The 53,560-nt window shown below is 69.7% G+C and carries 52 protein-coding genes and 8 pseudogenes; 30 read left to right on the top strand and 30 right to left on the bottom strand.

Features of this window, described 5'->3' with window-relative positions; translation table 11 throughout:
• Positions 1–589: 589 nt before the first annotated feature.
• Positions 590–967, top strand: coding sequence for an ArsR/SmtB family transcription factor (locus tag STRIP9103_RS03550; protein WP_048819623.1), 378 nt, complete (start codon positions 590–592; stop codon positions 965–967).
• A gap of 30 nt (positions 968–997) precedes the next feature.
• Positions 998–1,315, top strand: a pseudogene (locus STRIP9103_RS03545) (GNAT family N-acetyltransferase); the annotation flags it as partial.
• 684 nt (positions 1,316–1,999) lie between these two features.
• Here the strand turns inward: STRIP9103_RS03545 and STRIP9103_RS03535 are convergent.
• A complete protein-coding gene (locus tag STRIP9103_RS03535) occupies positions 2,000–2,383 on the bottom strand; it encodes a MarR family winged helix-turn-helix transcriptional regulator (protein ID WP_052315547.1) in 384 nt (127 codons plus the stop codon).
• Between STRIP9103_RS03535 and STRIP9103_RS52710 the strand changes: the two genes are divergently transcribed.
• The 3 genes and pseudogenes from STRIP9103_RS52710 to STRIP9103_RS53385 form a co-directional block, all read left to right on the top strand.
• Entirely contained in the window at positions 2,369–2,503 is a 135-nt protein-coding gene (locus STRIP9103_RS52710) for a hypothetical protein (protein ID WP_258539587.1), read from the top strand. The genes STRIP9103_RS03535 and STRIP9103_RS52710 overlap by 15 nt on opposite strands.
• Positions 2,504–2,617: 114 nt before the next feature.
• Complete coding sequence (locus tag STRIP9103_RS51200; RefSeq protein ID WP_052315546.1) at positions 2,618–2,977, top strand: MBL fold metallo-hydrolase; 360 nt, start codon at positions 2,618–2,620, stop codon at positions 2,975–2,977.
• 173 nt (positions 2,978–3,150) lie between these two features.
• Positions 3,151–3,689, top strand: a pseudogene (locus tag STRIP9103_RS53385) (SDR family oxidoreductase); the annotation flags it as partial.
• Between the two features lie 254 nt (positions 3,690–3,943).
• On the opposite strand, the gene STRIP9103_RS49745 reads toward STRIP9103_RS53385, so the two are convergent.
• Positions 3,944–4,141: a hypothetical protein gene (locus STRIP9103_RS49745; protein WP_141581922.1), complete on the bottom strand. Its 198-nt coding sequence runs from the start codon at positions 4,139–4,141 to the stop codon at positions 3,944–3,946.
• Between STRIP9103_RS49745 and STRIP9103_RS45865 the strand changes: the two are divergent.
• Positions 4,107–4,277, top strand: a pseudogene (locus STRIP9103_RS45865) (electron transfer flavoprotein subunit alpha/FixB family protein); the annotation flags it as partial. The gene STRIP9103_RS49745 and the pseudogene STRIP9103_RS45865 sit on opposite strands and share 35 nt — an antisense overlap.
• 232 nt (positions 4,278–4,509) lie before the next feature.
• Here STRIP9103_RS45865 and STRIP9103_RS03520 read toward each other — a convergent pair.
• A complete protein-coding gene (locus tag STRIP9103_RS03520) occupies positions 4,510–5,367 on the bottom strand; it encodes a LuxR C-terminal-related transcriptional regulator (protein ID WP_009297566.1) in 858 nt (285 codons plus the stop codon).
• Between the two features lie 128 nt (positions 5,368–5,495).
• Here STRIP9103_RS03520 and STRIP9103_RS03515 point away from each other — a divergent pair, with 128 nt between their 5' ends.
• From STRIP9103_RS03515 to STRIP9103_RS03485, 8 genes and pseudogenes are all read left to right on the top strand, one after another.
• Positions 5,496–7,190 carry an AMP-binding protein gene (locus STRIP9103_RS03515; protein ID WP_009297591.1) on the top strand — a complete coding sequence of 565 codons (1,695 nt, stop codon included), beginning with the start codon at positions 5,496–5,498 and terminating at the stop codon, positions 7,188–7,190.
• Positions 7,191–7,235: 45 nt separating this feature from the next.
• Positions 7,236–7,559, top strand: a pseudogene (locus STRIP9103_RS53735) (acyl-CoA dehydrogenase family protein); the annotation flags it as partial.
• Positions 7,560–7,804: 245 nt separating this feature from the next.
• Positions 7,805–8,392, top strand: coding sequence for an acyl-CoA dehydrogenase family protein (locus STRIP9103_RS53730; protein WP_009297610.1), 588 nt, complete (start codon positions 7,805–7,807; stop codon positions 8,390–8,392).
• The gene (locus STRIP9103_RS03505) at positions 8,389–9,330 is read left to right on the top strand and encodes an SDR family NAD(P)-dependent oxidoreductase (RefSeq protein WP_009297561.1); all 942 of its coding nucleotides are present in this window, start codon (positions 8,389–8,391) and stop codon (positions 9,328–9,330) included. Before STRIP9103_RS53730 ends, STRIP9103_RS03505 begins: the two co-directional genes overlap by 4 nt.
• A 249-nt stretch (positions 9,331–9,579) precedes the next feature.
• The gene (locus STRIP9103_RS03500; RefSeq protein WP_009297599.1) at positions 9,580–10,191 is read left to right on the top strand and encodes an MEDS domain-containing protein; all 612 of its coding nucleotides are present in this window, start codon (positions 9,580–9,582) and stop codon (positions 10,189–10,191) included.
• Positions 10,192–10,226: 35 nt separating this feature from the next.
• The gene (locus STRIP9103_RS48225) at positions 10,227–12,251 is read left to right on the top strand and encodes an ATP-binding SpoIIE family protein phosphatase (RefSeq protein ID WP_009297635.1); all 2,025 of its coding nucleotides are present in this window, start codon (positions 10,227–10,229) and stop codon (positions 12,249–12,251) included.
• Positions 12,252–12,551: 300 nt separating this feature from the next.
• Entirely contained in the window at positions 12,552–13,367 is an 816-nt protein-coding gene (locus STRIP9103_RS03490; protein WP_009297647.1) for an alpha/beta hydrolase, read from the top strand.
• Positions 13,368–13,499: 132 nt separating this feature from the next.
• Entirely contained in the window at positions 13,500–14,348 is an 849-nt protein-coding gene (locus STRIP9103_RS03485) for an alpha/beta fold hydrolase (RefSeq protein ID WP_009297594.1), read from the top strand.
• A 687-nt stretch (positions 14,349–15,035) separates the two neighbouring features.
• Here STRIP9103_RS03485 and STRIP9103_RS03480 read toward each other — a convergent pair.
• Together STRIP9103_RS03480 and STRIP9103_RS03475 are read right to left on the bottom strand one after the other, a co-directional pair.
• Positions 15,036–15,662 (bottom strand): TetR/AcrR family transcriptional regulator, encoded by a 627-nt coding sequence (locus STRIP9103_RS03480; protein ID WP_078613778.1) that lies wholly within the window; start codon positions 15,660–15,662, stop codon positions 15,036–15,038.
• Positions 15,663–15,718: 56 nt separating this feature from the next.
• Positions 15,719–16,102, bottom strand: coding sequence for a winged helix-turn-helix transcriptional regulator (locus tag STRIP9103_RS03475; protein WP_009297637.1), 384 nt, complete (start codon positions 16,100–16,102; stop codon positions 15,719–15,721).
• 64 nt (positions 16,103–16,166) lie between these two features.
• Between STRIP9103_RS03475 and STRIP9103_RS03470 the strand changes: the two genes are divergently transcribed.
• Positions 16,167–16,805 (top strand): NAD(P)-dependent oxidoreductase, encoded by a 639-nt coding sequence (locus tag STRIP9103_RS03470; protein WP_048819611.1) that lies wholly within the window; start codon positions 16,167–16,169, stop codon positions 16,803–16,805.
• 182 nt (positions 16,806–16,987) lie between these two features.
• Here STRIP9103_RS03470 and STRIP9103_RS03465 read toward each other — a convergent pair whose 3' ends face one another.
• Positions 16,988–17,953 (bottom strand): alpha/beta hydrolase, encoded by a 966-nt coding sequence (locus STRIP9103_RS03465; RefSeq protein WP_048819618.1) that lies wholly within the window; start codon positions 17,951–17,953, stop codon positions 16,988–16,990.
• Positions 17,954–18,072: 119 nt separating this feature from the next.
• Here STRIP9103_RS03465 and STRIP9103_RS51190 point away from each other — a divergent pair.
• Positions 18,073–18,204, top strand: a pseudogene (locus STRIP9103_RS51190) (MarR family winged helix-turn-helix transcriptional regulator); the annotation flags it as partial.
• Between the two features lie 97 nt (positions 18,205–18,301).
• On the opposite strand, the pseudogene STRIP9103_RS53380 reads toward STRIP9103_RS51190, so the two are convergent.
• Together STRIP9103_RS53380 and STRIP9103_RS03460 are read right to left on the bottom strand one after the other, a co-directional pair.
• Positions 18,302–18,556, bottom strand: a pseudogene (locus tag STRIP9103_RS53380) (glycoside hydrolase N-terminal domain-containing protein); the annotation flags it as partial.
• Positions 18,557–18,688: 132 nt separating this feature from the next.
• On the bottom strand, positions 18,689–20,992 hold the full coding sequence (locus tag STRIP9103_RS03460) for an alpha-L-fucosidase (RefSeq protein ID WP_100243833.1): 2,304 nt from the start codon (positions 20,990–20,992) through the stop codon (positions 18,689–18,691).
• A gap of 393 nt (positions 20,993–21,385) precedes the next feature.
• On the opposite strand from STRIP9103_RS03460, the gene STRIP9103_RS03455 reads away from it, so the two are divergent.
• Positions 21,386–22,825 carry an RICIN domain-containing protein gene (locus tag STRIP9103_RS03455; RefSeq protein ID WP_009297614.1) on the top strand — a complete coding sequence of 480 codons (1,440 nt, stop codon included), beginning with the start codon at positions 21,386–21,388 and terminating at the stop codon, positions 22,823–22,825.
• Between the two features lie 529 nt (positions 22,826–23,354).
• On the opposite strand, the gene STRIP9103_RS50520 is transcribed toward STRIP9103_RS03455, so the two are convergent.
• Entirely contained in the window at positions 23,355–23,639 is a 285-nt protein-coding gene (locus STRIP9103_RS50520; RefSeq protein WP_048819610.1) for a CocE/NonD family hydrolase C-terminal non-catalytic domain-containing protein, read from the bottom strand.
• A 495-nt stretch (positions 23,640–24,134) separates the two neighbouring features.
• Between STRIP9103_RS50520 and STRIP9103_RS03445 the strand changes: the two genes are divergently transcribed.
• Positions 24,135–24,725: a flavodoxin family protein gene (locus STRIP9103_RS03445; protein ID WP_009297606.1), complete on the top strand. Its 591-nt coding sequence runs from the start codon at positions 24,135–24,137 to the stop codon at positions 24,723–24,725.
• Positions 24,726–24,914: 189 nt separating this feature from the next.
• Here the strand turns inward: STRIP9103_RS03445 and STRIP9103_RS03440 are convergent, their stop codons facing one another.
• From STRIP9103_RS03440 to STRIP9103_RS03405, 9 genes and pseudogenes are all read right to left on the bottom strand, one after another.
• Complete coding sequence (locus STRIP9103_RS03440) at positions 24,915–25,445, bottom strand: GNAT family N-acetyltransferase (RefSeq protein ID WP_048819609.1); 531 nt, start codon at positions 25,443–25,445, stop codon at positions 24,915–24,917.
• A gap of 230 nt (positions 25,446–25,675) precedes the next feature.
• Positions 25,676–26,155, bottom strand: coding sequence for a nucleoside deaminase (locus STRIP9103_RS03435; protein WP_009297645.1), 480 nt, complete (start codon positions 26,153–26,155; stop codon positions 25,676–25,678).
• Between the two features lie 43 nt (positions 26,156–26,198).
• Positions 26,199–26,531 carry a hypothetical protein gene (locus tag STRIP9103_RS03430; RefSeq protein WP_048819608.1) on the bottom strand — a complete coding sequence of 111 codons (333 nt, stop codon included), beginning with the start codon at positions 26,529–26,531 and terminating at the stop codon, positions 26,199–26,201.
• A 121-nt stretch (positions 26,532–26,652) separates the two neighbouring features.
• Positions 26,653–26,751, bottom strand: a pseudogene (locus STRIP9103_RS53375) (amidase family protein); the annotation flags it as partial.
• A gap of 578 nt (positions 26,752–27,329) precedes the next feature.
• On the bottom strand, positions 27,330–28,340 hold the full coding sequence (locus STRIP9103_RS03425; protein ID WP_009297632.1) for a carbon-nitrogen hydrolase family protein: 1,011 nt from the start codon (positions 28,338–28,340) through the stop codon (positions 27,330–27,332).
• A gap of 116 nt (positions 28,341–28,456) precedes the next feature.
• Positions 28,457–29,404, bottom strand: coding sequence for an AraC-like ligand-binding domain-containing protein (locus tag STRIP9103_RS03420; protein ID WP_158696844.1), 948 nt, complete (start codon positions 29,402–29,404; stop codon positions 28,457–28,459).
• 104 nt (positions 29,405–29,508) lie between these two features.
• Positions 29,509–29,805, bottom strand: coding sequence for a MarR family winged helix-turn-helix transcriptional regulator (locus tag STRIP9103_RS45850; RefSeq protein WP_234022101.1), 297 nt, complete (start codon positions 29,803–29,805; stop codon positions 29,509–29,511).
• A 95-nt stretch (positions 29,806–29,900) separates the two neighbouring features.
• Entirely contained in the window at positions 29,901–31,019 is a 1,119-nt protein-coding gene (locus STRIP9103_RS03410) for a sensor histidine kinase (protein WP_009297643.1), read from the bottom strand.
• The gene (locus tag STRIP9103_RS03405) at positions 31,016–31,687 is read right to left on the bottom strand and encodes a response regulator (RefSeq protein ID WP_009297597.1); all 672 of its coding nucleotides are present in this window, start codon (positions 31,685–31,687) and stop codon (positions 31,016–31,018) included. The genes STRIP9103_RS03410 and STRIP9103_RS03405 overlap by 4 nt, the downstream gene beginning before the upstream one ends.
• Positions 31,688–32,075: 388 nt before the next feature.
• Between STRIP9103_RS03405 and STRIP9103_RS03400 the strand changes: the two genes are divergently transcribed.
• Complete coding sequence (locus tag STRIP9103_RS03400; protein ID WP_009297595.1) at positions 32,076–33,317, top strand: DUF418 domain-containing protein; 1,242 nt, start codon at positions 32,076–32,078, stop codon at positions 33,315–33,317.
• 98 nt (positions 33,318–33,415) lie between these two features.
• Here STRIP9103_RS03400 and STRIP9103_RS53020 read toward each other — a convergent pair whose 3' ends face one another.
• The gene (locus tag STRIP9103_RS53020; protein ID WP_009297586.1) at positions 33,416–33,688 is read right to left on the bottom strand and encodes an ATP-binding protein; all 273 of its coding nucleotides are present in this window, start codon (positions 33,686–33,688) and stop codon (positions 33,416–33,418) included.
• An 18-nt stretch (positions 33,689–33,706) separates the two neighbouring features.
• Positions 33,707–33,952, bottom strand: a complete 246-nt coding sequence (locus tag STRIP9103_RS53015) for a hypothetical protein (protein ID WP_048819606.1) — start codon at positions 33,950–33,952, stop codon at positions 33,707–33,709.
• 76 nt (positions 33,953–34,028) lie between these two features.
• On the opposite strand from STRIP9103_RS53015, the gene STRIP9103_RS03385 reads away from it, so the two are divergent.
• The 6 genes from STRIP9103_RS03385 (at position 34,029) to STRIP9103_RS45125 (ending at position 39,603) form a co-directional block, all read left to right on the top strand.
• Positions 34,029–34,637, top strand: coding sequence for a TetR/AcrR family transcriptional regulator (locus STRIP9103_RS03385; RefSeq protein WP_009297626.1), 609 nt, complete (start codon positions 34,029–34,031; stop codon positions 34,635–34,637).
• 73 nt (positions 34,638–34,710) lie between these two features.
• A complete protein-coding gene (locus STRIP9103_RS03380) occupies positions 34,711–34,992 on the top strand; it encodes a hypothetical protein (protein WP_009297642.1) in 282 nt (93 codons plus the stop codon).
• A gap of 468 nt (positions 34,993–35,460) precedes the next feature.
• The gene (locus STRIP9103_RS03375) at positions 35,461–36,345 is read left to right on the top strand and encodes a GNAT family N-acetyltransferase (protein ID WP_158696843.1); all 885 of its coding nucleotides are present in this window, start codon (positions 35,461–35,463) and stop codon (positions 36,343–36,345) included.
• 869 nt (positions 36,346–37,214) lie between these two features.
• Entirely contained in the window at positions 37,215–37,862 is a 648-nt protein-coding gene (locus STRIP9103_RS03370; protein ID WP_048819605.1) for a DsbA family protein, read from the top strand.
• Between the two features lie 37 nt (positions 37,863–37,899).
• Positions 37,900–38,712, top strand: a complete 813-nt coding sequence (locus tag STRIP9103_RS03365; RefSeq protein ID WP_009297656.1) for an MBL fold metallo-hydrolase — start codon at positions 37,900–37,902, stop codon at positions 38,710–38,712.
• 3 nt (positions 38,713–38,715) lie between these two features.
• A complete protein-coding gene (locus STRIP9103_RS45125) occupies positions 38,716–39,603 on the top strand; it encodes an MIP/aquaporin family protein (protein ID WP_052315545.1) in 888 nt (295 codons plus the stop codon).
• On the opposite strand, the gene STRIP9103_RS03355 is transcribed toward STRIP9103_RS45125, so the two are convergent.
• From STRIP9103_RS03355 to STRIP9103_RS03340, 4 genes are all read right to left on the bottom strand, one after another.
• Positions 39,494–40,435 carry a helix-turn-helix domain-containing protein gene (locus tag STRIP9103_RS03355; protein WP_009297634.1) on the bottom strand — a complete coding sequence of 314 codons (942 nt, stop codon included), beginning with the start codon at positions 40,433–40,435 and terminating at the stop codon, positions 39,494–39,496. The genes STRIP9103_RS45125 and STRIP9103_RS03355 overlap by 110 nt on opposite strands.
• Before the next feature lie 255 nt (positions 40,436–40,690).
• Entirely contained in the window at positions 40,691–42,043 is a 1,353-nt protein-coding gene (locus STRIP9103_RS03350; RefSeq protein ID WP_009297550.1) for a M20/M25/M40 family metallo-hydrolase, read from the bottom strand.
• A complete protein-coding gene (locus STRIP9103_RS03345) occupies positions 42,030–43,388 on the bottom strand; it encodes an amidohydrolase (protein WP_009297644.1) in 1,359 nt (452 codons plus the stop codon). The genes STRIP9103_RS03350 and STRIP9103_RS03345 overlap by 14 nt, the downstream gene beginning before the upstream one ends.
• A 291-nt stretch (positions 43,389–43,679) precedes the next feature.
• Positions 43,680–44,525, bottom strand: coding sequence for a polysaccharide deacetylase family protein (locus STRIP9103_RS03340; protein WP_009297627.1), 846 nt, complete (start codon positions 44,523–44,525; stop codon positions 43,680–43,682).
• A 275-nt stretch (positions 44,526–44,800) separates the two neighbouring features.
• Here STRIP9103_RS03340 and STRIP9103_RS03335 point away from each other — a divergent pair, with 275 nt between their 5' ends.
• Positions 44,801–45,814, top strand: coding sequence for an Lrp/AsnC family transcriptional regulator (locus STRIP9103_RS03335; protein WP_048819615.1), 1,014 nt, complete (start codon positions 44,801–44,803; stop codon positions 45,812–45,814).
• 105 nt (positions 45,815–45,919) lie between these two features.
• Here STRIP9103_RS03335 and STRIP9103_RS03330 read toward each other — a convergent pair whose 3' ends face one another.
• Entirely contained in the window at positions 45,920–46,555 is a 636-nt protein-coding gene (locus STRIP9103_RS03330) for a TetR/AcrR family transcriptional regulator (protein WP_009297662.1), read from the bottom strand.
• A gap of 145 nt (positions 46,556–46,700) precedes the next feature.
• On the opposite strand from STRIP9103_RS03330, the gene STRIP9103_RS03325 reads away from it, so the two are divergent.
• The 4 genes and pseudogenes from STRIP9103_RS03325 to STRIP9103_RS03310 form a co-directional block, all read left to right on the top strand.
• Positions 46,701–47,312 (top strand): TetR/AcrR family transcriptional regulator, encoded by a 612-nt coding sequence (locus STRIP9103_RS03325; RefSeq protein WP_009297613.1) that lies wholly within the window; start codon positions 46,701–46,703, stop codon positions 47,310–47,312.
• Positions 47,313–47,386: 74 nt separating this feature from the next.
• Positions 47,387–47,611 carry a hypothetical protein gene (locus tag STRIP9103_RS53010; RefSeq protein WP_009297563.1) on the top strand — a complete coding sequence of 75 codons (225 nt, stop codon included), beginning with the start codon at positions 47,387–47,389 and terminating at the stop codon, positions 47,609–47,611.
• A complete protein-coding gene (locus STRIP9103_RS53005; RefSeq protein ID WP_009297651.1) occupies positions 47,608–47,883 on the top strand; it encodes a hypothetical protein in 276 nt (91 codons plus the stop codon). The genes STRIP9103_RS53010 and STRIP9103_RS53005 overlap by 4 nt, the downstream gene beginning before the upstream one ends.
• 182 nt (positions 47,884–48,065) lie before the next feature.
• Positions 48,066–48,323, top strand: a pseudogene (locus STRIP9103_RS03310) (NAD(P)H-binding protein); the annotation flags it as partial.
• A 191-nt stretch (positions 48,324–48,514) separates the two neighbouring features.
• On the opposite strand, the gene STRIP9103_RS03305 reads toward STRIP9103_RS03310, so the two are convergent.
• The 5 genes from STRIP9103_RS03305 to STRIP9103_RS03285 form a co-directional block, all read right to left on the bottom strand.
• Positions 48,515–49,600, bottom strand: a complete 1,086-nt coding sequence (locus STRIP9103_RS03305; RefSeq protein ID WP_009297638.1) for an NAD(P)-dependent alcohol dehydrogenase — start codon at positions 49,598–49,600, stop codon at positions 48,515–48,517.
• Between the two features lie 35 nt (positions 49,601–49,635).
• Positions 49,636–51,159, bottom strand: coding sequence for an aldehyde dehydrogenase family protein (locus STRIP9103_RS03300; RefSeq protein WP_009297653.1), 1,524 nt, complete (start codon positions 51,157–51,159; stop codon positions 49,636–49,638).
• A gap of 40 nt (positions 51,160–51,199) precedes the next feature.
• Positions 51,200–51,601, bottom strand: a complete 402-nt coding sequence (locus STRIP9103_RS03295) for a Zn-ribbon domain-containing OB-fold protein (protein ID WP_009297556.1) — start codon at positions 51,599–51,601, stop codon at positions 51,200–51,202.
• Positions 51,602–51,631: 30 nt separating this feature from the next.
• The gene (locus STRIP9103_RS03290) at positions 51,632–52,813 is read right to left on the bottom strand and encodes a thiolase family protein (RefSeq protein ID WP_009297660.1); all 1,182 of its coding nucleotides are present in this window, start codon (positions 52,811–52,813) and stop codon (positions 51,632–51,634) included.
• Positions 52,814–52,848: 35 nt separating this feature from the next.
• Positions 52,849–53,560: enoyl-CoA hydratase-related protein (locus STRIP9103_RS03285; RefSeq protein ID WP_009297615.1), on the bottom strand; the 712-nt coding region annotated here is incomplete at its 5' end.

Raw genomic sequence — 53,560 nt, 5'->3', positions numbered from 1 at the left:
GGCCGAGCTCGCACAGGTGGCCCGGGCATCGCTCACCAGCCGGGGTCCGGTGAAGTTTGCCCGGCAGCGCTTCCTCGGGCGCGATCTGCACTTCTGGCTCGCCCGCACGAGCCCGGACACGGCCCCGCTCGGCCGCTTCGTACGCACGCCGCCGACGCAGCTGGTCATTGACGACGGCCGCTACCGTGCCGCGCTCGCCCAGGGAGCGCCGGACCGGCGGGAGTTGTTCACCGGCATCGACGGCACCAAGGCGGCCTGGCCGGACGGGACGCGGGAGGAGGTGGACACCATCCTGCCGACCACCGGCTACCGGCCGGACCTGCCCCATCTCGCCGGCCTGGACGGCGCACTCGACAGCGCCGGCCGTCCCCGGCACCGCGACGGCATCACCCTCGCCCACCCGGGTCTGGCGTTCGTCGGCCTGGAGTGGCAGCGCAGCCTTTCATCCAGCTCTCCGCGTGGCGTGGGCAGCTCTCCGCGTGGCGTGGGCCGGGACGCCGCCCGTGTGGCGCGGCGCCAACGGCTCACCTCGCCCACGGCCGAGCCGTTGGCCTCGCCCAGTTGGTTCGACGTGTGTCAACATAGATGCATGTCGAACACGAGGGTGCTGCCGCTGCTCGATGCCGAGGGATCCGAAGCCGTGACGCCGTGCTGCCCGCCGCTTACCGAGCGCCCGTTCACTGCGGAGGAGGCCGAGACGGCCGCGCGGATGTTCAAGGCGCTGGGCGATCCGGTCCGGCTGCGGCTGTTCTCCGCGGTGGCCTCGCACGAGGGCGGCGAGGCGTGCGTGTGCGACATCTCCGATGTCGGCGTCTCCCAGCCGACCGTCTCCCACCACCTGAAGAAGCTCAGGGAGGCCGGTCTGCTGACCTCCGAGCGGCGCGGCACCTGGGTGTACTACCGGGTCGAGCCCTCCGTGCTGGCCGCGATGGGCAAGCTGCTGACCATCGCACCCGTCGCCGCCTGACCACGACCAGGGCCAGAGGGGTAAGCCGCCATGCCCAGCCCGACCACCAGGTCGAGCGTGGCCATTGCCCCGATGACCGTCGCGCACGCCGACGAGGTCCTGGCGATCTACCAGGCAGGCATCGACGAGGGCAACGCCACCTTCGAGACGACCGCGCCGGCGTGGGAGGCGTTCGACACCGGGAAGCTGTCCGAGCACCGCTTCGTCGCCCTGGACGCGGACGGGACGGTGCTCGGCCGGGTCGCCGCGACGAAGATGTCCGACCGCTGCGCCTACGCCGGCGCGGTCGAGCACTCCGTCTACGTCCGCCCCGGCGCCCGGGGCCGCGACATCGCCTCCACGCTGCCGTAGGCGCTCATCCACTCCATCGAGAAGGCTGGGATCTGGATCTCGCACCTCACCACCAGCCACGTCATCCAGGCCGGGCAACGCGTCCGACTGGCTCTCGGCACCCACCCCGTCGACGCCCCCCACCACTGGACCGGCTCCCGCTGGCCCTGGCCGAAGACCGCGAAAGCCCTCCCGGCCTCGGCCGGGCCGACCAGCCCTGGCTCCTGCCCGGCTTCTTCCCGGGACGCCCGCGCGGCACGGTCCACCTCCGCTCCCGCCTCACCCCCTACGGCCCGCCCTCCCGACGCGGACGCGACAGCGCCCTGATGGACCTCGCCACCCAGATGCCCCCACCGTCCTCAGCCAAGTACTCGGCGTCGGCATCCAAGCCGGCACCCAATGGGCCGACGCCGTCGGCAGTGCACGATCGGAGTACGCCGCCGGCCTCAGCAAAGGCCACCGCGCCGACAGCGGTCCGAACAAACCTCGGCCTTCCGGCCGGCGCCGGCCGGACGTCCCGTCTCTCCCGCCGGTGCTCTTTCCACCTCGGGGCCGCCCCCGGACGGGCGCGGCCCCGAGCCGAACAGATCAGCTTGTCTTCAGGCTTCGCGTGGGTCGTACGGCGGTGACTTCTCCGTCAAGTCCAACGCGCTGAGCACATGCTGACGGACACCTCTGATCTGACGAGGGTGCCGCTCGCGATCACGGCTCACGGGAGATGGCTCGCTGCACCAGGTCCTGGAGCGCGTCCTGCTCCTGCTGGGTCAGCGTCAAGAAGGGTTCCTCGCACAGGAATTTCAGCAGCTCTTCCCGGCGCTTGGCGCCCTCGGGGGTGAGGGTCAGCTGTTTGGCCCGGCGGTCGGTGGGGTGGGGACGCCGTTCCACAAGCCGCTGTTCCTCGAGCTTGTCGAGCGGGAGTATCGCGTTCGACGGCTCGCGGCCCATCCGCGCGGCCAGCTCGCTCAGCGTCATCGGACCCGTCAGTTCTCGCAGCGCCGACGCCTGCGCGACGGTGAAACCGACCTTGGTCACGCGCTCACGGACACGCGCGTTGTTCCGCATGTCCAGCTCGTGCACCAGCTTCATCAGCTGTACGGCGTCGTCACCGGCGGCACCCTGCTGGACAACCTCGCCACGCTCGGCCACAACCCCGCGGACATTGAGGCCGTCGCCCTCACCCACCTGTACAACGACCACTTCGGATGAGCCTGGCACCCCGCCCCCGGCAGCGACCGCCCCGCCTTCACAGGCGCCGCCTACCTGGTCGCCGAACCCGAGTGGGCCCAGCGCCACGTCGCCGAGGCGCAAGGCCTGGGCGACATGATCAAGGCCCTGGAGCCGCAGGTGCGCACCGTGGCCGAGGGCGAGGAGATCTTCCCCGGCGTCCACGTCAGGTTCACCCCCGGCCACAGCGCCGGACACGCCGCCTACGTCATCAACGCCGGCGGACAGAAGGTCATCGCCTTCGGCGACGCCTTCCACACGCCCCTCCAGATCAGCCACCCGCTGTGGGAGAACACCTTCGACCACGACCACCAGCGGTCCACCCGCCTGCGCCACAGCCTCGTCCTCGAACTCGCCGAGCCCGACACCATCGGCTTCGGCGTCCACTTCCCCGAGCCCTTCGGCCACGTCCGCATCGAGAACAACCAGGCGACCTGGCACCCCGTCGACGCCTGAGAACGCCCGACCTCACCGGGGCCCGTGACCAGCCTCGACGAACGCCCGCCCGGCTCGGTACGAGGCAGCCGACCCTGGGCAGCCAGACGCGACGGTCGACGCCCCGAGCCGAACGGGGTACCGGCCTGGGCGACATGCCCACGATCCGCATTTCCTACCAGTAGTTCAGAAGGGTGAACAACGTCGGCGGCCTCGACGACGCGACCTACTCCTTCCTCGACATCGAGGACACCGAGTGGACCAGGGCGTTCGACATCAACCTGTTCAGCACCGTCCGGGCCACTCGCGCGGCCCTGCCCAGCCTGATCGAGCGCCGCGGGACGATCGTCAACATCTCCTCCACCGTCGCCCGGATACCCCGGCCGCCCTGGCTCCCTACAGCTCGGCCAAGGCGGCGCTCACCGCGCTCGGCAAGTCCCTGGCCGAGGAATTCGGGCCCCGAGGCGTACGCGTGAACACCATCTCCCCCGGCCTGGTCCGCACCAGCGTCTATGAGGATCCCGACGGCCCGGCCGCCAAGATGGCTGCCGCGGCCGGCATGAGCCTCGCCGAACTGGCCCAACAGCTCGTGAAGGCCCAGAACATCACGACCGGCCGCATGACCGAAGCCGACGAAGTGGCGGCCCTGATCGCGTTCCTCCTGTCCGACGTGGCCGGCAACATCACCGGCGCCGACTACGTCATCGACGGCGGCACGATCAAGACGGTCTGAACCACGTCGCGAAGTGGGGGGCGGGCCACCCCGGCGGCCACTTCCTTCAAGCCCAGCGAGCCGGACGCACGTCAGCTCGCGCAGCGCAGAGCTCGCCCGATGATGAGACGAGCGCGCCTCACCGCTCGCGCCGCTGTCGTCGCTCTGCGCGTCCAGCTTGCGTACACGCGCACAGGAGATTGCCCATGAAACCGTTCACCTTCAGAACCACGACCCATACGACAGCGCCGGCACGTATTGGTGCGCCAGTCGGCTCAGCGGCCATGGAGGCTTTGATTGATCAGCCGGGATCGGTTGAGATCAAGACAGTAGGCGCGGATTGGGTTGCCAATCCTTCGGGACTGCTCAATCTCAAACACCCCAAAGCCGTTCAGGCAGGGCTCAAGGACCGCAAGGAACCGATCCAGATCTACGCCCATGTCGTACGGCATCCCACACAGGGCTTCTTCCATGCAGACGAAGACCATCGTCTCGGTCAACAAGGACGCCGAGGCCCCGATCTTCGACCTCTTCGACTACGGCGCCGTCGGCGACCTCTTCGACGTCGTCCCCCCTCTCACCGAGGACATCAAGCCCCGCAACGGCTGATCCCCGTACACACCGACGGCTTGGGCCCGCCTCCCGTCAGGATTCACGGTCGGACGACCGGGAGGACGACGTGGGAGGGCGGTGCGACGTCGTGCCGGAACGCCCGGCGGGCCGGGCACATGTCCGTTCCGCTGCGAGCCTGCTCAGTCCCTGGGGATTCGCCCGCCCGAGATGCCGTGAGCGCGGTGGGGCCATGCGGTTCCCCGGGGCATCCGTCCCGCCGTCGAGGTCGCTACGGCAGCAGGCCCCGGCGTCGCGCGGTGACCACTGCCGCGAAGCGCGTGCCGACGTCGAGCTTGCGCATCGCGCTGCGCAGATACGCCTTGACGGTCTCGGCCCGGAGACCGAGGCGGTCGCCTGCTTCGGCGTTGGTGCAGCCCAGGGCGATCTGGGCGAGCACGTCGAGTTCCCTCGGAGACAGCGGCGAGACCGGCTCGGGCTCCGGTGCCGCGCCGAGAGCGGCCAGGCGGCGGGACGCCGCGCCCAGCCGCGCGCGAAGTTCGTCGTCCTGGACCGCCTGAGCGATCAGCCGCAGCTCCGCGTGGAGTTCACGGACCTCCTCGACCCTGAACCGGTCCCCGACAGGCTCACTCCGCGCGACCTGCAGGAGCCGCAGGCGCCGGTCGACCTCGTCCCGTACACCGACCTCACCGGCCAGCCGCCGCGAGGCCTCCACGACCACGTCCGCCGCCCGGTCCCCGAGAGGCGTGGCGCCCCGGGTGGCGCCGTACAGCACACCGCGCACCGCGCCGGCCACGACGACGGGAACGGCGACGACGGAACGGATGCCCTCCGCCAGCACCGGACCGTCGTAGTCGTGCGTGATCGACCGGTCCGCCCCGTAGTCGGCCACGGCGGCCGGCCGCGCACTGGCCAGGACCCGGCCACCGAGGCCGGTCTCGGCACGGACATCGAGACCGCGCAGCCCGGCCGTCCGGGCACCGATGAACTGCGACAGGTTCAGCACGTTGCCGCGCACCTGGCCGCCGAAGACGACCGGGATGCGCGAACGCTGGTGGAGCGATCGGAGGGCCTGCCGGAAGGCGTCCCCGTCATCGGGCCGCAGAGCGGTGTCCGTGCTGGAGTGCATTGCCCCTGCCCCTTTCCGGGGGTAGTCGGCGCCGTGCGTGACACGCAGCATATGACTGCGACGCGCAGCATAAGACGCGGTAACACCGCCGCAAAAGTCCCTGTTCATGAGAAAGGAAGTGGATTGTCGTGACTGCCCACGGTCATTCCACCGATCTGCGGGAGAACTCCCCCGACCCGGCGGCGCCGGAGCACCGGATACGGGAATTGCTCGCCCTCTTCGATACTCCGGACGCCTGCGCCGCGGAATTGCTGTGCGACCGCCACCCCGAGGACGCGGTGGCCTTCACGGTCGTGGACGCGGACCTGTCCGCCGAAGACCTCACCTACGGACGGCTGCGCCAGGAGTCGGCCCGTTTCGCCGTCGCGCTGGCCGATCTGGGTGTCGAGCCCGGGGACGCGGTCGCCACGCTGATGGGCAAGTCCGCCGACCTGGTCGTGGCGCTGCTGGGCATCTGGCGGCGGGGCGCGGTGCACCTGCCGCTGTTCACGGCGTTCGCCCCGCCCGCGATCGCGCTCCGGCTCGGCGCCGGCCGTGCGAAGGTCGTCGTGGTCGACGCTGATCAGCGCGCCAAGCTCGCGCCCGGCGAGGACATGCCGGCTGATCCGCCCTGGCTGACCGTGGTCGCCGGTGACACGACGGACGAGAGCGACCTCTCCTTCGCCGGGCTGCTCTCCCGTTACACCGGCGACGAGCCGCAGGGCCGACCCGTCACCGTCGGCGGCGACGGTCCGCTGGTCCAGCTGTTCACCTCGGGCACGACGGGCGCGCCGAAGGGCGTCCCCGTGCCGGTCAAGGCCCTGGCGTCCTTCCAGGCGTACCTGGAGTTCGGCCTCGACGTACGCCCCGACGACGTGTTCTGGAACGCCGCCGATCCCGGGTGGGCGTACGGCCTGTACTACGCCATCCTCGGCCCGCTGGCCGCCGGCACCCGCAGTCTGCTGCTGCACGCCGGTTTCAGCCCGGCTCTCACCTGGCAGGTGCTGCGCGCCTACGGCGTCACGAACTTCGCCGCCGCGCCCACCGTCTACCGCAGTCTCAAGGCCGCGCCCGCCCCTGTTCCGGACGGCGTACGGCTGCGGCGGGCCTCCTCGGCCGGTGAACCGCTCACGCCGGATGTCGTCTCCTGGTCCGAGCAGGCCCTCGGCGTGGCGGTACGCGACCACTACGGGCAGACCGAGCACGGCATGGTGATCGTGGGCGGCTGGGCCGATGCCGTACGGGCCCCGGTTCCGCCCGGCTCGATGGGCAGGCCGCTGCCCGGCTGGTCGGCCGAGGTGCTGTACGACGACCGGGACGAGCCCGCGCCGCCGGGCACTCTCGGCCGCGTCGCCATCGACGTCACCGGCAGTCCCCTGCTGTGGTTCTCCGGGTACGTGGACGCGCCGGAGAAAACCGCCGAGCGCTTCAGCGCCGACGGCCGCTGGTACCTCACCGGCGACGCGGGCGCCCGGGACGCCGACGGCAACTTCTTCTTCTCCGCCCGCGACGACGACGTGATCATCATGGCCGGGTACCGCATCGGCCCGTTCGACGTGGAGAGCGTGCTGGTGCGGCACGAGAGCGTCGTCGAGGCAGCCGTCGTCGGGGTGCCGGACGCGCTGCGCGGCGAGGTGCTGGAGGCGTACGTCGTGCTGCGCGACGGGGCGGTGGGCGACGCCGCCCTCGCCGAGGAGCTGCAACGCCTGGTCAAGCGCAAGTTCGCCGCGCACGCCTATCCCCGGACCGTGCACTTCACCGACCGGCTGCCCAAGACGCCCAGCGGCAAGATCCAGCGCTTCCTGCTGCGCGAACAACGCGCTCTGGAGATCCGGCAGCCCTGAACAGCCCTGAACCGGCGTCGACGGCACACCCCTCGCTCGATCGCTGTGTGGAGGTTCATCCCATGCCCCGCGTACCCGTGTCCCGACTGCTGCCGACCGAGGAGCGGCGGAGCTGCTGCAGTTGACGCGCGAGTCGCCGACGGAGCGCCGACTCCGCGCGCCGCCGAGGACGAGGCCGCCGAGCGGTTCCCGCGCGATGTGTTCCCCACCATGGGCCGCGCCGGGCTGCTCGGCCTGCCCTTTCCCGAGGAGTGGGGCGGCGCCGGACTGCCGTACGAGGTCTACCTCCAGGTTCTCGAGGAGATCTCGGCGCGCTGGGCGAGTGTCGGCATCGGCGTGAGCGTGCACGCGCTGTCCTGTTTCGCGCCGGCGACCCACGGCACGGACGACCAGCGGAAGCAATGGCTGCCGGACATGCTCGGCGGGGAACTGCTGGGCGCGTACTGCCTGTCGGAGTCCCACGCCGGCTCCGACCCGGCCGCGATGCACACCCGCGCCGAGCGCGACGGCGAGCAGACGTGCTCTTCGCGATGCTCCGCGACGGCACCTTCTACCAACCACCAACCCCGATCACCCCTTGACCAAAGTCATAGGGGCACCCCCCGGAACGCAAGATGGGCCTGACGGCGCAGGCCACCGCGACCATGCGCTTCAACGGCGTACGGATCTCCGCCGAGCGGAGGATCGGCGCGGAGGGCCAGGGCCTGTCCATGGCGCTCGCCGGGCTCGACGCGGGCCGGCTGGGCATCGCGGCCGTCGCCGTCGGGCCGGCCCAAGGGGCGTTGGACGACGCCGTGACCTATGCGAGGGAGCGGGAGTCGTTCGGGCGGCCGATCATCGACCACCAGGGGCTGGCGTTCCTGCTCGCCGGCATGGAAGCGGCCGTCGAGTCGGCCCGCGCGACGCTGCCGGCGGCGGCGCGTCGCAAGGACGCCGATCTGCCGTACGGCCGCCAGGCCAGTATCGCCAGGCTGGTCGCCACCGAGGCCGCGATGCGGGTGACCACCGACGCCGTCCAGGTGTTCGGCGGGGCGGGCTACACCCGGGACTTCCCCGTGGAGCGGTACATGCGGGAGGCGAAGGTGATGCAGATCTTCGAGGGCACCAACCAGATCCAGCGCCTGGTCATCAGCCGGGAACTCGCCCGAGGCCGCCGCGGCCCGGCCGCCCGCGTCCTCGCCCCCGAAGGGAACCGACCGTGAACCTCACCGGAACCGCCGCCCTCGTCACCGGCGGCGCCAGCGGTCTCGGCCGCGCGACCGCCACCGAACTGCTGCACGCCGGGGCCCATGTGGTGATCGCCGATCTCCCCTCGTCCCCCGGCGAGACTGTCGCGGCCGAACTCGCCGCCATCGGGCCCACCGTGCGCTTCGTCCCCTGCGACGTGACCGATCCCGACGACGTACAGGTCGCCGTGGACGCCGCCGAGCCCGCCCCGCTCCGTACGGCCGTGAACTGCGCGGGCGTAGCGACACCCGGGCGCATGCTGTCGCGTGGCGGACCGCTCGCCCTGGACGACTTCGCCCGCGTGGTCCACATCGATCCGACCGGCACCTTCAACGTCTTCCGGCTCGCCGCCCACCGCATCTCCGAAACCGAGAGCGTCGACGGCGAACGCGGGGTGCTCATCACCACGGCCTCGGTCGCCGCGTACGACGGACAGGTCGGCCAGGCCGCCTACGCCGCTTCGAAGGCCGGCGTCGCCGGGCTGCCCCTCCCCGCCGCCCGCGAACTGGCCCGGCACCGCATCCGGGTGGTCGCCATCGCGCCGGGCCTCTTCGACACACCCCTGATGGCGGGGCTCCCCGAGGAGGCCCGTGACTCGCTCGGCCGACAGGTACCCCACCCGGCCCGCCTCGGCGAACCGTCCGTCTTCCCGGCGCTCGGCAGCGCCGCGGCAACGGTCGCCTCGTTCGCGACCTTCGCCGTCGCCTTCGTCGCCTGCCCACTCGGCGCGGCCATCGCGTTCGCCCTGGCCAGCGGCACCTACCTCGCCGTCAACATGGCACTCGGCGAAACCAACCCCGCATTCCTCGACTGGGCTGGCGGATCCCGTTCCTCCTCAGCGTCGTCCTCGTCGGTCCGGGCCTGTGGGTGCGCATGGCCATCGAGCCGGCCGCGAACCGGCTGCGCACCCTGACGGTCGAGCAGTTCGTGGGCCGTCCACTCCCCCCGCGCAGCAGCTCCTGTGGAGGCGGCTGTCGCTCTTCGCGGGCGGCTTCGACCTGGAGACGGCCGAAGATGTGCGATCCGGCGACGGCATCCCGAAGCGAGGCCCTCGACCTCCTATCAAGTGCTTGTGAGCGGCCCCAGCACAGGACCGGCCCGCCTGCCGTCGGCCAGAGCGAAACCAGAGCCCGGTCACTATGCTGGCCAGTGGAAGTGGGCGATGCAGATGGTTTCCGACTCGATGGTCCTCGGCCCCTCCGGCCTTCAGATCTTGCCCGGCGACCATGTTTGCGTGTTCTACCCGACCCGGGCGGATCGCGACGCAGTCGTGCTCCCGTATCTCCGTGAGGGTCTCAGCGCCGAGCACAAGTGCATCGGCACGATGGACAGCGCCGATGCCGAGCAGGCTCTCGATGCCCTGCGCGACGAGGTCGACATCCCCTCGGCGGTGGACCGGCACCAGCTGAAGATGTACACGTCGGCGGAGAGCATCCTGCGCGGCGCCCCGTTCTCCGCGCAGACGGTGCTGGACTTCTGGGAGCACAACATCGACGAGGCCCGGAAGGCCGGGTTCGGCTTCACCCGCATGATCGGAGAGATGGAGTGGGCCCTGCGCCAGATGCCCGGGGCCGAGGCGCTGGCGGGGTATGAGGCCGCCTTGAACCAGGTGGTGCGGCGCAACCCGATGGTGTGTCTGTACGAGCTCGACCGGTTCAGCGGCGAGGTCCTTGTGGACGTACTCAAGACCCATCCCAAGATGCTCATCGGGGGTGCGATGTTGGACAACCCCTACTACCTCGAGCCCGACGAGTTCCACGCCCTCAGGCAGTGACCGTGGGCGGCCCCGCTGATGGAGTGGCCCGGGACGTGCAGCTGCGCGATCAGCTGTCGAACCTGCGCGGGCTTCTCATGCTCTCGATGGTGATGACCGAGAGCGACAGTGAGGAAAAGATCCTCGGCCTCGCGACGACGTCGGTCCGCTCGATCAGCCCCTGCCGCATGGTGGGCGTGTACCTGGGCGGGAAGTGGCAGGACCGTTTCACGCATCTTCCCTCGGTACAGACACGGCTCCGCGTCGAGGAGCAGCTGTGTGGCCTGGGGCCTGCCGGCGGGGCAGTCACCGTTCCTGGCCGGGCGTGGGGCTGGGGACTGCCGCTGCGTTGCCTTCGGGAGCACATCGGCTACTGCGTGGTGGACGCGGAGGAGGCACCGTCCGAGGCCGTACAGTTCCTGCTTCGTGTGCTCGTCCAGCACACCGGGGTGGCCCTGGCGAACGTCCGGCTGCACGCGAGGGAGCGGACGACGGCCGAGAACCTGCGGGGCGCGAACGCCGCGCTGGCCGAGGCAGTCGCAGCGCTGGAACGGACCATCGGCATTCATGAACGGCTGACCCGGGTCGCCGTGGCCGGTGAGGGGCAGGAAGGGATCGCCCGCGCCGTGCACGAGCTCACCGGCCGCCCCGTCGCCGTCGAGGACCGCCACGGAAATCTGCGGGCCTGGGCGGGGCCGGGCCGTCCGGAGCCGTATCCGAAGGATCCCCGGAGTCGGCGCGACCGGATACTGCGCCAGGCCCTGCGGGAGGGCCGGCCGGTCAGAGAGGGCGACAGGCTCATGGCCGTCGCCAGCCCAGGCGCCGACGTACTCGGCGTACTCGTGCTGATGGACCCCGCCGGGACGGCCGGGGAGCGGGAGCAGATCGCGCTGGAGCACGGCGCCACCGTCCTGTCCATGGAGCTGGCACAGCGCACGGCCTCCCTCGCGTTGCAGCACAGCCTCCTGCCCCACGGGCTGACCGGAGGAACCGCGGTGGAAGTGGCATCCCGCTACCTTCCGGCGGGCGTCTCACTCGGTGTGGGTGGTGACTGGTTCGACATCATCCCGTTGTCCGGTGCCCGGGTCGCTCTGGTCGTGGGTGACGTGGTCGGTCATGGCATTCACGCGGCCGCCACCATGGGACGGCTGCGTACGGCGGTGCGTACGCTCGCCGACCTCGACCTGCCGCCGGACGAGCTGCTGGCTCATCTGGACGACCTGGTCATCAGCCTCGTGGAACAGGACAGCCGGGGCGGGGAGGAGGCGGATGCCGTCGCGGCGATGGGAGCCAGGTGTCTGTACGCCGTCTACGACCCGGTGAGCCGGCGGTGCACGATGGCTCGCGCAGGTCACCTCCCGCCGGCCCTCGTCCGGCCGGACGGCACCGTCACCTTTCCTGAGTTGCCGCCGGGGCCTCCCCTGGGACTGGGGACGCTGCCGTTCGAATCCGCGGAGCTGGAACTGCCCGAAGGCACGGTGATCGCCCTGTACACCGACGGTCTCGTCGAGTGCGGCGACCGGGACGTCGACGAGGAGGTCTCCCGGCTGCGCACCGCCCTCACCCGTCCCGGTCCGACGCTGGACGCGGTCTGCGGTGACGTGGTCGGGACCTTGCTGAGCGGTCCCGTGTCCGACGACGTGGTTCTGCTCCTCGCCCGCACCCACGCTCTCGGCCAGGACCAGGTCGCCTCCTGGGACCTGCCCCCCGAACCGTCGGCGGTCGCGAACGCGCGCAACCTGACCGGCGCGCAACTGGCGGCGTGGGGACTGGACGACCTGGCATTCACCACCGAGCTCGTCGTGAGCGAGCTGGTCACCAACGCCATCCGCTACGGGGCGGAGCCCATCCGCCTCCGTCTGATCCGGCAGGACGTCCTGATCTGCGAGGTCTCGGACGGCAGTAGCACCTCACCTCGCCTGCGGCACGCCCGCACCACGGACGAAGGCGGCCGTGGTCTGTTCCTCGTCGCGCAGTTCACCCACCGCTGGGGCACCCGTTACACAACGACCGGCAAGATCATCTGGGCGGAGCAGAACCTTTCGGACGGGGACGGCACTCCGGAGAGCATGTTCGGCTGACCCTCGCCGAACGACCTTGCCAACGTGATGCCGCATCACAGCGGTGACCAGATGCCCTCAGGGTTCGCGGTCGCGGCATGTCGTTCTCGGCGCGAACGACTCGGCGACCTGCGTCCGGATGTGCTCGCGAAAGGCCCGTCGCCGCACGGCCAGTCCGTCAGGCCAACAGCGGTCGCCGAGGCCGCCACGACGGCGTCTGCGGTCGAGATGCGACGAAGTCGTCCTCTGCCGCGCTTGACCGGGCATCGATCCCGACCTACTTTGGAGTGAACAGAACGTTCTATTCATTCTGGAGTTCAGGTGACTGACACCTCGCCCGCCCGCACCGTCGTACTGATCCACGGGCTCTGGATGACCCCGCGCAGTTGGGAGAAATGGATCGACCGCTACCAGGCGCAGGGCTACCGGGTCATCGCCCCCGCCTGGCCGGGCCTCGACGGCGAGGTCGAAGAGATTCGGCGTGACCCCTCCCGCGTCGCGGGGGTGGGCCTGCGCGAGGTGATCGCCCATTACGAGGAGGTCATCCGCGGCCTGGACGAGCAGCCCATCATCATCGGGCACTCCTTCGGCGGGGCCATCACGCAGGTGCTGCTGGACCGGGGCCTGGGCCGTGCCGGCGTCGCCATCGGCTCGGCCCCCGTCAAAGGGGTCCTGCCGCAGCCGTACTCCACGGTGAAGTCGGTCTGGCCGGTGATCGGCAACCCCGCCAACAAGAACAAGGCCATCGCCCTGACCCCGAAGCAGTTCCACTACAGCTTCACCAACACGCTCAGCGAGCAGGAGTCCGCCGCCGTCTACGAGCGCTACCAGGTGCCCGGATCGGCCCGCGTGCTCTTCCAGGGCGCACTCGCCAACTTCAACCCCCGCGCCGCGACGAAGGTCGACTTCCGCAACGGGCGGCGCGCTCCCCTGCTGTTCATCGCGGGCGGGGCCGACCACATCGTGCCGGCGAAGGTGAACAAGGCCAACTGGCGCCTGTACCGCAAGTCCCCGGCCATCACCGATTACCAGGAGTTCCCCGGCCGCTCCCACTTCACCCTCGGCCAGGACGGATGGGAAGAGGTCGCCGACTACGCCCTCAGCTGGGCAGCCCACCACGACCTCAGCCGCGTCTGACAGCACCGTCCGCCGACGCAGTCCCCAAGGCCGCCCGGGGCGGCTCCACTACTTGACCGGTGCCGCCCCACGCCCATCCCCACGGACAGCGGATCCGTCTGTCCGTCACCTCACAGCACAAGGAAACGCACGATGCTCAACAACCGCCCGGTCCGTCTCGCCGCCCTCGGTACAGCCGTCGTCGCCCTCGCCGCAGGCCTCACCACGATCGCTTCGGCCGACCCCGACGACGACACCCGCTCCGGCGACAAGCCGACGATCGTCCTCGTGCATGGCGCCTGGTCCGATGCGGCGGGCTGGAGCGGCGTCGTCAAGCGTCTGCAGGCCGACGGCTACCGGGTCGCCGCCCCCGCGAATCCGCTGCGCGGCCTCAGCAGCGACGCCACCTATCTGGCCGACTACCTCAAGACGATCCACGGCCCGATCATCCTGGCAGGTCACTCCTACGGCGGCGCCGTCATCACCAACGCCGCCAACGGCAACCCGAACGTCAAGGCGCTCGTGTACATCGCCGCCTTCGCCCCGGACAAGGGTGAGAGCGCCCTGGCCCTCAACTCCAAGTTCCCCGGCAGCCACCTCAGCGACAACCCCAAGGCGCCCGTGCCCACCGCGCTGAACGCCGTCCCCTTCACCCAGTCGAACGGCACCCCGGGCATCGACCTGTATCTGAAGGCCGACAAGTTCCGCGACGTGTTCCTCAGCAACAAGCTCAGCAAGGCCAGGGCCGCGGAACTGGCCGCCACCCAGCGGCCCGCCACCGCGCAGGCTTTCGGGGAGCCCTCCGGCACTCCGGCCTGGAAGACGATCCCCTCCTGGTACCTCGTCGCCGGTGACGACCACACCATCCCCGCTGCCGCCCAGCAGTTCATGGCATCGCGGGCCAACGCGCACACCACCAAGATCGACGCCCCGCACGCCGTCCCGCTGACCGACCCGGGCGCCGTGACGAGGATCGTGGAGAAGGCCGCCACCACCAAGTGAACCGGCCTCCTCCACCACCGGCCTCCGCCCCCTGCTGAACGGGCGGGGGCCGGACGTCCTTGAGCGTCCGAGAACCGCCCATCCGTAGTGAGCACCGTTTGCCAGTCGGCTACAGGGCTGGGGCTGTGCTCGCAGTGCCACGTGTTGCTGCCCGGGTCTGCCCCGGCTCCAGCGCCGCTTTGGCGTGCCGCTTTGAGCGAGGTGGATTCGACGATCGGAGGAACGGCCACGATGGCGATGCCTCTCCGCCGCGCCGGTTGATTCCATCCCGCGCCGGTTGATTCCACCGTTGACGGTGCGGATGGCGAGCGAACAGTCCGCGCGGCACGGCGGCGATGCGGGCGGGACCGGCTGGATGGCCTGTTCACGGACGAGGACTTCGCCGACGGTATCCGGCGAACGGACGCCGCGGGCTGTCGCCCGCGCAGCTTCACCGACCGGCAGGCCGACGAGGTGGTGCGCTGTCGCCTCGGCTGGAGGTACTGGCTCAAACTGGAGCTCAAGGCGTCCGGCTTCGGCTGCTCCGCGGTCGACGAGTTGTGTGACCGGAGAGCCGTACCGGCCCGGGCCGGTCGCCTGTTGGCGGGGATGGTCGACCAGCGCGTGGCGGCGGGCTGGTCAAGCGGCGCGGCCTCTGCGGACCGACTCTGGCCGGCCGCGCTCGGCGTTGCCGATCGAACCAGTCGGTCAGGGTGCGGCCAGGAGAGCAGTGACGCCGTGCACGAGGGTGTCCTTGGCCTTCTGCGGATCGCTCAGGTAGCCGGCGACCATTGCTCCGTCACGCATGGCCACCATGGCATCGGCTGAGCGTGCGGGGTCAGGCGCACCCGTTTGCTCGAAGGCGTCCTGGAGGATCTGATGGAACCAGGCCCGGTGCGTCAGTACCGCCTGATGGACGACGCTGTCGCGCTCCGGGTACTCGGCGGCCGCGTTGATGAACGGGCATCCGCGGAAGCCCGCGCCGCACAGTTCTTCCCCGATTCCGCGCGCCATGGCCTGAAGGAAGACAGAGGGGTCGGCGATCTCTTCCCTGACCGCACCCACACGGTCGCGAATGCCCTGGTCCCTCGCCTCGAGGTAGGCCCGCACCAGGTCGTCCTTGCCTTCGAAGTGCCGATAGAACGTGCCGCGGGCGATCTCCGCCTCAGCCATGATGCGGTCGACACCGACCGCCCGGATGCCCTCGGTGTAAAAGAGCCGGCTCGCCGTGCTCAGCAGCCGCTCCCGCGCCGTCGGCCGACGTCCTGATGCAGTCACAAGGTTCGACACACACCCATGGTACAGAACGTTCTTTTCACACAGCTGACCAGACATGGGCTCGATCAGCGCTCAGTCGCCAGCAGTTGCCCAGTACCCCGACCGCGGAATAGTCATGTACCGCTCATCACTGTCGCAGCGTCGTATGCCTCGCGAGCCCGGAGCAAGTCGTCCCAGTGCTTCTCCGTCCAGGCGGAGACGACTGCGAAGACAGCAAGGGCACTGCGGCCCAGCGGGGTGAGGGCGTAGTGGACCTGGAGCGCGCCCTCTTCGTTGACGGTACGGGAGACCATCCCGTCCCGCTCCAGCGTGCGGAGTGTACGGGTGAGCATTCTCGGGGTGATACGGGGCATGGGGACGCGCAGTTCCGAAAATCGGCGGGGGCCCTGCTCCAGGCACTGCAGGACGAGGGGCGCCCACTTGTCCGCGAACCGGATCGGACCGAAATCCGAAGGACACAGTTCCTCGAACATGTTCGGGTCCAGCGGTTCTGTCATATGGGGCACGCTACCGCAGGGCAGTATCAGCCGTGATACTCAACTGTTGCCTAGATTCGGCGACATGACCAAGACAGTGATCTTCGGTGCTGGTGGCAACGTAGGACGACTGGTCGTCCGGGAGGCTCTGCGACGCGGCCATGAGGTGACCGCCGCGGTGCGCAACCCGGCCCGACATCCAGGACTGCGCACCGACGGAGCCCGGGTGGAAGCGGGCGACATAATGGAGGCCGAGCAGGTGCTGGCCCTCGTAGAGGGCCACGACAACATCATCAGCACGGCGACCCAGTACAACCCGGGCACCGACTCCGATGCCTTCTACACCGCCTCCACTCGCGCCCTGCTCGCCGCGGCACGCACGTCGAGCACACGCCGGCTCGTGATCGTCGGCACGATGGCGATCCTGCGTGACGCAGCGGGAGTGCTGCTCGCCGATGCCCCCTTCTTCCCGGACGAGACCCGCCCGTTCATCCGGAGCCACGCCTTGGGTCTGGAGATCCTACGCACCGAAGGGGCAGACGTGGACTGGCTCTACCTCAGCCCCTCCGGCAACTTCACCGGCGGTGGGCGCTCAGGCCACTACCGCGTTGCCGAACACGGCAGTTGGAGCGACGGGATCACCCACTCCAACCTTGCGGTCGCCGTCGTGGACGAGATCGATCGGCCGGCCCATCACCGCATGCATCTGGCGGTCGCCAACTGAGAACGTCCGGCACCGACCCGCGTTTGCCGCGCTCCATGGCATCCACCAGCGCGGCTTCGACGGCTTGGTGCAGGAAGTCGACCTGTTGCGGGTGGGCACCGACTTCGTGAACGGCGTCCGGTGGGCCGAGCAGCCGATCCACCGGCCCGTCCAGGCGTTCGAACTCCCCGGGGTGAGAGAGGTCAGTCGGCGTGCAGGGCCGTGCGCAGGGTGGCGATCGCCTGATTGATCGCGGCCTCTGCGGCGTGGGTTTCACGCAGGGCGTTGAGCATCACGAAGTCGTGGATGATCCCCTGGTAGCGGACCGAGGTGACGGGCACACCCGCCTGGCGCAGCTTGTTGGCGTAGGCCTCGCCCTCGTCACGCAGAACGTCGGCCTCGGCGGTGATGACGAGGGCCGGGGGCAGATCGCGCAGTTGCTCGACCGGGGCGCGCAGGGGGCTCGCGGTGATCTCGGCGCGCTGCTTCTCGTCGGTGGTGTACTGGTCCCAGAACCACTGCATGGCGTCGCGGCGCAGGAAGTAGCTCTCGGCGAACTGGTGGTAGGAGGGCGTGTCGAAGGCCGCGTCGGTGACCGGGTAGAACAGCACCTGCTGCACCAGCGGCACGTCTCCTCGTTCCTTGGCCATCAGGGTCAGCGCGGCGCTCATGTTGCCGCCGACCGAATCCCCCGCCACGGCGATACGGGTGGCGTCGAGGCCCTTCGTGGCGCCGTCGGTGACGATCCAGCGGGCGACGGCGTAGTTCTGCTCGATGGCGACCGGGTAGCGGGCCTCGGGCGAGAGGTCGTACTCGGGGAAGACCACGGCCGCGCCCGTGCCGACGGCGAGTTCGCGCACCAGGCGGTCATGGGTGTGCGCGTTGCCGAAGACCCAGCCCGCGCCATGGATGTAGATGATCACGGGGAGGGTGCCGGTGGCACCGGCGGGGCGGACGACGCGGGCGCGGACCTGGCCGGTGGGGCCACCGGAGACGGTGATCCACTCCTCGTCGACGCCCGGCTTGGCGATGGCGCCGGCCTGGACCTCGTCGACGGTCTTGCGGCCCTCGACCGGACCGAGGTCGAACAGGTACGGCGGGTTCGCGGTGGCCTCGACGAAGGACTGGGCGGCCGGCTCGAGAACGGGACGGGCGGTGGTGTCGGTCATGGCGACCTCCTGGTGCGGGTGCCGCAGGCGCACTCCCGACGGTAGTCCTGGTCAGGAACGGTGGCACGACAAAAGAGCAGTGCCCGGTTAAGTCGCACACAACTAATTAATTTGAGGGCACTACCCGCTACCGGCCTCTGCTCGATGCGCTCGGGCTGACCTACCCGCAGTACCTGGTGATGCTCCTCCTCTGGGAGCAGGACTCAATCTCCGTGAGCGACGGGGGACAGTCGCTGGGCATTGATCACTCGTTCTCGCAGGAGATCGTCGGGCAGGGCTCGCACCGAGTTGTTCCGCCGCCCGGTCACGGTGAGGGCCCTTCAGGAACGGTACCCGGGCCTGGGTGTTGGCGGAGTGCGGCCGGTGGTGGTTGAGGATGACCTTCTCCAGCGGGGGGGCTCCGTACAGGATGACGCCGTACTCGCCGTTGCCGGTCACGAAGCCGTCGGTCCACGCGGACGCGGCCGTGGTGTCGTAAATGCCGCGGTCGGGGAGGGTGACCTGGGGCGGTACGGCGGCGGATGCCCGACCAGCCGGCGCTCCGGGCAGTGCGGCGGCACCGGTCGTCAGCGCGGCGGCGGTCAGGAATCGTCTGCGGTCCATCGGGAATTCGAGGTGGCCCATGGCGCACGCTCCCTTGCGTTCGAGGGAGAAGGCGGGGGCCGCGCGGCGGCCGGAGGCATGGGAGGCCGAGGGCCGGTGCGGCGCGGCACCGGCCCTCTCGCGCATCGCCGGCTACAAGGCGACGAGCTGCCATTCCTGGTTGGTTCCGCCCGTGTTGGGCCACTGGATGATCGAGGCGCCGTCCGCAGTGGAGGCGTCCTTGACGTCGACGCACCAGCCGTTGCCGACGTTGACGATCCGGTAGTAGCCGGTGGAGGCGGGCACAAGCTGCCACCACTGGTTGCTGCTGCTTGTGTCGGCCCACTGGTCGAGAGCGGCGCCTTGGGCGGAGCCGCCCGGGCTGTCCAGGACCTTGCCGCTCTTGACGTTGGCCAGCCGGTAGGAACCGTCGGTGTTCGGCAGCAGCTTCCACTGCTGGTTGGTGCCGCCGGTCGACGGCCACTGGATGACAGTTCCCCCGTCGGCGGTGGAGGCTCCGCTGATGTCCATCACCTTGCCGCTCTTGCGGTTCACCAGCCGGTAGGTACCGAGGTCGGCGGAGAAGGGGCGGTCGTAGATCTCCAGGGTGCGGATGGAGGCCCAGACGCCTGTAGGCAGTCCGGTCACCGTCACCCGCACATAGCGGACTTGGGCGCTGAACAGGGTTGCCTGCACCTGGCTGGTGCTGGTGGTGCCGGTGCGGTCGGCCAGCATGGTCCAGGTGGTGTTGTCCGTGGAGCCTTCGATCTTGTACTTGTAGTTCGTGGCGTCGAACTCCCAGGCGATCCGCGCGCCGGTGACCGCCTTGGTCGACCCCAGGTCCACCGTGAGCCAGGCCCCGGTGTTCGAGCTGTTGGCGCACCAGCGCGTCGTGGTGGAGCCGTCGACCGCCTTCGCCGCGGTGTTGCCCTTGGAGGACTCCTGGCTGCTCGCCGTCACGGAGCGGCCCGAGGCGATGTCGGCCGGCTGCACCGTCCGGTCCAGGGTGACACCGACGATGCTGTCCTCGGGGTTGCGGGTGCGGTTGATGCCCGTGATCGTCACCGTGCCGTCCGAGCCGACGGTGTACGGCAGGTCGGTGCCGGCCGCGACGTCGAACACACGGGTGACCTGGGCGTCCCCGATCGGCTGGGTGGTGAAGCTGGTGCCGCTGTAGCCGGGCAGCAGGTGCACGTAGAAGGTGCTGTCCTTGCAGGTGTAGCCGTACTTGCCGTCCACGGGGTTCCAAGGGCCGCCGCGGGTGGCGTAGATGGCCTGACCGTAGGTGGTCATGAAGGAGCCGATCCGGCGCAGCAGGCTCGCCTGCCCGGAGGGCACGGTGCCGTGCCGGTCCGGGCCGATGTTGACCATGGCCGTCATGTTCCGGATCCAGCAGTTGACCAGGATGTTCATGGCGGTGCTGTAGCTCATGACCTTGCCGTCGGAGTTGTAGCCCCAGGTGGTGCCGACGGTGAAGACCTTCTCGGTGACCTTGCCGGTGCGGATGGCCCCGCTCGGGACGGAGGGACCCTCCTCGCTGGCGTAGTCGCCGATCCAGCCGGAGCGCGAGGTGGCGACGATGTCGGGCTGGTGCGCGCGCACCATGCCCATCAGCCCCAGCGGCTTGCCGCTGCTGTCGGTCTCGCCGTAAGTGGAGTCCACCGGCCACTGGTTGGACGTGTCCCGGAACTGGCCGGGCTCCCAGAAGAAGGCGGCGTCGGCGTCGCCGCCCTTCTCCGCCAGCCAGCCGCCGTCCCACCACAGGTCGTCGATGACGCCGTACTGGGTGACGAGTTCCTTGATGGACTCGTACACCTCGGTCTTCATGATCCGCGCGTTCTCCTTGTGCGCGGCATCGGTGGTGTAGCCCCACGGGTTGGTCGCCCAGTTGGTGCCGTACACGTCGTAGTAGCCGGGGTAGCGCCAGTCGATGGGCGAGTAGTAGAGGCCGACCTTCAGCCCGGCCGCTCGGGTGGCCGCGACGTAGTCCTTGACGAAATCGCGGCTGAGGGGCGCCTGGCCCGAGTTCCAGCTGTTCGGGTGGTTCAACGGCCACAGGGCGAAGCCATCGTGGTGGCGGGTGGTCAGCACCGTGTACTTGGCGCCGAAGTCCTTGGCCAGTTGTGCCCACGCCGTGGGGTCGTAGGCGTCAGCGGTGAACTGCTCGCTGGTCGCGTCGGTGACGTACTTCTGGTAGTCGGCGGGAGTGACGGGTGCGTTGTGCATCCACCACTCGCCCTTGGCGGGGCCCGAGTAGACACCCCAGTGGATGAACATTCCCAGCTTGGCGTCCTGCAGCCACTGGACCTTTGTGTCGGGCTGCTGCTCCAGGCCCAGGTCGGTCTTGGGGATGCGCAGCGGGGCCAGAGGCAGGGGCTGGGAGGCGGAGGTGGCGGCCTCGGCGGAGGCCGCCGCGAGGGTTGGCGTGACCACGGCGGCAACCGTCATGGCCGCCATACCCATCAGCACTCTTCGTCGAGTGAGCGATTCTGACAAGGGGTTCTCTCCTGACTGTCCACAGGACAGTACGGACCGTGCTGCGGCTCAGCATTCGGACCGAACAGATCGGGTGAGTCATCCGATGAATAGCGGGTGCGCCGGGGAACCACACGGAAGACACGCACCGCGCCGGGATGACGCTGGATGTATTAAGGACTCAAAGGTCAGCTTCCGTCCAGTGGTTGGACGAGATTTAACGGAAGCGGAAGGCCCGCTTGAGCAAGCAGGAGACCAGCGATTCACAGACATCGGACTTCTTGCCCTTGACGCGGCCATGCCCCGCTCCTACCGTCAATCAACGGGACCGCACACAACCAAACAGACAACTCAGCACCGTCGTTGAGGAACCCGATGCTCCGACGCACCCTCACGCTCATACTGGCCGCCACGACGAGCGTGTTCGCCCTGCTGGTCACCGGATCGCCCGCTCAGGCCGCCCCGGTCACCGTGACCAACGCCACCCAGTTCACCGACACCGCCGGCGCCGTAGTGCAGGCCCACGGCGGTGGAGTGCTCAAGGTCGGCTCCTCCTACTACTGGTTCGGCGAGAACCGCAACTCCGACAACACCTTCAAAGCCGTCTCGGTCTACCGCTCGACCGACCTGAAGACCTGGGAGTTCCGCAACAACGTCCTGACGCAGAGCAGTGACCCCGAGCTCGCCGTCGCCAACATCGAGCGACCGAAGGTCATCTACAACAGCACGACCGGCAAGTACGTGATGTGGATGCACAAGGAGAACGGCAGCGACTACACCCAGGCCCGCGCCGCCGTCGCCGTGTCCGACACCGTCGACGGCGACTACACCTACAAGGGCAGCTTCCGGCCGCCCACCGGCACCACGTCCCGCGACATGACGCTGTTCAAGGACGACGACGGCACCGCCTACCAGATCACCTCCGCCAACAACAACGCCGACCTGCAGATCTTCAAGCTGAGCGCCGACTACACCTCCTACGACCGCCTGGTCGCCAACCCCTGGCCGGGCACGTTCCGCGAGGCTCCCGCGCTGTTCAAGCGGAACGGCGTCTACTTCATGCTCACCTCCGGCAACAGCGGCTGGAAGCCCAACCAGCAGAAGTACGCGACCGCCACGAGCATCACGGGTCCTTGGACCACCATGACCGACGCCGGGGACGACACCGCCTACGGCTCCCAGACCGCGTTCGTGTTGCCCGTCCAGGGCACTCAGGGCACCTCGTACCTGTACATGGGCGACCGCTGGGGCAACTCCATGGGCGGCACCGTCAACGACTCGCAGTACGTCTGGCTCCCGCTGACCTTCCCCACCAACACCACCGTGGACCTGCCGTGGTACCCGCAAGTTGCCATCGACACCGACGCCGGCACGATCAGTGGGGTGGGCGGCGGCCCCTACTACAAGCTGCTCGCCCGGCACAGCGGCAGATGCCTCGACGTGTCCGACAACTCGGCCGCCGACAACGCGGTCGCCATCCAGTACACCTGCACGGGCGGCCTCAACCAGCAGTGGCGGCTCCAGGACGCGGGAGACGGCTACGTGCGCGTCCTCGCCCAGCACAGCGGCAAGTGCCTGGACGTCGCGGGCGCCTCCACGGCAGATGGTGCCTACGTGAACCAGTACCGCTGCACCACCGGCACCAACCAGCAGTGGATGTTCCGGGACCAGGGCAATGGCTACTACCAGCTGGTGGCCCGGCACAGCGGCAAGTGCCTGGACGTGGCGAACGCGTCCACCGCCAACGGCGCCCGCCTCATCCAGTGGCCTTGCGGGACCGGCACCAACCAGCAGATCCAGCGTGTGACCGCCTGACCGGAGACAAGCCAGGCGGGTGCCGTGGGCGGTCTCATGCCGACCTGTGACCCGCTCGGTTGTGGCGGCTCCGATCTGGGCGCGTGGGCCGACCGCCGCCGCGTCGTGGCCTCAGACATCGGCCCCCACATCATCACGTCGGACATCTCGACCTCGACAACGCCCCCGACGGTCGTCGGGGGCTGCGTTGGACGCACAGATGATCGAGTCCGACGTCGCACGGCCGTGGGACGAGGTCGTCTTCACTTCGGCCTCGGCACGCTCGACCGGATCGGGTTGTCCGCCGAGGCGACAGCCCGACCTGCCGCCGCCCCGTCGAGGCGATCCATGAGCTGACCGGCGGCTTCGGCGTCGACGTCGTCATCGAGGCGGTCGGCTGCCCGGAGACGTTCGAGCAGGCCGCGGAGGGGCGCCCACGCCCCGCACCCGGGTCACCGTACTCCGCAACGACCCGGGACGTTTCACTCACGCCGACTCCTCGGCCGGGATCCGAGGGGAGGACGGGCGATCCTCGTGTGCGGTGGCCGGGTCAGTCGCGGACGACGGGGAGGACGATACGGGAGGGCCGTGCGGCGTCATGGGCGATCTCCTGACGAGCCGGGCGGAAGTCCGTGCCGCGGTCGACCGGTTCGCCGGTGTTCAGGTTGCGGTCCCAGCGGGGGAAGCTGCTGGAGGTGACATGGACGCGCAGTCGGTGGCCGGCGCGGAAGACGTAACTGGTGGACCACAGGTCAACGGCGTGTTCGGCGAACTTCGTCTTCGTCGCAGGGCAGTCCACCACCGGGCAACTCATCTCGCACACCTGGTGTTCCATGCCCCCAGCCTGGACGCCCGTCCGTCCTTCGCCCATCCGTCGACCGTCGGATGTACCGCCGCCGAGTGGCGGGAAGACGACCCCAAGTCGGCAGAGGGCCCACGCCAAGTAGCCGGTGGGCAGGGCCCCGGATGGGCCTGATCGATGCCGAGGCACGGGGACTTATGCACGGCGCCCGCGAGCGCGGTGCGCTCACCAGGAACATCGGCGGCCATGACCTCGCCGTAGGCGGCGTAGCTGATCATTTCGTCGTCCCGTCAGCAGGGCGCCTGTCGGCCGCCCCCCGGCACACGACGCCGGACTGGCGAACAGTCCCGCGATGGCCTTGAACCCTCCCGTTCCCGGTCGCGGACCGACAGCGGGGCGTCAACAGCGTGCGAGGCCGTGCTGGTGTCGGATTTTCACCATACCCCGTCCGCCCCATACCCAAGCTACCTGCGGAAACGCCCATAAGGTGGATGTCGAAGCGTTCCTTTCCACCTATCAGGAGCAATTGTGACCTCCCCCATCGTGTCCATCGCGTACCACTCCGGCTACGGCCACACCGCCGTCCTCGCCGAGGCTGTCCAGCGCGGCGCCAAGGAAGCCGGCGCCGTTGTGAACCTGATCGCCGTCGGCGAGATCACCGACCTCCAGTGGGAGCAGCTGGATGCCTCGGATGCGATCATCTTCGGCTCCCCGACCTACATGGGAACCGCCAGCACCGTCTTCCACGGCTTCGCGGAGGCCACCTCCAAGCGCTGGATGGGACAGGCGTGGAAGGACAAGCTGGCCGCCGGCTTCACCAACTCGGCCTCCAAGGCGGGCGACAAGCAGTCGACCCTCCAGTACTTCGCGACCCTGGCGTCGCAGCACGGCATGCACTGGATCGCGCTCGGCATGCACGGCGGCTGGAACTCCTCCAAGGGCAGCGAGAACGACCTCAACAGGCTCGGCTTCTTCCTGGGTGCAGCCGCTCAGTCCAACGCGGACCAGGGCGCCGAGGCTGTGACCGCCAGCGACATCGCCACCGCCGAGGCACTGGGCCGCCGTGTCGCGGACGCCGCCGCCACGTGGGTGGCCGGCCGTACCGCGCGCGCCGCCTGATCACACATCCTCGGCTTCCGCACGGACGGAATCATCCTGCGCCCACGAAGCCAGGGAACTCAGGTGGCGGGCCAGTGAGCCCAGGCCGGAGGCCCCGGAGACGTCCGGGGCCTCCGGCATTTCAGGTGGCGCAGCCCCCGCACCGCTCAACACTCCGAAGGCTTGCCGGAGCACCTTCGACACCGCTCCTTACACAGCCCATTCATGAGCAAGCAGGCCGAGGACGACTTCGTCAACGAATGATCCACAGACCCAGGTCGAGCACCGTAGAGTGCCCTCGATCCTGAATCCAGCCTTCGCCACTGCTTTGATCATGGGGATGTTGTCTGCCAAGGTCTCAACCTGAAGCCGCTGCAGCCCGCGCACAACGAACCCGTATTCGCACAGCGCACGGACGACGTCCGCCCCGAGCCCCTGGCCGCGAAAAGCGGGGAGTAAGGAAATGCCCAGGTGGGCCACCCTGTTGTGGGCGTCAATACCCCAGAGCAGAGCTTCACCGACCAGCGCGTGTGACTCAAGTTCGACCACCGAGAAACTTGCTGCGTCATCCGACGGCTCAGGCACCGCAAAGGGAGACTGGGCCGACCCTGGCCCTATGGGGCGCCAAGGGCGGGAGTCGGCGCGCGACCAGCTCACCACATCGTCGTAAAGTCCCTCATGGAGCACCGGGACGTCAGCCTCGTGCCGGGCCCGCAGCCCGATCTTTTCGCCACGTATCATCCGGCATTGCTACCGGTCGACGGCGATTCGATCAACGGGTTATCCGGACTCCCAGGCGGCGCACATTACCGGTGGCCGGCAGGACATCACGAGGAGTCCTTGGACCCGAAGACGCCGCACGCCGGACATGCGTCCGGCGCCGCCGTCGCGGATGACGTGTGGGAGTGGAAAGCAGCGCGGTCCCGTTGCCCCCGGGCGTCGTTCGGGGTGCCCGGCGCTCGCCGGGCGCTCTACGTCCAGAAATCCCGGTGGACTGCCGCGGCCTCGTCGTACAGGTGAGGGCCGGAGACTTCGACCTTGGGCGATCCGGCTGCGAACACCTGGCGGCTGGGGAGCTGGAGGACGAGCTCGCTGCTGTCTCCGACCAGGACGGCCAGTTCGTCCTCGCCCAGGGCGTAGACCACGCGCGGGATCCTGCTCCAGTAGATGGCGCCGCAGCACATGGCGCAGGGCTCGGTGCTGGTGTAGAGGGTGGCCGTGGCGAGCTGCTCTACGGTCAGGGTGCGACACGCCGTGCTGACCAGGTTCAGTTCCGCGTGATTGGTGATGTCGTTCTGGGTGACCACGGTGTTCTCCGCTTGGCACAGCACCTCGCCGGAGGGTCCGGCCAGTAGCGCACCGAAGGGGTGGTTGCCGTGGTCCCGTGCCTGCTGGGCCAGGTCGATGGCGTCTGCCAGAAGTCGTTCGTCCTGGGGGGAGAGGGAGGGCAAGGTGGTTCCATTCCTGTTTGATGGATACGGGGTACGTGGCGTATCAGAGGGTGCGCAGGCGCTCGATGAGGTGGTCGCCGCTGCCGGGGTCCGCTTCGAGGACCACGCGGCAGTGTGCGGCTCCGCCCATGGGCGTGATGTCCCGTACCGGTGAGGGGAGTTGGGGTTCGCGGTGCAGGGCTTCGGCGCCGAGGCCCGCCCGCAGCAGGGTCCAGCCCGTCCGGTTCGCCGGCCAGCCGGACAGCGGGGTCGCGAAAACACCGATGATCGCGGCGGGCGTCAGATACAACAGGGACGCTTCGAAGGCGGAGAGCCCGTAGCCGATCTTGGTGTCCTGGCTGAGGATGACCACGGTGAAGTTGATGACGGCGAACATCACCGCGCCTCCCGCGAGGTGGCCGAGCGTGACGGGACCGGTCCAGCCGTCGTCGGATCCGTGGGAGACCTGGCCGGGGAACCGGTCTACTTGGCCAAGTACCTCGTCGCCCCCGCGTGTCGGTGCCCACGGCGGCGGCTGCCATGCCGACGGCGACCGCTGCCGCCGAGCCCCTGTCCGAGCCACCGGGCGTGCGGTCGGGCCGCCAAGGTTGCCGCACTGATCAGTGGTGGCGTCACAGGCGAGGTATGGGTGTGGCCGAGCAGGACCATGCCGCTCTCGCCGAGCCTGTGCCAGGCCTACGCATCCGGCGACGGCGGCGGCATGGCCGGAGAGCACATGGCTGGGGGCCGTCAAGATCGGGTCCTTGAGAGTGATCGGCACACCGCGGAGCCGGGGTGCGCGAGATCCGTCGCGGGCGAGACGCCGGTCGGCTGCCCGGGCGGCGGACCCGACCTGATCCGGCCTGATCCGGCCCCACGGCCTCCTCGGCGCTGCAGCCCGGCAGCCGGTCGGCCCCGCCGCCCCATGCCGCCCCATGTGCCTCCCCCATTCAACCACTGGACACGGCAGCGGCTCGGGCCAGGTACGCGTACGAACGCTCGCCGGTGTGGTGCGCGGGAAGTTCTGGAACGCCGCCCGCCCCTGGACGACGTGACCGACGCGTTCTACCGCGGGCCGCCCGGCCGGCCGACGATCGACTCAGGCTGGTCCGGCGCGACTCACAGGCCGCGGAGTGGGGGCGGCACACGTGCCCGGCCGCAGGCATGGACGCTCAGGGCATCGGACGATCCCGTGTCAGACGGTGGCGTCCTCCGGCGCGGGCTCGTCCAGGTCCGGAAAATACGGTCCCGGCGTTTCGCCGGGCCGCAGGACGGCGGACTTGGGCCGGTCGTCGAGCAGCAGGCGGGTGGCATCGGCCTTGGCGTAGTGTCCGGCGGGGTCGGCGGCGTTCTTGGCCAGGTCGATCAGGGAGAGGTCGATGTCGGCGACGAGGAGGCCCTCGGCATGCTCGTCCAGCGGCTTGCCCAGCGGGCTGCCGTCGGGACCGTAGATGCGGGAGCTGCCGGCGCCGGCCGTGAGCAGGGCGCGTTGCTCGTCGGTGGTCGCGAAGGTCTCGATGCACTGCTCGCTGATCACCTGCGTGGGAGCGATGACGAAGCAGCCCCCTTCCAGGGCGTAGGTCTGCGTCGCGGCCAGGTTGGCCTCGGCGCCGAGTGCGTAGGCGATGCCCTTGTACAGGCCGAAGGCGGGCCACGCGGCGATGTGGACCTGCTCGTGCTGCGCGTACATCGCGTACTTGTTCAACGGCTGGAGGTGCTCCCAGCAATTGAGCGCGCCGAGCCGGCCGAGCGGCGTGTCGACGACCTTGAGGTGGCTACCGTCGCTCTCGCCGAAGAGGCTGCGTTCGACGTGGGTGGGCTTCAGCTTGCGGCGGTGCAGGAGCACGCCGCCGTCCGGCGAGATGAGGGTCTGGGCCATGTAGAGGCTGCCGTGGTCCTTCTCGCTGTAGCCGAGAGCGACGGTGACGCCGGTGCGGCGGGCGGCCTGCCGTATGGCGGTGATGTGCTCGCCACGGACGGTCGGGGAGTTCGCGTGGTAGCGGGCGATGTACGGCATCTGGCCGGCGACCGGCCCCAGCCACAGGAACAGCGGGTAGCCCGGGATCCACGTCTCGGGAAAGGCCACCAGGGCGACATCCTGGGCGGCTGCCTCCTCGATGAGGCCGATGGTCTTCTCGACGGTGGCATCGGCGTCGAGCCACACGGGCTCGGCCTGAACGGCGGCGACACGGTACGTGGTCGGCACTGCGGGCCTCCTGAAGCGTTGGCGAAGTGCTCCGACCGTAGAGGCCCGCGGCAGCGGGGCTGCGGCGTTGCGCGCACCGGCGTGCGGCGTTTTCCGCAGCGCGCGCAGGGCATGCGTCAGCGGTCGGCCGACGGTTGCCTCGTACGGCGCCGCGCCTCGGCAGGCGTCTGGCCGTAGGCTCGCACGTAGGCGCGGGTGAAGGTGGTGCGGTCGGTGAAGCCGCAGCGGGCCGCGGCGGCGGCAACCGTCAGGGCGGCATACCGGGGATCGGTCAGGATGCGGTGGGCGGCACGCAGCCGCTCGGCGCGGATGAAGGCCGCGGGCGAGGTACCGTCCGCGGCGAACACCTCGGCCGTGTGCCGCAGGGAGACGCGGTGGCGGCGGGCGATGGCCTCGGGGGTCAGCCAGGAGTCGGCCAGGTGCTCACGGACGTATGCCTGCATCGAGGCGAGCAGGGCTGCTCTCCCGGTGGGCACACCGGAACCCTCACCGGCCATCGCGCGCAGAGCGGTGGCCATCAGGTCGACGGTCGTGAGGCCGAGCTCGGCTCGCTGGTCGTCGGTGAGGCCGTCGCTGGTGTCGGCCAGTTCCCGCACGTAGGCGGCCAGGACCCGGACCGTCGGGTGACCGGCGGGCAGCGCGCGCCCGCACACGTCCTCCACCCGCCCCATCCGGGCGCGCAGCTGGTCCCGGGGCATCTGCAGCACAAGTTGCCGCGTGCCGGTCGGGAACCGCAGTTCGTACGGCCGCGACGTGTCGTACAGCGCTCCGCCGCCGCGCGGCAGCAGCGTCTCCCGCTCGTCCTGCACGACGGTGCTCTCTCCGTCCAGGTGCAGGGAGAACAGGTAGTCGTCACGCGGCTCGGCGCGTACGAGGCGGTTCGAGCGCAGGACGACGGAGGGGCCGTGCGTGCGCACCTCGGTAAGAGTGGCGGCGGGCCCCATTGCGCTGGAGCGCACTGAACCGTGGAAGGACCCGGACACGGAGCCGAGTGCCAGCGGCACGAAGCTCTCGCTGATGACCTGGGCCCATTCATCGAGGTTCTTGGCGACGAGGACTCCCATATGGCCGAGTATGTTCGGCGGTTGTTTCTCCGGTGTCAACGCATCCGTGTCGTCCTCGAGGTTCAAGTCCGCGGAAGACCGCTGGGGGCTGACTCCCGCACCCGTCATGCCCGGTGCCGGGCGTCGAAGTGCGTGGAGTGCGCGGTCGGCTTGCCGAGCAGGTCGATGAGGGTGCGCGCCTCGTCCTCGCTGAGCGAGCCCGCCCACTCCTGTTCGCGTTCGTTGTGCGCCGGCTCCTTGCTGACGAGGCCGGCCTTCTCCAACGTGCCCACCAAGGCGGACACGGCCGCGCGGCTCATGCCGGACAGCTCCGCGACCTTCTTCACCTCGACCGGCCCCGACAGCCCGATCGCGAACAGCACCCGGAACCCGGGCCACGACCACCCGCGCGGCCGGTGCACGGTCGACTCCATCGACGGCCTCGGCTGACCCCTACTGACACCTTCGCGAGGCGGGCCCTGGAAGATCAGCGGCGCCCTCCTCCGCACGCTGCCCGTCAGCGCGGGCGGGTCGGGATCCGCAGGATCACCTCGTAACCCCCGTCGGAGGTGGGTCCGGAGGCGAGGGTGCCGCCCAGGAGTTCGGCACGCTCCCCGAGGCCGATGAGGCCCTGATGGGATCCCGGCAGCGGAAGGGAGGGGCGTGTGGGCGGGGTGTTGGTCATTGTCACGCCGAAGGTTTCGACGTTGTGCCAGAGGCAAACCGTCGCCGTGGCACCGGGAGCGTGTTTGCGGACGTTGGTGAGGGCTTCCTGCACCGTGCGGTACACGGCTCGTTGCGCTGGAGTGGCTATGTCCGGCGGGAGTTCACCGGTCAGGTCGGTGTCGATGCCACTGGTGGTGACGAGCTTGTGGAGGTCGGTGAGGGTCGGTTGCGGGGTGAGTTCGGTGGCCCGTCCACCGGAGGCACGCAGCAAAGTGACCATGTGGCGCAGCTCGTCAAGGGTGTCGACGCTGAGCGTGCGGATGGTGCGGGCACGCTCCTTGCCATCGGGGTCCTTGGAGGCGATTTGCAGGGCGCCTGCCTGGACGGCGATCAGGCTGACCTGGTGGGAGACGACGTCGTGCATCTCGCGGGCAAGCTGGGCTCGTTCGCGAGCGAGCACGGCCTGGGAGTACAGCAGTTGCTCGTGCTCGCGTGCTTCCTCGATCTCGACGAGCCTGCGGGCCAGATCACGGCGTGCCTGGACGAGTTGGCCCAGCAGGACGGGTGCCGCGGCGGTGGCGAGCGTGTAGAAGAAGTAGACCAGGATCCATGTGCGCTCGTCCGGGCCGGCGTTGTTCAGGGGCCAGGGGGCAGCGGAGGCGAGGGCGAACAGTACGGCGCACGCGCTGAGGAGACGGCGGTTACGGGACCGCTCCGCCAGGGTGAAGAGGGCCGCGAACGGTGCGAACACGATGTACAGCAGGAGACTGGCGGGGAGCGTGCACACGAAGACGGCGAGGGGGAAGCGCCTTCGGAGCGCGAGGGCAGCACAACCCGTTGCCGAGATCGCCGTCTCCAAGGGGGAGGCGTCCTCCAGGTTGAGCCAGACGTCCGCCGCCGCGATCGCGACGACTACGGCGTCGAGGACGGGCGCCGGGACTTTGGCCCACCATCCGCTGGGCGCGGTCATCGCCCCGGCTCCGACCGGCCGGGCCCGTCCAGCAGGCCGGCCCGTTGGGCGAGCAGCGCCGCCTGGACGCGGCTGCCCACGCGCAGTTTGGTGAGGATCGCGCTGACGTGGTCCTTGACGGTGCCCGCGCTGAGATGGATACGGGTGCCGATCTCGGTGTTGGAGAGTCCTTCCGCGACCAGCACGAGCACCTGACGCTCGCGCTCGGTGAGCCGTCCGGCGCGGGCGGCCTCGGCGTCGTCGACCGCGGCAGCCCTGGGGTGGCTCTCCCAGACGGCGCGGGACGCCTTCGGTGACATCACGACCCCGCCCGCGGCCAGCGAGCGGACCAGCTGGGCGAGTTGATCGGGTTCGGTGTCCTTGAGGAGGAAGCCGGCCGCGCCGGAGCGCAGCGCCGTGAGGATGTACTCATCGGCGTCGAATGTGGTCAGCATCGCCACCACCGGAGGCTGCGGCAGTGCCCGTATCTGCCCCAGTACGGTCAGTCCGTCCACGTCGGGCATACGGATGTCCAGCAGGACGACGTCCGGGCCCACCCGCCGTACCGTGTCGACGGCCTGGGCGCCGACCGTGGTCGCGACGACCTCGATGTCGTCGGCGGCGTTGAGGATCAGCTGGAATCCTGACCGCACCAGGGCCTCGTCGTCCACAACCATGACCCTGATCACGTGCGTTCCACTTCGTCGTCTCCCTGGTGCGTACGGTTCAGTCCGCATGCCGATGTCGATTGTCACCGCTTCGACCGTAGAACGCGGGGGCGCCTCATAGGGCGGCCGAGCGGACTCTCCCGCCGGCCGGGGGGTGGGCTCCAGCCGTACGGGGGGCCTTGATCAGGCGACGGGCTGATCCTCAGCGGCGCGGCAGGGCGAGCCGGCGCGCCAGGACGGCTCAGCGCCTCCGACGCCGCCCTGCTCCTGGGCCAGGCCTCTCCCGGCCGACGCCTCACATCCGGTGACGGGCCGCCCCAACCGGCAGGGGACTCAACCGCCGGATGGCGGGGGTGGACCGGACACCTGCCGGATACTCCCCGCCAGGTCTGCTCCCCAGCCTCGAAGCATGACCCAGAACGCAGACGACACGGCGCTCAAGACGCCGATCAACGCCCGTGCCGCGTCCACCGACACCGCGGGGGCAGCGGATCCGCGGAGCGGACGCGCCTCGACGGGCCGTCTGATCGGCGTCGACCTGGCCAGGGGCCTGGCGGTCTACGGGATGTTCGCGGCCCATGTCGGCCCCGACCCCTCCGTGGGCGGTGTCACTGGATTCTTCATGGAGTTGGCGCACGGCCGGGCCTCCGCGCTCTTCGCCTTCCTGGCCGGCTTCTCGATCATGCTGATCACAGGCCGCCGTTCCCCGAAGACGGGCCGGGCGGGCCGTCAGGCCATCGCCAAGGTGGTGATCCGGGGGCTCGTGCTGCTGGTGTTGGGCACCGCCCTCACCCTGACCGGCACCTCGGTCGAGGTGATCCTCGCCTTCTACGGTCTGTACTTCCTGCTCGTCCTGCCGCTGTACCGACTCAGCGCCCGCTCACTGGCGATCATCGCCGGGGCCGGCGCACTGGTCCTGCCGCAGGTCTTGTACGTCATCCAGCGCATGCTCCGCGCCGACGGCGTCGACGGCATCTGGGCTTGGCCCGCGAACGCCGACGGCGTCGTCTCGTTGCTGTTCACCGGCAGTTACCCCGCCCTTGCCTGGATCCCCTTCGTCATCGCCGGTATGGCCGTGGCCCGCCTCGACCTGGCCGCCTCCGTCATCCGCATACGCCTGGCGGTCACCGGCGTCTGCCTGGCGGTCCTCGGCCACGGCGGCTCCTGGCTCGCCCTGAACCTGGTCCCCGGCGCCCTGTCGGCCATCGGTGCCACCCGCTGGGGGAACGGCGGATCAGCCGCGTCGGCGTGGTGGTCCGACACCTGGGGCTACCCGGACGGCGACACCCCGGCCGGGCTGCTGGTGGCCTCCCCGCACAGCGAGACGACCCTGTCGATCATCGCCAATACCGGTGTGGCCGTCACGGTCCTGGCCCTCTGCCTCGCCGCCGTCGACGCCTTCCCACGCTTCCACCGCCTCGCCCGCCCGGTCATCGCGGTCGGCACGATGTCCCTGACGGCGTATGTCCTCCACATCGTCGGCATCCGCCTCCTCGGCATCGATGAAGTCCCCAGTCCCTCGCTGTACGTGCTGCTCGGCTTCATCGTGGCAGTGACCGTCTTCGCGACTCTCTGGTCCCGCTGCTTCCGGCGCGGCGCCCTGGAATGGCTGCTCGGCAAGGCCACCAAGCCGGCCGAACTCGTCCGCTGAGCGAACCGGTTCCGCCGGGAACCACCTCCCCGGGGCCGGTCGGCGCAAGCGCCGGCTTGCCGCGAACGACGCCTTTCGCATGGGCGCCAGGAGGCTGATCAGGGTTCCGGCGGCAGTTCCTGCTCGGTCCGGATGCACTTGCCGTCGCCGAGGAAGCGGGTGCCCCAGCGCTGTGAGAGCGCGGCGACCAGGTGCGGCCCCCGATCGCCCTCGTCCGTGTACCCGGCGCGCCGGATACACGGAGTGGTGAGGCTGTGGTCGTACACCTCGCAGATCAGTGACCGGCTGCGCAGGAGACGGAGGCGGACGGGTCCCCGGGCGTGCCGGATCACGTTGCCGACCAGTTCGCTCACCAACAGCTCGGTGGTCATGGTCAGTTCGTCCAGGCCTCAGGCCGCGAGCGGGTGACGGACTTCGGCGCGGGCCTGTCCGGCTGCCTTGGGGTCGTCGGGCAGGTCGTACGTGACAACGTCGCCTGCGGCGGTGCCACGGGTGCGGATGACGAGCAATGCGGCATCGTCGGTGGTCTGCTCCCGGTCGGGTACCAGGACCGCGACGATGCGGTCGCACAGTTCGTCAAGGCCGCCGCTGTCGGCATCGTAAGACCGAATGGCACAACGTGCCAAGTAGCTCATACATGCCAACACGCTGTTCTGTGTCACACTGGTGTCGGGAACCAAGCAGAGAAGCGGATGCGAGAAGGGTGAATCCATGGACACCGCCCGACAGCAGGAACGGCTGCTGCCGCTGCGCGAGCGGCGCAGGGACGCCACCCGGCGGGAGATCGCGCACTGTGCCGCCGCGCTCTTCGAGAGCCAGGGGTTCCAGGCCACCACCGTCGAAGAGATCGCCTACGCGGCAGGCCTGTCCCTGCGCACCTTCTACCGCTACTGCGAATCCAAGGAGACCGCGCTCAGCCCCCTGCTGACCGACTGCATCAGCGCCCTGGAGCAGGCGCTGGCGGCCCGGCCCGCCGGACAGCCCTTCCCCGAAGCCGCACGCGACGCCCTGCTGCATGCCTGCGCCTCCATGGACGACGCCTCACGTCGCCGTCTGATCCGCGTCATGCTGGCCGAACCGGCGCTCACGGCATGCCTCCTGGCCGCCAACCGCCGAGCCCAGGACCAGCTCACCCCCGTCATCGCCGCCCGCACAGGAGCCGACGAGGGCGCGCTGCGGCCCCGCCTCCTCGCAGGGCTGCTGGTCAACACCTCCGCCACCGCCCTGGAGTACTGGGCGCTTCATGACGCCGCCGGCCCCCTTGACCGTGTCGCGGCCGACGCCTTCGACGTCGCAGCCGGGGCATTCACCGACGCGTGAGGGTACGGCCGGCGCTCTGTGCGCGTCGCCTCAAGCAGGGCAGCGGATCGCACCGGCTGCGGATGTCGTCGCGGTGCAGTTGCCGCGGATCGCGCAGTACCGGGCCGCACTACGTGCCGGGTACACCGAGGAAGTGTGGGCTCTGCTGCGTGGCGTCGGCACAGTCGGCGGGCTCGCCGCGCGGCAGGGTGTGACAGGGCACCGGCTGGGGGTCGTCGCCCTGGTGCCGGCCTTCGGCGCACCAACCGGTTCGGGTGTCGGGGCCGTGGGCCTGGAGCGGGTGCGCGCGGCCTTCACCCTGCACCTGAGCGCACTGCACGACCACCCAAGAACGGCCGTGCCGGACCTTGAGTGAAGGAGTTCTCAGGGGCTGGCGGTGTGCCAAGAGGCATCCGTGAGTTGCCGACGCAGGCCCACGCGACCGAAGTTCCGCCCCACGGGTGGCCTACCTACTGCCAGACCCGTCCCACCTACTGCTGAGCACCTTGTAACAACCAACGGGTGAGCTGCCTGTAGACAGAGAGTGGGGCGCTGTGGCGGTCGTACAAGGTGACGAGGGACGAGCGGCTGCGGGAGCATCGATCCTGTACGACTCGCCCCTTGTGAAGTACGTCGAGGGTCGCTCTGCCGCCCGACGTCGAACAGGCGGACTTCGTGTCGTCGGGGTGTTCACGCCTGGCGAACTCGCCGGCCATGACGCACAGTCCGTCGTACTGGGCATCCGTGATTGCCCTAGCCTTTCGCCGTGGTGATCAAACTTCGTGACCTTTCCCTCGATGACATACCTGCCTGGCACCGGCTGCGAGCGGAGATCGAGGAGGAGGTGCAGACCGGCGAGCACGGCAGCGTGGAAGAGGACGCCGAAGAGTTCGCCCGCACCACCGCCGACGGGCGTGGCGCGGTTGTCGGCGCATTCGACGGTGCAGAGCTGGTCGGATACTTCTCCGTGAACGGGCAGGAGCCCACCGGTTCCATCCAGTCAGTCCAGCTCAACGGCGGGGTGACGCCCCGTCGACACGCTGAGGGTATCGGTTCCCTTCTGTTCCCGGCCATGCTGCGGCGCGGTCGGGAGATACACGCCGAACACGCTCCGGATGTCCCGGTCCGCTTCGACATCACAGGGAACACCGACGACACCGCCCAAGCCGCACTGTTCACCGCGCACGGTTTCCTGCCGCAGCGCTGGTCGGTACTGATGCGGCATGGGTTGACGGACCTGCCCGACATGCCACCACTGCCCGAGGGCTTCACTCTGGCCGATGCCGACCCGGCGAGGGACGCCACCCAACTGCTGACCGCACACAACGAGGCGTTCAAGGACCAGCCCGGTGCAGCGCTTTGGTCGGCCGACGACTGGCAGGAGATAGTGGTCGACAAGAGCCAGGTCCGCTGGGACCTGTCCTCCGTCGTCACCTCGGGCGACGAGGTCGCGGCCTACCTCCATACGGAGGCATGGCCCGTAGACGATGCCGCGGCAGGTGCCCGCGAAGGGTGGATCGCCCGCCTGGGCACCCTTCGTGCCCATCGCGGTCGTGGGCTCGCGACCGCGCTGCTGCTCCGCGCCCTGCACGCATGTGCCGCGGATGGCCTGACGGCGGTCGAGCTCGAAGTGGACCCCAAGAACCCCACCGACCCCTTGAAGATCTACGCGCGCGCGGGCTTCGCGGTGAAGACCCGACTCGCCGAATACCGACTCACCGAAAACTGACGCCCCATCGGGAGACCGGGTATGGGCAACGGCCAACGCGACCGCGAACGCCCTTCCTTTCTCGGCGCCGCACACAACGCCCGACCGCCCTGAGTGCCCCGTCCTGCGGGATTCAGCGATGCGATTCTTGCGACGCATCTGCCCAGCGGGATCCCCCTGCCACCCACCACACTGCCCTCGTCCGCGATCACGACGATGTCCAGGTCCGCAGCTCGCGCACGCCCTCGACCTGATCCAGCTCGATGCCGCAGATAGCCGACGGACCAAGACGAGCGTCAGCCGCCGGTGCGGGCCGAGGGCGTGAGGAACACCGCGGTGGCCGCACGACTGGCCACCGAGCGTGCGGCAGTGTGCCGGTGGCGGACGAGATACCTGCAAGGCCGGCTCGACGGCTGGGTGACGCATCCTGCTCCGGCGTGCCCCACACCATCACAGACTCCCCGGTCGAAGATGTCGTGGCAGGCGCCCACGAAGAGGCACCAGAGGGCGCCGCCCACTGCCCGAAGCGCGAGCTGGCGAAGCGGGTGGGGATTTGCCCACCGGTGTGCTGCGGATCCAGCGGCCTTCGGGCATTGGCCATGGCGCAAACAGGACTTCAAGGTCTTCCCGGACCCGCTGCTGATCGACAGGATCCGTGACGTGGTCGGGCACCACCTGGCGTCATCGGCGAACCCGGATCTCATTTCGGGGGGCGGATCGGCGGCCGTCTGGCGGGGCTCACGGAGAAGGAACTCACGAGACTGTCAGTTTTTCACCACAGCGCGTCGTCTGGGTATCCGGGAGGCCCCGCATTCTGACCATAGCTTTGAGCGTGTCAGCCCGGCCGAGACAGGGAGCCGGGTGACGGAATCCGGAAAGGATGACATGTGATGAGCTCTGTGAAGCCCATTCAACTGACCTACGCCTTCGACGCCTACTGCGGCTGGTGCTACGGCTTCGGCCCGGCCCTGCACGAGTTCGCCGCCGCCAACGCGGACCGGATCGAGCTGCGGGTGCTGTCCGGCGGCCTCTTCACCGGCTCACGCGCGTTGCCGGTGTCGGCCTACCCGCACATCCCGGGCGCCAACGAGCGCATCGCCCAGTTGACCGGCGTCGCGTTCGGCGACGGCTACCGTGCCGCGCTCACGGACGGCACCGTCGTGATGGACTCCGCCGATGCTGCCACGGGCCTGGTCGCGCTGCGCAGCCAGCCAGGCGCGAACGCGCTGGATGCCGCCGCCGCGATGCAGCGTGCCTGGTACGTCGACGGCCGTAGCCTCTCCGACGCCGAGGTCTACCGGGACATAGCCGCCGAGCTGGGCCTGGATGCCGACGTGGTGGCGGCCACATATGCCTCGCCCGCCACCCGTGCCGAGGCGGCGGCCGACTTCCTCGAGGTGCGCCGTCTGGGCGTCGACGGCTACCCGACGCTGCTGCTGCACACCGCACACGGCACCGACCGTCTGGGCGGCCCCGTCTCCTCGGCCGACGCGCTCACCCGCGCTCTGGACCAGCACCTGGCCGCCGCAGGCGCCTGAACCACACCCCTACAACACCCTGAAAGGCGATACCACCATGTCGACCACCCTGACGTACACCGTCCACACCGCCGGTGACACCGGCCTGCACAAGTCGTCCGTCCTGATCACCGGCGAGCGCGAAGCCCTGCTGGTCGACGGCCAGTTCACCCTGGCCGAGCAGCACCGGGTCCTGGCGGACATCATCGACAGCGGCAAGGAGCTGACCACCGTCGTGGTCACCACCTCCGACCCCGACTACTACTTCGGCCTGGAAGTGATCCGGCAGGCGTTCCCGGACGTGAGGATCGTCGCCACCGCCACCACCGTGGAGCGGATCAAGGCCAGCTGGGAAGGCAAGCTCAAGACGTGGGCGCACCTGGGCCGGAATCTGCCCACCGAGGTGATCGTTCCGGAGGTGCTGGACGGGGACCGCGTCAGCATCGAGGGCCACGACTTCGAGCTCCGCGGCGGCCACCCGGACCTGGTGTGGCGCACCGAGTACCTGTGGCAGCCCGAGGACCGCGCGGTCGTGGGCGGCGTGCTGCTCTTCGCCGGCCTTCACGTGTGGACCGCCGACACCCCCACGCCGCGCGAGCGGGCCGCCTGGGCCGAGACGCTCGACGAGATGGAGCGGCTCGACCCGCGCTTCGTGGTGGCCGGCCACCGCTCCGCCGGCTCCCCCACCGACGCCTCCGTGATCGCCTACACCCGCACCTACCTCGCCGAGTTCGAGAAGGAACTGGCCGGGAGCGGCAACGACTCCGAGGCGCTGAAGGCCGCGCTCCTCGAGCGCCATCCGGACCTGGGCCTGCTGGTGGCCCTGGACCTGGGCACCAAGGTGGCCACCGGCGAGATGACCTGGGGCTGACCGATGCTCACCTCCGCCCGTGTGTCCGCGTGGCGGGCCACCGGGACGACGTCCGGCGGCGGCACCGGTGGAGCCGGGACCGCCGGGAAGCCCGCGGCCCCGGGCGGCACAACCGCCCGGGCCGCGGTCGCCGTCGAGTTCGCTCTCACCGGCGGCGTGCTGTTCGTCCTGGTCACCGCCGTCCGTTGGGTGATGGTCTCCCCGCTCAGCCGGGCCCTGCCGGAACCACACCTCCAGCTCGCGGCCGTGGCCGTGATCGTCGGGGTGGCGCTCGCGTGGGCGCTGTCCTCCTCGTGGGGCCGTCAGTCCGGTGGCCACCTCAACCCGGCCGTCACCCTCGCCCTGTGGGTGACGGGCGCGTTCCCCGGCCGCCGTGTCCTGCCGTACGTCGCCGCCCAGCTCGCAGGTTCCGTGGCCGGCACCGGCCTGGCCCGCCTCGTATGGGGTCCGGTCGTCGGCGCTCGTATGGACTACGCCGCGGTCCGGCCCGCCCCCGCCTTGTCGGCCGCCGCCTTGTTCACCGCCGAAGCCGCGGCCACCGCGGCGATCCTCGCTGTCGCCCTACTGCTGATGTCCCGCCCCGCGTGGGCGTGCTGGATCCCGCTCGCCCTGCCCGCCGCCACCGCCGTGGTCATCGTCACCCTCGGCACCCTCACCGGCGGGTCCGCCAACCCCGCCCGCCAGTTCGGTCCCGCCCTCTGGGCCCACCAGTCCGTCCATTGGTCACATCTGTGGGTCTATCTGGTGGCACCGCTCGCAGGGGCGGCCCTCTCCGCCCTGGTCACCCGGTACCGGACGTATCGCCTGCGCCACTCTCCGAGGAGCGGCCCCGCACGGTTGCACGGAAGGCGATCGGAGACTGGCCGGTGCGCTGATGGAAGTATTTGCTGAAGTTGGTGGCGCTGGTGAAGCCGAGCTGTGCCGCGATACGGGAGGCTGACTGGTCGCCGTGCGCCAGGAGGCGCTTGGCCTCCAGGACCACCCGCCGGTCGATGAATTCCTTCGCTCCCACCCCTGCCCCGGCGCGTGTCGCCCGGGAGAGGGTGCGGGGCGAGTAGCCCAGAGCCTGGGCGTAGTCCTCCAGGCGGCGCGTGCGGGTGAAGTCTCGTTCGACGGCGTCACGGAAGTGGACGAAGGTCTCCCCCGGCTCCGGGGCCGGGCTGCCGGCCGGTACCGTGCGCTGCGAAAGGCGCAGCACCAGGACCGCCAGCAGGTGGCGCAGCACCGCCACATGGGCTTCCAGCGGAATGCCGCGCAGCGCCTGGAACTCGAGTGCCAGATGATCCAGGGCCATCTCCAGCGCACGGCGGTCCTCGGTGTCGGGAACCTGGAGCACGGGTGCGTGCGGATCATCCACGCGCGCTGCGGCGACGGTGCCCGGATCAACGAAGTCGCGCTCGAAGAGAACCAGAGTGCCCTCGGCCTCGTGCAGATCACCCCACTGCTGCACCTGGCCGGGCCGGACCCACAGCCAGGAGCCCGGCTTGAGGGCGTAGCCGGTGAAATCCACCATGTGCCACAAGGAGCCATTGGAGAGAGTGATCAGGTGGTGGAACGTCGGCCGCTGAGGTGTCCCCAGCCCCACCCTGCCCATGCGGACGGCAGCCCGCTCCCGCAGTTCCGCCAGAGACATGACCTCGACGCCCGTCGGAATGCCGACCGGCGGAGCAAAGCCGATGTCCGCGATCTCGCGCGGGCCGTCATGTCGTTTTCTCACCGTCACCAGTAGTCACCCATGTACGGAAACCAAGCCTGTCCACCTCTCATTCTGAGGGGTGAGTGGCCGGTACAGGCGCGGCCTGGTGTCCCCAAGCGCAGCATAGGTAAAGGGGCCGCACCCGGCAGCACCTGCGTCGACCTCACCGTCGAGCCCGGAGGCGGTGCTGCTCGCTCCAGCCAGTCGGGCGGGATTCCTGGGCTCGGCTGTTGCGGATCGGGGGGCGGATCGTGGGACGGGGATGAGGTCGTCTTTGCCAAGTCAGGCGGTGCGGAGGAACTCGTCGAGGACTCGTACCCCGAAGCGGATGGAGTCCACGGGCACGCGCTCGTCGACGCCGTGGAAGAGCGCCGCGAAGTCCAGGTCGGGAGGCAGGAGAAGGGGGGAGAATCCGAAATTCCGGATGCCGAGTCGTGCGAAGCGTTTCGCGTCCGTCCCGCCCGACATCATGTAGGGCAGCACGATCGCGTTCGGGTCGTGCTCGAGCAGCGCTCCGACCATGGCGTCGACGATGTCGCCGTCGAACGTCGTGACAAGGCTTTCCTGTTCGTGCCACTCCAGCTCGATACCGGGACCGAGGAGCTGGGCCAGTTCGGCGTCGAATGCCTCCCGGCGGCCAGGTAGCAGGCGGCAGTCGACCTCGGCCTCGGCGACCGCCGGGATCACGTTCGACTTGTAGCCGGCGTTCACGACCGTGACGTTGGCGGTGTCGCGGATCGTCGCCCCGATGATCCGTCCGAGTCCGCCGAGGCGACCCACGATCTCCTCGGCCTGCGCGTCCTCGGTGAACTTCCATCCGCCGGCCTTGCTGATCCCTTCCAGGAATTGACGCACCGTCGGCGTGAGAGTGAGTGGGAACCGGTGTTTGGTCAGCGTGGCGAGCGCTTCGCCGAGCCGGCCGATCGGATTGTCCTCGGCCAGCATGGAGCCGTGACCGGCCACTCCGCGGGCTCGTACCTTCAACCAGCGCTTGCTCTTCTCGGCTGTCTGGATGAGGTAGGCGCGGGCCCCGTTGTCCAGCGTGTGAGAGAAGCCGCCGACCTCACCGATCGCCTCGGTGACTCCGTCCAGCAGTCCCGGGTGCTTCTCGACGAGATGCCCCGAACCCATCCTTCCGCCCGCCTCCTCGTCGGCCACGAAGGCGAAGACGATGTCGCGGGCAGGGACGATGCCGTACCGCTTGTACCGGATCGCGAGCGCGAGGCTCATGGCGACCATGTTCTTCATGTCCACGGCACCGCGACCCCATACGTAGCCGTCGCGGATCTCACCGGAGAGGGGGTGGACGGTCCAGTCGAGCGGGTCGGCGGGAACGACATCCAGGTGGCCGTGGACCAGAAGCGCGCCTCGTTCCCTGTCGGCTCCTTCCAGCCGGACCACCACCGAGTGGCGATCGTTTCCCGCGCCGATGTAGTGCACCTCGTAGCCGGCGTCGCTCAACGTGGTGGCGACGAACTCCGCAGCCGTGCGCTCTCCCGTGGTGGTCTCCTCCTCACCCGTGTTGGTGGAGTCGATCCGGATGAGTGCGCTGGTGAGCTCGACCGCCTGGCTCGCGGTGTCCTCGATACCGGGCGGTGTCGGAGCTGCTGGACATCGGGGGTCAGTCGTTGGCATGGACGATCTTCCCGTCGAGAATCGTGTAGCGCACGGCAAGCTGGGGGATGTCGTGCGGGTCAAGTGTCGGAAGGTCACCGTCCAGGACACACAGGTCGGCCACCTTTCCGGCCTCGATCGTGCCCTTCCAGCCCTCGGCACAGTCCTGCCATGCCGCGTTGCTCGTATACGTGCGGAGTGCGGCGGCGAGGCCGATCCGCTGATCCGGTCCGGAGACCCTGCCGCTCCCCCGCGCTTCGCGCAGGATCATCGTCGAGATCCCCTGCGGCCAGTCCGGCTGCGTCACGGGTGCGTCTGAGCCGCTGGTGACGGGGACCCCGGCGGCGAGCGCGTCGCGGTAGGGCATCTCGTAGCCGGCGCGCTCGGATCCCACGACGTCTTCCTCGGAGTCGGCGATGACCCACTTGATGGTCGGGTTCATGTTGGCTCCGAACCCGTTCTCGGCGAGCAGCTTCATGCTGGTCGCGCTCAGGAAGTCGGCGTGAATGACGTAGTGCCGAGGGTCTGCGTTCCGGGCGTCGCGCTGGGCCTTCAGGAACCCCGCGACCACCGCGTCGATCGCGCGGTCACCGGTGACATGGACGCCGACCTGGTATCCGGAGCGATGTGCGTGCGCGATCATCTCGTGGAGCTCGGCGACGCGTACGTCGTCGGTCGGGCCGTGCGTCGTGAGACACCCGTGTCCGCCGCCCTCGTACGGCTCGCTCATCCACGACGTCCGGTTCGGCGGGATCCCGTCCGCGAAGATCTTCACTCCGGCGATGTGGAAACGAGAGCGGTCCGCGACGCGTTCACTGGGCCACCCGTCCAGGGCGTTTCTGAAATCGGCTGCGGTACCGATCGGCCATTGCGGCAGCAGGAGCGCTGTGACCCGGGCCGAGAGTCTGCCCTCGGCGGCCAGCTTCTCGTAGGCGCGGACTTCCGGAACCGTGAGCCCGGGATCGGTGAAGCTGGTGATGCCGCGCCGGTTGCATTCGGAAACCGCTGCCTCGATGGCGGCGCAGCGTTCAGCGTCGGTGGGGGCGGGGACCGCTTCGTTGAACACGGTGACCGCGGCTTCCCGGACGATGCCGCTCGGTCCGCCGTTGTCCGTCTCGACGATGCCACCGGGCGGCGATGCCACCTTGGAGCCCAGGCCGGTGGCCGCGAGCGCGGCCGAGTTGACCCAGGCCGCGTGACCGGAGAAGTCGGTCAGCAGGACAGGATGGTCCGGGCTGACCTCGTCGAGGTCGCGACGGTGAGGTGATCGCTCCGGGTCGTCGCGGCATTCGGCCAGCCGTGCCGCGTCCCATCCACGGCCCCGGATCCACGTGCCGGGGGGGCACCGCGCCCGCCGCCCGGGCAACCGCCCGGACCACCTCCGCGATGGAGGAGACTGCGGACAGGTCCAAGGCCATGGGAGGCCTGCTCATGCCGTAACGAAGACCGTGCAGATGCGCATCGTTGATGCCGGGCAGCAGGGTGCACCCGTCGATGTCGATGACGGTCGTGCCCGGCCCGGTCAGGGGTTTCATGTCCTCGTCGTCACCGACGCCGACGATGGTTCCCCGGCGGATCGCCACGGCGGATGCCACCATGAAAGCGGGGTCCACGGTCAGCACGGTTCCGCCTCGGAGGACGAGGTCGGCCGACGTGCTCAATTGACGCTCTTCCAGTCGTTGACCGCTTCGGACATCGTCTTGAACGGCAAGCCGAGTTCCTTGCCGCGCCGGATGAAGTTCTCGATGGTACGGAGCTTGCTCGCGCGCCCGATCGCGGCCGGGTGCCAGACACCTGTCAGCGTGCCGCCCGGCACCCGCTCGGCCATGAACTCCAGGTCGTCGATCCAACGCTTGCCGAGGGCGACGACATCGGTGCTCGCGGGCAGGACCAGCCCGGGCGTCATGATGAACTCGAGCAGGACGAAGTCGATGATGGTGCCCAGCGGGACCTCGACGAGGTCGAGCTCCGAGCCGAACTCGATCGGGATCTCGGGGTCGACGATGTCCCCTGTGCGGCACCGGTACATGCCGTAGTCACTGCCCCACAGGCTGCTGTCATAGGTGAACCCGTACTCGGCCAGGAGCCGGGTGGAGTTGGGAGAGAGATCCGCGGCGGGCGACCGGTATCCGGCGGGAGTGACACCGAGGACACGGTCGAGGGCTTCGAGGCCGCGCTCGATCATCCGGCGCTCGGCGGGCTCCTCCAGATGCGTCGGAACCTCGTGTGCGTAGCCATGGTGTCCGATCTCGTGTCCGGCATCGCGGATGCGCTTGCAGACGTCGGGGAAGGCTTCGGCATCCATGCCGGGGACGAACCAGGTGGATTTGACGCCCTCACGGTCGAGCAGATCCAGGATGCGGGGTGCCGCGACTCTGGCGGCGAATTCGCCTCTGGAGACGTAGGTGGGCGAGGACAGGCCCAGGGTGCCGACCCAGGCGGAGATGGCGTCGAGGTCGAAGCTGAGACAGACGGACGTCTCTTTGGCGTGTGTCTCGGACACGTGGCACTCCTGCTCTCTTGCCGCGCCCGGGTACAGCGCCCGGATCGCGGGGGTTCTTCATGATCGAGGGCTCGCCTCGTCGGTTCAGTGCTCGCCGACGCCCTGGCCGACGAGAGCGAGGCGCGCGGCACGCTCGCTGCCGGCCGTACGGGGGTCTTCACTGTCACGCGCGCTACGGCACCGAAGGTTCGAGAAGTGTTACCCGGGTGACCCCATGCGGAGCGGATTTCCGTAGAAACGTGCATGCTGATGTCCCTATCCTTCGATCTGTGAAGATGGACCCGCTGGATGAAGAGGATCTGATCCTCATCCATGCACTACAGATCGCGCCCCGTGTGTCCTGGGCGGCAGCCGCTGACATCCTCGGTGTCAACGCGCAGTCGCTGGCCCAGCGCTGGGCCGGACTCCGCGCCACCGGGACCGCATGGATCACCGCGAGACCCGGCGGCATCCACGGCGACCTGACCACCGCACTGATCGAGGTGGACTGCTTGCCCGGCGGCCGGCCCAGGGCGATCCAGGCCCTCTGCGCCGACCCCCGGGTGGTGACCGTGGAGGAGTCCACGCAGGGGCGCGATCTGATGCTGACGGTCATGACCGGCGACATGGCCGAGATGACGTTCTTCCTCACGGACGAATTGATCAAGGCACCCGGAGTCGCGACCATCCGGACCTACCTGGGCACCGCGATGTACCGCGACGGAAGCAGCTGGCGGCTCCAGGCACTCAGCCCCCACCAAGTGGCCGCGCTGGAGGCCGAAGCACGTGCGACGCTACGCGATGGCGATGTCCAACCGCCCAAAAACGCCTGGCCACTGATCGAGGCGCTGGCCGCCGACGGCCGCCGCACCGCCGCGGAGCTGGCCCAGGCGACCGGACGCAACCCCTCCACCGTGCGGCGGCAGCTGCCGCGGCTGCTCAGGTCGGGGCTGCTGTCGTTCCGGTGCGAGGTCGCCCAATCCTTCTCCGGGTGGCCCATCAGCTGTACGTGGCGCTGCCGGGTGCAACCGGCGCACCTGGACAAGACCGTGGACGCGCTCTCCACACTCCCGAACCTTCGGCTGTGCATGTCGACGACGGGCAACACGAACATGCTCATCACCGTATGGGCCAGGGATCTGCCTCATATCGTCCGTCTTGAGCAACTTCTCGGCACAAAGCTTCCGTGGATGGAGATCCTCGACAGTGGCGTCAACCTGCGCACCAGTAAGCGGGTGGGCTGGATGCTCGATGCGTACGGGCGTGCGACCGGCGAAGTCATCACTCCCACAGCGCTGCGATGGCGCTGAATCGGGCCCGGGCCGTCGCATCCGCGCGACCGAGGCCGCAACACGGCTGATCGACAGGCCCACCGGCAGAAGGGGCATGGTCGGCGCGGCAGCCGCACCCGCCGTTCAGCCGACTCGGTGGCGATGCCCGCCGGCCCCGTCCTCGGCGCCCAGTCCGTGCAGGAACAGGTCGAGGAACCTGTCACGTACTCCGTGCGCGCTGACGCCACGGAGGCGGGCGATGTGCGTGCTGAAGTTGGCGATCGACGCCGCGAAGGTCTCCGCGGCCACGGCACGGTCGATGCCGGGGCGTAGTTCGCCGCGCTTCTGGGCGTCGAAGAGCACGTCCTCGATGACGGCCAGCGGCTGGTCGATGCAGTCGCGCTGGAACGGCGCGTACAGCTCGGGATAGTCGGGGAGCTCAAAGGTGCAGCGGGCCGCGATCAGCCAGCGCGGGCTGTCGAGGGTCTCTGCGATGGCGTCGTAGAGCAGTCGCATGTCCTCGTTGAGGCTGCCCGTGCGCGGCGGGTGGAGTTGCCCGGAGAGAGTGGACAGGCCGGCCAGGATCAGGTCGTCGCGCTCGGGCCAGCGGGAGTAGAGGGTCCGCTTGGCGACCCTGGCGCGCGCGGCGACCGAGTTGATCCGGAAGCCGACGATTCCGGTCTCGGCCAGCTCATCCACCGCGGCCCGCAGGATGCGTTCGTCGGCCCCGGGGTCCCGCGGACGCCCCGGCTTCGCCGCCACCGGTGACGTACTGGCCATGTGTGCCCCTTCCGACTCGACCGCCGTTTCAGTTTCGCAGGGGTCCGACGGTGGCCCATTTAACAACCGAAACGGTTTCGTATTCGTAGGTCCCGGGTAGCCCTCACACGTGCGAAACAATTCCGTTCGGACGAGGAGCCGGGCCGTGGCATCGGTGGCCGTACAACAGGGCGACGCCCCCCGCGGGCGTCGCAGCCGCATCTCACCGGAGCGCGAGTCGGAGTTGTACGCCGCCGTGCTCGAACTGCTGCGGAAGGTCGGCTATGAGTCCCTGACCATGGATGCCATCGCCGTCCGCACACGGTGCAGCAAGGCCACCCTCTACCGCCAGTGGACGGGCAAGCCCGAACTGGTCGCCCAGGCGCTGCGCCATGAGAAGCCCGCCACCTTGGACGGCATCGACACGGGAACCCTGCGCGGTGACCTCGACGCGCTGGTGGCTCGGATCGACGACCGGCAGGTGGAGAAGGACACCGCGCTGATGCGGGCCCTCTTCCACGCCGTCCACGCCCACCCCGAACTCCTGCAGGCACTGCGTGACGTGCTCATCGACCCCGAGCTGACCGGCTTCAACGCGCTGCTGTCCCGGGCGGTCGAGCGGGGCGAGATCGCCGCGGACAGGCCTGCCGCGGCCTACGTCTCCCCCATGCTGATCGGCGCCCTCGTCACCCAGCCACTGCTCGAGAACAAGCCGGCCGACGTGGTGTTCCTGCGCCACTACATCGACGCCGTGATCGTCCCCGCCCTCGGTCTCTGAACCCGCCGCACAGCGCCGTACGGCCCCGACCCGGTCCCCTTTCCATCCACCTGACGTGCGCCGCTCTCGTCTGGGTGGCCCCGCCGGCCGCCGCCGGCATCGGTGCGGCCTCCGTGAACACCACCGGCAGCAACGACGTCTCCCTCCCCGGCACCGAGGCGCAGAAGGCCTTCGACCTGCTGCACGAGCGTTTCCCGACGTCGAGCGCGGACGGCGCCCAGGCGAACATCGTCTTCCGCGCCCCCACGGCGAGAAGATCACCGCCACCGGCGACAAGGCCGCAGTCGAGACGGCCGTGACCGAACTCGGCCACGGCAATGAACAGGTCGCCGGTGTCGTCGACCCCTTCACGGCGGGCGCCGTCAGCCAGGACGGCACCACCGCCTGCATCACCGTCTCCTACGACGTGCAGTTCAACGAGATGTCCGACACCTCCAAGGCCACCCTCCCCCGCATGCCCGACGGGGCCCTGCACCACGCCCAGGACGCCACGGCCCGCGCCCAAGTCTCCGAGCGCTGCCTGACGCCGCTCCGCCTCGGCCACGCGGCCCACGAGGCCCCCGTCATCTGAACCGCACCAGCGCTGCGCCCGCGACTACTTACCTGGCCGGCACGACGCGGAGGTCCGAATGAAAGTCGCCGTACACGGCCTACCTCCGTCTCAGCACCCCACTTCAAAGTGCGTAGTCACGCAGCGTTACATCTCTTTCTGGGCTCGAAGCCATCAATCACCTGCGCGGAGTTGTCCGACTCATGAGTCTTGTCATCACCGGCGCCACCGGAAATCTTGGCCGTGTCGCCGTGGAAACCCTGCTGGAACAGGTGCCGGCCGACCACGTCACCGCCGTCGTCCGGTCCGTGGAGAAGGCGGCCGACCTGGCGGCGCGCGGAGTGCGAATCGCCGTCGCGGACTACAACACGCCGAAGACCTTCGAGGGTCTGTTCACGGCCGGTGACAAGGTGCTGCTCGTTTCCGGCAGTGAGATGGGCAAGGGCCGCGCGGCCCAGCACCACACCTGATCACCGCCGGCCACACGGTCGATCCACCTCGGCCCACGGACTGCATCACGTCGGCGTGCCCGCGTCTGATCGTGGGTCGGCCCCCATACCGCGCGAGCGCGGGGGTATGCGCCACGAAGGAAGCCCGGGCCGACCCACGCGGCGGCGTCCGCCGGGCCTGTTTCTTTCGACTCAGCCCAGGCTCAGAACGTGAGGACGGGCTTGACGACATCTGCCCGCATGCGTGCGACCGCCTCGTCGATGTCCTCGAAGGCGAACGTGGAGATGACACGGTCGGCGGGGAAGCGACCCTGCGCGTGCCAGTCGAGCAGGAGTGGCACGAGCTCATGCGGATTCGCGTCGCCCTCGATGCTGCCTCGGATCGTCTTGCCCCCTCCGATGAGGTCCATCACGTCGACGCCGATGTCCGCCGAGCCGAGGCCGACGACGACCAGGGACCCCAGGGGGGCCAGGGCCAGGGCGGCGTTGCGGATCACACCGGGGACCCCGGTGGTGTCGAAGCCATGAGTCGCGCCTCCAGCGGTGAGGTCCCTGATCTGCTCGACGAGGTCCGCGCTCGCGCCGTCGAGGGCGTGGGTGGCGCCGAGCTCCGTTGCCAGGGCACGCCGCTCCTTGGAGAGGTCGACGGCGATGACGGTGCCGGTGCCGAGGGCCGCGGCGGCCATGACCGCCGCGAGCCCCACCCCTCCGGCGCCGTACACGACCAGGCTGGAATCGGGAGTGGGCCGCAGTAGGTTGACGACCGATCCCGCGCCGGTCTGGAAGCCGCACCCCATGGGCGCGGCGGCCACGAGGTCGGTGTCCTCGGGGACGACGACGATGTTCTCGCGAGTGGCGAGCGCGTGCCGGGCGAAGCTCGACTGGCCGAAGAACGAGGACCAGACGTCGCCACCCTGACGGCTGAGCGTTGAGCTCCCGTCCGGGCGGCGCCCCGCGTTGTTCAGGGCGACGAACCGCTCGCAGTACACGCGCCGTCCGGCGGCACACCGGGCGCAGGCGCCGCAGCTGTTGTAACTCAGGACGACGCGGTCTCCGGCTCTCACACCGGTGACATCGGCGCCGGTCGCCTCCACGATGCCGGCGCCCTCGTGGCCGTACACCGCGGGAACGCCCGCGGGCATCAGGGCTTTCGTGGCCAGGTCGGTGTGGCAGATGCCCGCCGCGGTGAGGCGGACGAGGATCTCGTCGGGGCGGGGGTCCGAGATCTCGACGTCCTCGATGGTGAAGCCGGTGTCGGGTCCGTACGAAACAGCCGCTTGGGTGCGCATGTGATTCTCCGGGTGGGATGCGGGAGCGGGATGGTTCAGGGCCGCTGGGGGGACGGGCCGTCGCCGATCCGGTGCCGGATGTCGTCCAGGGTGTGGGCGACGAAGCCCCGCAGGGCATCCGCCTCGGTCTGTCCCGCCGGGGGCATGAGGTTCTGAGCCATCCCCGTCGGAGCCGTGCTGGCGGCGATGGTCCGGCGGTGGCTGAATGTCAGGAAACCGACCTTCCCGTGGTACGCGCCCATGCCGCTGCGTCCGATGCCACCCGACGGCGCGCCCTCGATGCCCCAGTGCACGGCGAGGTCGTTGCGGCTGACGCCGCCCGAGGTGGTCCGCCTGATGAACTCCCGGAACTCCGGTCCGTCGGAGCCGAAGAAGTAGGCGGCCAGGGGGCTGTGGCGGGTGTTGACATAGGTGATGACGTCGTCGAGATCGTCGTACGGGTACACGGCCAGAGCCGGGCCGAAGATCTCCTCCGACGCGACGGCCATGTCCTCGGTCACGTCCAGCAGCACGGTGGGCGCGATACGGCGGCCCGCGCGCCGGGGCAGGGCGTCGGCCTCCTGGGGCGGGGCGATGGCCAGCACCCGGGCGCCCTTGGACTCGGCGTCGGCGACCAGTCCGGTCACCCGGTCGAAGTTGCGGTCGTCGATGATCGAGACCACGTCCGGGTTGTCGAGGTAGGTCGGGAAGTGGGCCCGCACCGACTGCTCGTACACCGCCAGGAACTCCTCGACGCGGTCGCGCGTGACGAAGACGTAGTCCGGGCAGAGGCAGATCTGACCGCCGTTCAGCAGCCGCATGGCGGCCACGCGTTCGGCCGCCAGGGCGACGTCCGCGTCCGATCCGAGGACGACGGGGTTCTTGCCGCCCAGTTCCAGCGTCACCGGCACCAGGTTCTCCCCGGCGGTCGCGGCCACCCGGGCCCCCACCCCGGGAGAGCCGGTGAAGATGAGATGGTCGAACGGGAGTGACAAGAACGCCGACGCGGTCGCGACACCGCCACGGACGACCACCACCTCCTCCGGGGACATGCGGGAGGCGACGGCCCGGGCGAAGACCTCGGCCGTCCGCTCGGCCACCTCCGAGAACTTGATCATCACGCGGTTACCGGCGGCCAGCGCCTCGATGGCCGGTTGGACGACGAGGGTCACGGGGAAGTTCCAGGGCCCGACGACACCGACGACGCCTTTCGGGCGGGTCTGCACGAAGGCCGGTCTCCCGGCCTCGGCGGAACCGGGGACCTCCTCGTCCTCCATCCACCCCGCCAGGTTCTCCCGGATCAGCCGGACGTCCGGGACGGCGCCGATGATGTCGCTCGCCAGGCTCGTCAGCAGGGGGCGGGAGCCGAAGTCGGCGTCGAGAGCGGCGCACAGCTCATCGGTGTGTTCCAGGACACAGGCCAGGAGGCGGTCGATGCGGTCGAGCCGTACGTCGAGGGCGGGCGGGCCCTCGGCCAGGAAGGCCTCGCGCTGAGCGTCCAGCAGTCGGCGCTGAACGGCCGCCGGGGGATCGAGCGGTTGCGGGCCAACAAGGTCGGGGGCTGTGGGCAGGGTGCTCATGGAAGGTTCCCTCGGAGTGTTCTCGTGTGTGGGCGGCGGCTCAGGCAGTGGGGCGGAAAACGGGGATCGCCTCGCCGCCTTCCGGGTGCTCGAAGGCGACGGTGACGGACATCCCGGCCCACGGACGCTCGCCGGCCCGCAGCCCGTTCAGCGCCGCGTACAGCCAGGGCCCCTCGGTGAGTTCGATGAGCGCCGCGACCTTCTGCGGGGCCGGAGCGTCGTCGCGAGGGCGGCCGTGGACGACGGTCCACGAGATGACGGTCCCGGTGCCGGCGGCCGGTACCCAGGCCGCCGTGGGCTCCTGGCAGGCGGGGCAGGCATCGGACTGGGGCGCGGCGTACGTGCCGCAGGCGGTGCAGTGGCGGATGAGCAGTTCACCGCGCGCCGTCCCGTCGAAGAACTTCTCTGTCGCGGCGTCGCGTCGTACGACGAGGGTGGTCATGGTGGCTCCACGGATCCGGATCGGTGATGGTCAGGCGTGCGGGTGGGGGCTGAGGACCAGCGTCGAGTGGTGGTCGAGGGCGCCGCCGTTGCCGCTGACCAGGACGACGTCGTGGCGCGGTACCTGACGTTCGCCCGCCTCGCCGCGGGCCTGGAGAACGGCTTCGGACAGCGGGGTCATGCCCCACATGTAGTAGGAGGAGAGCTGCCCGCCGCCGGTGTTGACCGGCAGCGATCCGCCGGGCGCGAGCGCGCCGCTCGCCGCGAGGGCGCCGCCCTCGCCCTTGGCGCAGAAACCGTAGTCCTCCAGGGTGAGGAGCACGGTGAAGGTGTAGCAGTCGTACAGCTCGGCGACGTCGACGTCACCGAGGGAGACGCCCGCCATCTTCAGGGCCGCGGGGCCCGCCTGGGCTGCCCCGCTGACCAGGCCGAAGTCGCTGTCGCGGTGCATCGGGTAGCCGGGGTGGGACTGGGCCCAGCCGAGGACGTGGACGGGCGGCCTGCGCAGGTGGGCGGCGCGCTCGGCGGTGGTGACGATGACGGCGATGCCGCCGTTGGTGACCAGGCAGCAGTCCAGCAGATGGAACGGCTCGGCGATCATCCTGGACGCCTGGTGGTCCTCGACCGTGATGGGGTCCCGGAACTGGGCGCGGGGGTTGGTCGCCGCCCAGGCCCGCTGGGCGACGGCGATGTGGGCGAGTTGTTCGCTGGTGGTGCCGTAGGTGTCCATGTGGCGGCGGGCGGCCAGCGCGTACAGCGGGTTGGCGCCCGCGATCCCGGCCGCGCCCATGAGGCCCAGCCAGCCGGACCCGCCGACGGCCCTCGCGTAGGCCGCGCCCGCCGAGGACTTCTCCTTCAGCGGTGCGTCGGCGAAGACGCAGGCCACGGCCTCGGCCATGCCGGAGCGGACCGCCATCGCCGCGTACTGCACCATCGCGCCGGCGGTGGAGCCGTATGCCTGTACTTCCGACAACAGCCGCAGGTCCTTCAGGCCCAGGTCCTTCTGGAGGGCGAGGCCGACCCCGCCGAGGACGCCGCTGCTGGTGAGCAGGCCGTCGAGGTCGGACAGGGCGAGGCCCGCGTCGTCGGCGGCGCGGCGTACGGCGTCGGCCGCGAAGTCGGCGGCGCTGCGGCCGTAGATCTTGCCCATGTCCGTCATGCCGAGTCCCGCGATGACGGGGCCTCGGGGAGCCGGGTGCGAGGAGGTGGTCACGTCGACTGCCTTTCGTAGTGTTGCCGCTGACGGGGTCAGCGCGCCTGCCAGACCGGGGTGCGCTTCTCGGCGAAAGCCCTGGGGCCTTCCTGGGCGTCCTGGGAGGTCATCACCGTCCGCGCCTCCTGATGGGAGAGGTCCCAGGCGGCCTGCTCCGCGTCGACGCGCCCGGTGGTGATGCCGCGGGCGATGCGCTTGCTGGCCTGGACGGCGAGCGGGGCGTTGGCGGCGATGCGCTCGGCCAGCGCCAGCGCTTCGTCGAGCACCTTCTCGGCGGGCACGACCCGGTTGACCAGGCCCAAGTCGCGGGCGGTGGCCGCGTCGAGCGGGTCACCGGTCAGCAGCAGTTCCATGGCGACCTTGGGCGGCAGCTGGGCCGTGATGCGGAAGGCACCGCCGGCGGCGGCGATGATGCCGCGCTTGACTTCCGGCAGCCCGAAGTGGGCGTCCTCGGCCGCGACGACGAGGTCACTGGCGAGGGCGATCTCGGTGCCGCCGCCGAGGGCGAAGCCGCGCACGGCGGCGATGGTGGGCTTGCCGATGTGATGGCGGACGTAGCCGGCGAAGCCCCACGCCTCGGCCTCGGGCGGCATGATGTTCTCTCCTCGGGCCACCGCCTTCAGGTCGGCGCCGGCACAGAAGGCCTTGTCGCCGGCGCCGGTGATGACGACGGCTCGGATCTCCGGGGCGCGGTCCGCCTCCTCCAGCGCGTTGCCGATGCCTCGGGCGACCGCCGCGTTGACCGCG

It is taken from the genome of Streptomyces ipomoeae 91-03, assembly GCF_000317595.1.
GTDB classification, from domain to species: domain Bacteria; phylum Actinomycetota; class Actinomycetes; order Streptomycetales; family Streptomycetaceae; genus Streptomyces; species Streptomyces ipomoeae.
Note: the sequence above shows the minus strand (reverse complement) of the source record. Positions and strands in the feature narration are given on the sequence as shown.

Bases quoted from the DNA above. Each gene is read 5' to 3' on its own strand.
- STRIP9103_RS03335 (WP_048819615.1), top strand. From the start codon at position 44,801: ATGGACCCGCTGGATGAAGAGGATCTGATCCTCATCCATGCACTACAG.
- STRIP9103_RS03520 (WP_009297566.1), bottom strand. From the start codon at position 5,367: ATGCACTCCAGCACGGACACCGCTCTGCGGCCCGATGACGGGGACGCC.
- STRIP9103_RS03475 (WP_009297637.1), bottom strand. From the start codon at position 16,102: ATGACAGAACCGCTGGACCCGAACATGTTCGAGGAACTGTGTCCTTCG.
- STRIP9103_RS03480 (WP_078613778.1), bottom strand. From the start codon at position 15,662: ATGTCTGGTCAGCTGTGTGAAAAGAACGTTCTGTACCATGGGTGTGTG.
- STRIP9103_RS03460 (WP_100243833.1), bottom strand. From the start codon at position 20,992: ATGGCGGCCATGACGGTTGCCGCCGTGGTCACGCCAACCCTCGCGGCG.
- STRIP9103_RS53020 (WP_009297586.1), bottom strand. From the start codon at position 33,688: ATGACCACCGAGCTGTTGGTGAGCGAACTGGTCGGCAACGTGATCCGG.
- STRIP9103_RS53015 (WP_048819606.1), bottom strand. From the start codon at position 33,952: ATGAGCTACTTGGCACGTTGTGCCATTCGGTCTTACGATGCCGACAGC.
- STRIP9103_RS49745 (WP_141581922.1), bottom strand. From the start codon at position 4,141: ATGGAAGAAGCCCTGTGTGGGATGCCGTACGACATGGGCGTAGATCTG.
- STRIP9103_RS03420 (WP_158696844.1), bottom strand. From the start codon at position 29,404: ATGGGAGTCCTCGTCGCCAAGAACCTCGATGAATGGGCCCAGGTCATC.
- STRIP9103_RS03330 (WP_009297662.1), bottom strand. From the start codon at position 46,555: ATGGCCAGTACGTCACCGGTGGCGGCGAAGCCGGGGCGTCCGCGGGAC.
- STRIP9103_RS03470 (WP_048819611.1), top strand. From the start codon at position 16,167: ATGACCAAGACAGTGATCTTCGGTGCTGGTGGCAACGTAGGACGACTG.
- STRIP9103_RS45125 (WP_052315545.1), top strand. From the start codon at position 38,716: ATGCTCACCTCCGCCCGTGTGTCCGCGTGGCGGGCCACCGGGACGACG.
- STRIP9103_RS03465 (WP_048819618.1), bottom strand. From the start codon at position 17,953: ATGACCGACACCACCGCCCGTCCCGTTCTCGAGCCGGCCGCCCAGTCC.
- STRIP9103_RS03500 (WP_009297599.1), top strand. From the start codon at position 9,580: ATGCAGATGGTTTCCGACTCGATGGTCCTCGGCCCCTCCGGCCTTCAG.
- STRIP9103_RS03350 (WP_009297550.1), bottom strand. From the start codon at position 42,043: ATGCCAACGACTGACCCCCGATGTCCAGCAGCTCCGACACCGCCCGGT.
- STRIP9103_RS03385 (WP_009297626.1), top strand. From the start codon at position 34,029: ATGGACACCGCCCGACAGCAGGAACGGCTGCTGCCGCTGCGCGAGCGG.
- STRIP9103_RS03485 (WP_009297594.1), top strand. From the start codon at position 13,500: ATGCTCAACAACCGCCCGGTCCGTCTCGCCGCCCTCGGTACAGCCGTC.
- STRIP9103_RS50520 (WP_048819610.1), bottom strand. From the start codon at position 23,639: ATGGAACACCAGGTGTGCGAGATGAGTTGCCCGGTGGTGGACTGCCCT.
- STRIP9103_RS51200 (WP_052315546.1), top strand. From the start codon at position 2,618: ATGATCAAGGCCCTGGAGCCGCAGGTGCGCACCGTGGCCGAGGGCGAG.
- STRIP9103_RS03430 (WP_048819608.1), bottom strand. From the start codon at position 26,531: ATGTTCGCCGTCATCAACTTCACCGTGGTCATCCTCAGCCAGGACACC.
- STRIP9103_RS03410 (WP_009297643.1), bottom strand. From the start codon at position 31,019: ATGACCGCGCCCAGCGGATGGTGGGCCAAAGTCCCGGCGCCCGTCCTC.
- STRIP9103_RS03400 (WP_009297595.1), top strand. From the start codon at position 32,076: ATGACCCAGAACGCAGACGACACGGCGCTCAAGACGCCGATCAACGCC.
- STRIP9103_RS03295 (WP_009297556.1), bottom strand. From the start codon at position 51,601: ATGACCACCCTCGTCGTACGACGCGACGCCGCGACAGAGAAGTTCTTC.
- STRIP9103_RS03300 (WP_009297653.1), bottom strand. From the start codon at position 51,159: ATGAGCACCCTGCCCACAGCCCCCGACCTTGTTGGCCCGCAACCGCTC.
- STRIP9103_RS03550 (WP_048819623.1), top strand. From the start codon at position 590: ATGTCGAACACGAGGGTGCTGCCGCTGCTCGATGCCGAGGGATCCGAA.
- STRIP9103_RS53730 (WP_009297610.1), top strand. From the start codon at position 7,805: ATGGGCCTGACGGCGCAGGCCACCGCGACCATGCGCTTCAACGGCGTA.
- STRIP9103_RS03305 (WP_009297638.1), bottom strand. From the start codon at position 49,600: ATGCGCACCCAAGCGGCTGTTTCGTACGGACCCGACACCGGCTTCACC.
- STRIP9103_RS03535 (WP_052315547.1), bottom strand. From the start codon at position 2,383: ATGAAGCTGGTGCACGAGCTGGACATGCGGAACAACGCGCGTGTCCGT.
- STRIP9103_RS03440 (WP_048819609.1), bottom strand. From the start codon at position 25,445: ATGATACGTGGCGAAAAGATCGGGCTGCGGGCCCGGCACGAGGCTGAC.
- STRIP9103_RS03365 (WP_009297656.1), top strand. From the start codon at position 37,900: ATGTCGACCACCCTGACGTACACCGTCCACACCGCCGGTGACACCGGC.
- STRIP9103_RS03455 (WP_009297614.1), top strand. From the start codon at position 21,386: ATGCTCCGACGCACCCTCACGCTCATACTGGCCGCCACGACGAGCGTG.
- STRIP9103_RS03370 (WP_048819605.1), top strand. From the start codon at position 37,215: ATGAGCTCTGTGAAGCCCATTCAACTGACCTACGCCTTCGACGCCTAC.